50 protein-coding genes are annotated in these 56,520 nt (G+C 73.0%); 29 read left to right on the top strand and 21 right to left on the bottom strand.

The window, feature by feature from the left end; genetic code table 11:
• Positions 1–251: 251 nt before the first annotated feature.
• A complete protein-coding gene (locus CLV70_RS39990; protein WP_158277906.1) occupies positions 252–422 on the top strand; it encodes a hypothetical protein in 171 nt (56 codons plus the stop codon).
• 106 nt (positions 423–528) lie between these two features.
• Here CLV70_RS39990 and CLV70_RS34960 read toward each other — a convergent pair whose 3' ends face one another.
• From CLV70_RS34960 to CLV70_RS34970, 3 genes are all read right to left on the bottom strand, one after another.
• Complete coding sequence (locus tag CLV70_RS34960) at positions 529–1,461, bottom strand: S1 family peptidase (RefSeq protein ID WP_106130908.1); 933 nt, start codon at positions 1,459–1,461, stop codon at positions 529–531.
• A 331-nt stretch (positions 1,462–1,792) separates the two neighbouring features.
• Complete coding sequence (locus CLV70_RS34965; RefSeq protein ID WP_211304010.1) at positions 1,793–2,689, bottom strand: S1 family peptidase; 897 nt, start codon at positions 2,687–2,689, stop codon at positions 1,793–1,795.
• 382 nt (positions 2,690–3,071) lie between these two features.
• On the bottom strand, positions 3,072–4,091 hold the full coding sequence (locus tag CLV70_RS34970) for a zinc-dependent alcohol dehydrogenase family protein (protein ID WP_106130909.1): 1,020 nt from the start codon (positions 4,089–4,091) through the stop codon (positions 3,072–3,074).
• Between the two features lie 155 nt (positions 4,092–4,246).
• Between CLV70_RS34970 and CLV70_RS34975 the strand changes: the two genes are divergently transcribed.
• The gene (locus CLV70_RS34975; RefSeq protein WP_106130910.1) at positions 4,247–5,158 is read left to right on the top strand and encodes a helix-turn-helix transcriptional regulator; all 912 of its coding nucleotides are present in this window, start codon (positions 4,247–4,249) and stop codon (positions 5,156–5,158) included.
• Positions 5,159–5,166: 8 nt separating this feature from the next.
• Here the strand turns inward: CLV70_RS34975 and CLV70_RS34980 are convergent, their stop codons facing one another.
• Both CLV70_RS34980 and CLV70_RS34985 read right to left on the bottom strand, forming a co-directional pair.
• A complete protein-coding gene (locus tag CLV70_RS34980; protein ID WP_106130911.1) occupies positions 5,167–5,592 on the bottom strand; it encodes a type II toxin-antitoxin system VapC family toxin in 426 nt (141 codons plus the stop codon).
• Positions 5,589–5,840, bottom strand: coding sequence for a FitA-like ribbon-helix-helix domain-containing protein (locus tag CLV70_RS34985; protein WP_106130912.1), 252 nt, complete (start codon positions 5,838–5,840; stop codon positions 5,589–5,591). The genes CLV70_RS34980 and CLV70_RS34985 overlap by 4 nt, the downstream gene beginning before the upstream one ends.
• Positions 5,841–5,961: 121 nt before the next feature.
• Here CLV70_RS34985 and CLV70_RS34990 point away from each other — a divergent pair, with 121 nt between their 5' ends.
• The gene (locus CLV70_RS34990) at positions 5,962–7,209 is read left to right on the top strand and encodes an FAD-dependent monooxygenase (protein WP_106130913.1); all 1,248 of its coding nucleotides are present in this window, start codon (positions 5,962–5,964) and stop codon (positions 7,207–7,209) included.
• 40 nt (positions 7,210–7,249) lie between these two features.
• Here CLV70_RS34990 and CLV70_RS34995 read toward each other — a convergent pair whose 3' ends face one another.
• Together CLV70_RS34995 and CLV70_RS35000 are read right to left on the bottom strand one after the other, a co-directional pair.
• Positions 7,250–8,479 (bottom strand): alpha/beta hydrolase family protein, encoded by a 1,230-nt coding sequence (locus tag CLV70_RS34995; protein WP_106130914.1) that lies wholly within the window; start codon positions 8,477–8,479, stop codon positions 7,250–7,252.
• 134 nt (positions 8,480–8,613) lie between these two features.
• On the bottom strand, positions 8,614–9,843 hold the full coding sequence (locus CLV70_RS35000; RefSeq protein WP_106130915.1) for a serine hydrolase domain-containing protein: 1,230 nt from the start codon (positions 9,841–9,843) through the stop codon (positions 8,614–8,616).
• Between the two features lie 173 nt (positions 9,844–10,016).
• Here CLV70_RS35000 and CLV70_RS35005 point away from each other — a divergent pair, with 173 nt between their 5' ends.
• The 4 genes from CLV70_RS35005 (at position 10,017) to CLV70_RS35020 (ending at position 12,733) form a co-directional block, all read left to right on the top strand.
• Complete coding sequence (locus tag CLV70_RS35005) at positions 10,017–10,253, top strand: TM2 domain-containing protein (protein WP_106130916.1); 237 nt, start codon at positions 10,017–10,019, stop codon at positions 10,251–10,253.
• 135 nt (positions 10,254–10,388) lie between these two features.
• Entirely contained in the window at positions 10,389–11,165 is a 777-nt protein-coding gene (locus CLV70_RS35010; protein WP_106130955.1) for an ABC transporter ATP-binding protein, read from the top strand.
• Between the two features lie 6 nt (positions 11,166–11,171).
• The gene (locus CLV70_RS35015; protein WP_106130917.1) at positions 11,172–11,933 is read left to right on the top strand and encodes an ABC transporter permease; all 762 of its coding nucleotides are present in this window, start codon (positions 11,172–11,174) and stop codon (positions 11,931–11,933) included.
• Positions 11,934–11,950: 17 nt separating this feature from the next.
• Positions 11,951–12,733, top strand: a complete 783-nt coding sequence (locus CLV70_RS35020) for a MerR family transcriptional regulator (RefSeq protein ID WP_106130918.1) — start codon at positions 11,951–11,953, stop codon at positions 12,731–12,733.
• On the opposite strand, the gene CLV70_RS35025 is transcribed toward CLV70_RS35020, so the two are convergent.
• From CLV70_RS35025 to CLV70_RS35045, 5 genes are read right to left on the bottom strand one after another with little or no spacing between them, the layout of a single operon-like run.
• Positions 12,734–14,557 carry a vWA domain-containing protein gene (locus CLV70_RS35025; RefSeq protein WP_106130919.1) on the bottom strand — a complete coding sequence of 608 codons (1,824 nt, stop codon included), beginning with the start codon at positions 14,555–14,557 and terminating at the stop codon, positions 12,734–12,736.
• The gene (locus tag CLV70_RS35030; protein WP_106130920.1) at positions 14,554–15,789 is read right to left on the bottom strand and encodes a KH domain-containing protein; all 1,236 of its coding nucleotides are present in this window, start codon (positions 15,787–15,789) and stop codon (positions 14,554–14,556) included. Before CLV70_RS35030 ends, CLV70_RS35025 begins: the two co-directional genes overlap by 4 nt.
• Positions 15,786–17,531, bottom strand: a complete 1,746-nt coding sequence (locus CLV70_RS35035; RefSeq protein ID WP_106130921.1) for a glutamate--cysteine ligase family protein — start codon at positions 17,529–17,531, stop codon at positions 15,786–15,788. The genes CLV70_RS35030 and CLV70_RS35035 overlap by 4 nt, the downstream gene beginning before the upstream one ends.
• 31 nt (positions 17,532–17,562) lie before the next feature.
• A complete protein-coding gene (locus CLV70_RS35040; RefSeq protein WP_106130922.1) occupies positions 17,563–18,909 on the bottom strand; it encodes a caspase family protein in 1,347 nt (448 codons plus the stop codon).
• Entirely contained in the window at positions 18,906–19,349 is a 444-nt protein-coding gene (locus tag CLV70_RS35045) for an effector-associated constant component EACC1 (RefSeq protein WP_106130923.1), read from the bottom strand. Before CLV70_RS35045 ends, CLV70_RS35040 begins: the two co-directional genes overlap by 4 nt.
• A gap of 132 nt (positions 19,350–19,481) precedes the next feature.
• Here CLV70_RS35045 and CLV70_RS35050 point away from each other — a divergent pair, with 132 nt between their 5' ends.
• From CLV70_RS35050 to CLV70_RS35085, 8 genes are all read left to right on the top strand, one after another.
• Complete coding sequence (locus CLV70_RS35050; RefSeq protein WP_106130924.1) at positions 19,482–21,236, top strand: putative baseplate assembly protein; 1,755 nt, start codon at positions 19,482–19,484, stop codon at positions 21,234–21,236.
• Positions 21,237–21,466: 230 nt separating this feature from the next.
• Positions 21,467–22,213: a nucleotidyl cyclase domain-containing protein gene (locus CLV70_RS39995; protein WP_106130925.1), complete on the top strand. Its 747-nt coding sequence runs from the start codon at positions 21,467–21,469 to the stop codon at positions 22,211–22,213.
• A 194-nt stretch (positions 22,214–22,407) separates the two neighbouring features.
• Entirely contained in the window at positions 22,408–24,519 is a 2,112-nt protein-coding gene (locus tag CLV70_RS35060) for a hypothetical protein (RefSeq protein WP_158277907.1), read from the top strand.
• Positions 24,516–26,255 carry a vWA domain-containing protein gene (locus CLV70_RS35065; protein ID WP_106130927.1) on the top strand — a complete coding sequence of 580 codons (1,740 nt, stop codon included), beginning with the start codon at positions 24,516–24,518 and terminating at the stop codon, positions 26,253–26,255. The genes CLV70_RS35060 and CLV70_RS35065 overlap by 4 nt, the downstream gene beginning before the upstream one ends.
• A gap of 63 nt (positions 26,256–26,318) precedes the next feature.
• A complete protein-coding gene (locus tag CLV70_RS35070) occupies positions 26,319–26,993 on the top strand; it encodes a vWA domain-containing protein (protein WP_106130928.1) in 675 nt (224 codons plus the stop codon).
• Positions 26,983–28,098: a protein phosphatase 2C domain-containing protein gene (locus CLV70_RS35075; protein WP_146164278.1), complete on the top strand. Its 1,116-nt coding sequence runs from the start codon at positions 26,983–26,985 to the stop codon at positions 28,096–28,098. Before CLV70_RS35070 ends, CLV70_RS35075 begins: the two co-directional genes overlap by 11 nt.
• On the top strand, positions 28,095–29,216 hold the full coding sequence (locus tag CLV70_RS35080) for a lipopolysaccharide kinase InaA family protein (protein WP_146164279.1): 1,122 nt from the start codon (positions 28,095–28,097) through the stop codon (positions 29,214–29,216). The genes CLV70_RS35075 and CLV70_RS35080 overlap by 4 nt, the downstream gene beginning before the upstream one ends.
• Positions 29,217–29,252: 36 nt before the next feature.
• Positions 29,253–29,936, top strand: coding sequence for a Crp/Fnr family transcriptional regulator (locus CLV70_RS35085; protein WP_106130931.1), 684 nt, complete (start codon positions 29,253–29,255; stop codon positions 29,934–29,936).
• Here CLV70_RS35085 and CLV70_RS35090 read toward each other — a convergent pair.
• A complete protein-coding gene (locus tag CLV70_RS35090) occupies positions 29,933–31,444 on the bottom strand; it encodes a hypothetical protein (protein WP_146164280.1) in 1,512 nt (503 codons plus the stop codon). The two genes, CLV70_RS35085 and CLV70_RS35090, sit on opposite strands and share 4 nt — an antisense overlap.
• Before the next feature lie 110 nt (positions 31,445–31,554).
• Entirely contained in the window at positions 31,555–32,517 is a 963-nt protein-coding gene (locus CLV70_RS35095) for a phage tail protein (protein WP_146164281.1), read from the bottom strand.
• Between the two features lie 233 nt (positions 32,518–32,750).
• On the opposite strand from CLV70_RS35095, the gene CLV70_RS35100 reads away from it, so the two are divergent.
• Both CLV70_RS35100 and CLV70_RS35105 read left to right on the top strand, forming a co-directional pair.
• On the top strand, positions 32,751–34,793 hold the full coding sequence (locus CLV70_RS35100) for a sensor histidine kinase (RefSeq protein WP_106130934.1): 2,043 nt from the start codon (positions 32,751–32,753) through the stop codon (positions 34,791–34,793).
• 32 nt (positions 34,794–34,825) lie between these two features.
• Positions 34,826–36,082 (top strand): PP2C family protein-serine/threonine phosphatase, encoded by a 1,257-nt coding sequence (locus CLV70_RS35105; protein WP_106130935.1) that lies wholly within the window; start codon positions 34,826–34,828, stop codon positions 36,080–36,082.
• Position 36,083: 1 nt separating this feature from the next.
• Here the strand turns inward: CLV70_RS35105 and CLV70_RS35110 are convergent, their stop codons facing one another.
• Positions 36,084–36,431 carry an STAS domain-containing protein gene (locus CLV70_RS35110; RefSeq protein WP_106130936.1) on the bottom strand — a complete coding sequence of 116 codons (348 nt, stop codon included), beginning with the start codon at positions 36,429–36,431 and terminating at the stop codon, positions 36,084–36,086.
• 151 nt (positions 36,432–36,582) lie between these two features.
• Here CLV70_RS35110 and CLV70_RS35115 point away from each other — a divergent pair, with 151 nt between their 5' ends.
• Complete coding sequence (locus tag CLV70_RS35115; protein ID WP_106130937.1) at positions 36,583–36,990, top strand: ATP-binding protein; 408 nt, start codon at positions 36,583–36,585, stop codon at positions 36,988–36,990.
• The gene (locus CLV70_RS35120) at positions 36,990–37,508 is read left to right on the top strand and encodes a GNAT family N-acetyltransferase (protein WP_106130938.1); all 519 of its coding nucleotides are present in this window, start codon (positions 36,990–36,992) and stop codon (positions 37,506–37,508) included. Before CLV70_RS35115 ends, CLV70_RS35120 begins: the two co-directional genes overlap by 1 nt.
• Here the strand turns inward: CLV70_RS35120 and CLV70_RS35125 are convergent.
• Both CLV70_RS35125 and CLV70_RS35130 read right to left on the bottom strand, forming a co-directional pair.
• Positions 37,505–38,398 carry an expansin EXLX1 family cellulose-binding protein gene (locus CLV70_RS35125; RefSeq protein WP_106130939.1) on the bottom strand — a complete coding sequence of 298 codons (894 nt, stop codon included), beginning with the start codon at positions 38,396–38,398 and terminating at the stop codon, positions 37,505–37,507. The genes CLV70_RS35120 and CLV70_RS35125 overlap by 4 nt on opposite strands.
• Positions 38,399–38,441: 43 nt before the next feature.
• Positions 38,442–39,221 (bottom strand): MOSC domain-containing protein, encoded by a 780-nt coding sequence (locus tag CLV70_RS35130; protein ID WP_106130940.1) that lies wholly within the window; start codon positions 39,219–39,221, stop codon positions 38,442–38,444.
• A gap of 125 nt (positions 39,222–39,346) precedes the next feature.
• Between CLV70_RS35130 and CLV70_RS35135 the strand changes: the two genes are divergently transcribed.
• Together CLV70_RS35135 and CLV70_RS35140 are read left to right on the top strand one after the other, a co-directional pair.
• Positions 39,347–39,754: a YciI family protein gene (locus tag CLV70_RS35135; RefSeq protein ID WP_106130941.1), complete on the top strand. Its 408-nt coding sequence runs from the start codon at positions 39,347–39,349 to the stop codon at positions 39,752–39,754.
• 7 nt (positions 39,755–39,761) lie between these two features.
• Entirely contained in the window at positions 39,762–40,895 is a 1,134-nt protein-coding gene (locus tag CLV70_RS35140; RefSeq protein ID WP_106130942.1) for an RNA polymerase sigma factor, read from the top strand.
• Between the two features lie 86 nt (positions 40,896–40,981).
• On the opposite strand, the gene CLV70_RS35145 is transcribed toward CLV70_RS35140, so the two are convergent.
• The gene (locus tag CLV70_RS35145; RefSeq protein ID WP_146164282.1) at positions 40,982–43,588 is read right to left on the bottom strand and encodes a hypothetical protein; all 2,607 of its coding nucleotides are present in this window, start codon (positions 43,586–43,588) and stop codon (positions 40,982–40,984) included.
• A gap of 316 nt (positions 43,589–43,904) precedes the next feature.
• On the opposite strand from CLV70_RS35145, the gene CLV70_RS35150 reads away from it, so the two are divergent.
• The 6 genes from CLV70_RS35150 to hutH are packed head-to-tail and all read left to right on the top strand — an operon-like array spanning position 43,905 to position 51,546.
• Positions 43,905–44,750 carry a MurR/RpiR family transcriptional regulator gene (locus CLV70_RS35150; protein ID WP_106130944.1) on the top strand — a complete coding sequence of 282 codons (846 nt, stop codon included), beginning with the start codon at positions 43,905–43,907 and terminating at the stop codon, positions 44,748–44,750.
• An 11-nt stretch (positions 44,751–44,761) separates the two neighbouring features.
• Complete coding sequence (hutU, locus tag CLV70_RS35155) at positions 44,762–46,417, top strand: urocanate hydratase (protein WP_106130956.1); 1,656 nt, start codon at positions 44,762–44,764, stop codon at positions 46,415–46,417.
• Positions 46,414–47,598, top strand: coding sequence for an allantoate amidohydrolase (locus CLV70_RS35160; RefSeq protein WP_106130945.1), 1,185 nt, complete (start codon positions 46,414–46,416; stop codon positions 47,596–47,598). Before hutU ends, CLV70_RS35160 begins: the two co-directional genes overlap by 4 nt.
• Positions 47,595–48,869 (top strand): formimidoylglutamate deiminase, encoded by a 1,275-nt coding sequence (locus CLV70_RS35165; protein ID WP_106130946.1) that lies wholly within the window; start codon positions 47,595–47,597, stop codon positions 48,867–48,869. The genes CLV70_RS35160 and CLV70_RS35165 overlap by 4 nt, the downstream gene beginning before the upstream one ends.
• On the top strand, positions 48,866–50,014 hold the full coding sequence (gene hutI / locus CLV70_RS35170; RefSeq protein ID WP_106130947.1) for an imidazolonepropionase: 1,149 nt from the start codon (positions 48,866–48,868) through the stop codon (positions 50,012–50,014). The genes CLV70_RS35165 and hutI overlap by 4 nt, the downstream gene beginning before the upstream one ends.
• Entirely contained in the window at positions 50,011–51,546 is a 1,536-nt protein-coding gene (gene hutH / locus CLV70_RS35175) for a histidine ammonia-lyase (RefSeq protein WP_106130948.1), read from the top strand. The genes hutI and hutH overlap by 4 nt, the downstream gene beginning before the upstream one ends.
• Positions 51,547–51,550: 4 nt before the next feature.
• Here hutH and CLV70_RS35180 read toward each other — a convergent pair whose 3' ends face one another.
• The gene (locus CLV70_RS35180) at positions 51,551–52,804 is read right to left on the bottom strand and encodes a hypothetical protein (RefSeq protein WP_146164283.1); all 1,254 of its coding nucleotides are present in this window, start codon (positions 52,802–52,804) and stop codon (positions 51,551–51,553) included.
• Positions 52,805–52,908: 104 nt separating this feature from the next.
• Here CLV70_RS35180 and CLV70_RS35185 point away from each other — a divergent pair, with 104 nt between their 5' ends.
• Both CLV70_RS35185 and CLV70_RS35190 read left to right on the top strand, forming a co-directional pair.
• A complete protein-coding gene (locus CLV70_RS35185; protein ID WP_106130950.1) occupies positions 52,909–53,421 on the top strand; it encodes an RNA polymerase sigma factor in 513 nt (170 codons plus the stop codon).
• Positions 53,414–54,469: a hypothetical protein gene (locus tag CLV70_RS35190; protein ID WP_106130951.1), complete on the top strand. Its 1,056-nt coding sequence runs from the start codon at positions 53,414–53,416 to the stop codon at positions 54,467–54,469. Before CLV70_RS35185 ends, CLV70_RS35190 begins: the two co-directional genes overlap by 8 nt.
• A gap of 455 nt (positions 54,470–54,924) precedes the next feature.
• Here the strand turns inward: CLV70_RS35190 and rdgB are convergent, their stop codons facing one another.
• Both rdgB and rph read right to left on the bottom strand, forming a co-directional pair.
• Positions 54,925–55,539, bottom strand: coding sequence for an RdgB/HAM1 family non-canonical purine NTP pyrophosphatase (gene rdgB, locus CLV70_RS35195; protein WP_106130952.1), 615 nt, complete (start codon positions 55,537–55,539; stop codon positions 54,925–54,927).
• Complete coding sequence (gene rph, locus CLV70_RS35200) at positions 55,536–56,264, bottom strand: ribonuclease PH (protein WP_106130953.1); 729 nt, start codon at positions 56,262–56,264, stop codon at positions 55,536–55,538. Before rph ends, rdgB begins: the two co-directional genes overlap by 4 nt.
• Positions 56,265–56,520: the final 256 nt, after the last annotated feature.

Below are 56,520 nucleotides of genomic sequence, written 5' to 3' on the forward strand. Positions count from 1 at the left end.
GATTCCGCAACCCCGAAAACCAGCGGCTACGCACCCGCACCGCCACCACCCGCCGACACCGCGGACACCTCAACCCCGCTTAACTTCGAAGAGCCTCTATGGCGATGCGAGCTCCGATGGCGAGTCGGCGTGGGACAATTCTGGCGGAACGGGGCTCGTTCCTGCTTGCGTGCGGTCGTTGTTCTGGCCATGTCGGGAGCGAAGCGCCGCACACACCGGTCGCGGTGGTACGGGAGCCGGGGACTGCATCTTTGTCGGCGGAAGATTGCCGGCAGGCGGTCGCCGCCGTGGCCGCCATGATTCACGAGTGGTGGTCGGGCGGCCATGGCCGCAGCTTCGATGCTGTTCGCGGGTCGGATCCGTCGGACGACGCTGCGGCGGAGCTCTTTGACTACGGCAGCGACCTTCGGCAGATCGCCTGAATCGGACCGCTCAGGGCCCGGTCCGGAGGCCGCCTCAAGCGCATGGCGCGGGGGCGCCCGCCGGGCCTGGTCGGTCACCGTGGCGGGCGCCCCTCGGGGTGGGTGGTTATGCGGCCGGGAGGTACCAGTTCTGGCTCTGGGCCGACGCCTTCGCTGCCGACGGGGCGGCCGGCGTGGCGCCCGGAGCTGCCGGCGGGACCGTGCCGGTGCTCATCACCTCGTACATCCAGCTGCGGTAGTACGTCGCGTCCGTGAAGATTGCCGGGCCGATGCCGCACGCGCCTGTCGTGGGGCGGGACAGGGTGCCGATGAGCTGCCAGCGACCCTGGATCTTCTGCATGAGGGGGCCGCCGCCGTCTCCGACGCAGATGCCGTCGGTGCCGTTCACGTTGGCGACGCAGATGTCGCCCTCGCTGATGCCGAATTCGTCCGGGCTCGCGCAGCGCTCGGACGGCAGGAGCCGGGTGTCGAGTTCCTGGAGCGTGGTGGGCGCGGGGCCCTCGCCGTTCGGCTCGGTGAGGCCGAAGCCGAGCATCCGGGCCACCGCGCCGTCGTTCTGGAGGCGGGTGGCGATCTCGATGTGCTGCAGCTGGACGTAGGTGTCGAGGCGGAGCATGGCGATGTCCGCGACCCGGCCCGTGCCGGTGGCCCAGTCCCATTCGGCGTGCGGCAAGACCGCCGTCACGCCGACGGACGCGCCGCCGGTGGTCCGATCGTTCGAGCCGACGCGCAGGCGCAACCTCTCCGGCGACACGGGCGATCCGTCCTGGGAGGTGACGCAGTGCGCGGCCGTGACCGCCCAGCGCCGCGATACGAGGGTGGCGCCACAACCGTGCTCGAAGTCGTCTCCGTGGGCGAACTGGAGGGAGATCATCGCCGGGTAGGACTCGGTGGCCTCGTGCCCGCCGACGATGTTGGCCGACACGTCGCCGCCGGGTCCGGCCGCGTACGCCGTACCGGAAGCGGACGCGGCGAGCGTGACCGCGACCGTGAGCGCGGTGAACGTCTTCGTCCACCTTCGGATGCTGGTGCTGGACATTCTGTTCCTCCGTAAGAGTTGAGGGTCCCGGTTGTGTCATCGGCCGCGGAGAGATAGTCGGATGAGAATGCGGAAATCGCCTCTCGCATTTACCGACGTTGCCGCCTTGTTGAACCGGGGTCTCACGCTCGCAGGAGACGGCGCGCGGGTCGTCCTGCCGTCGCAGGCCGGTTCGTACCGCGAACGCAGTATCTTGCGGCGCCGGCATTTCGGCGTCGGAGTCCACATTGCACAGCGGTGACCCGACGACGGACGGTCCGCGCCGGGGCGGCCCCGCGGCGCCCGCCGGGCCTGGCCGGTCACCGTGGCGGGCGCCCCTCGGGGTGGGTGGTTATGCGGCCGGGAGGTACCAGTTCTGGATCTGGGCCGATGCCTTCGCTGCCGACGGGGCGGCCGGCGTGACCCCGGGCGCGGGCGGCGGGACCGTGCCGGTGCGCATCACTTCGTACATCCAGCCGCGGTAGTACGTCGCGTCCGTGAAGATCGCCGGGCCGGTGCCGCAGCCGTTCGTGGCGCGTGACACGCCGCCGACGAGCTGCCAGCGACCCCGGATCTTCTGCATCGCGGGGCCGCCGCTGTCTCCACTGCAGATGCCGTCGGTGCCGTTCACGTTGGCGACGCAGATCTCGCCCTCGCTGATCGTCAACCCCGGGTACTCGCAACGTTCGGCGGGCAGGAGCCAGGTGTCGAGTTCCTGGAGCGTGATGGGCAGGGTGCCGCCCGGCTGGGTGTGGCCGAAGCCGATCACCCGGGTCACCGCCCCGCCGTATCGGACCCGGTTGGCGACCTCGATGCGCTGCTCCTGAACGGGGGTGTCGAGGCGGAGCATGGCGATGTCCGCTACCCGGCCGGTCCCGGTGGCCCAGTCCCATTCGGCGTGCGGCAACACCGCCGTCACGCCGGCAAATGTGCCGCCGGTGGTCCGATCGTTCGAGCCGATGCGCAGGTGGAACGTCTCCGGCGGCACGGGCGACCCGTCCTGCGAGGTGACGCAGTGCGCGTTCGTGACCGCCCACTGCCGCGACACGAGGCTCGCGCCGCAGATGTGCGCAGTTCCGTCTCCCCAGGTGATCTGGAGGGAGATCATTGCCGGGTAGGACTCGGTGGCCTCGTGCCCGCCGACGATGGTGGCCGACACGTCGCCGCCGGGCCCGGCCGCGTACGCCGTACCGGAGACGGACGCGGCAAGCGTGACCGCGACCGTGAGCGCGGCGAACGTCTTCGCCACCGCCGGATGCTGATGCCGGACCCTCGATTCCGGTTCCCCCGGTCCGGAGACCCCTGCGCGACCGATACGTGCTCATCGATACTCATGATCCGATGGTCTGCGCTCCCCCGCCTGAAACCCACCGATAGCCGGACGCCTCCTACCGGAAACCCGCCAAGTGCCCGACGCGGGCCGCGGCGTCACGGACCGGACTCTCGAGCGGCGCGCGACGGCCCGAGATGCGCAACGGGCTCACGAGAACGGTGCTCGCCGGGAGGGGCGCCAGGGTTACGTCGCCGCGTGACCCGCCCGGCAGGGAAGCGGGGCGGGTCGTTGCGATTCGGGCGGCGGACGCACCCGGGCCGGCGGATCTGCGGGCCGGCGGATCTGCGGGCCGGCGGGTTCAGAGGGTCAGGAGGACCTTGGTGGCGGCGCGCTTGTCCATGGCGTCGTAGCCTTCGGCCGCCCGGTCGAAGGGCAGAGCCAGATCAAAGACCTTGCCCGGGTCGATCGTACGGTTCCAGATGAGGTTGATCAGTTCGGGCAGGAAGCGGCGGACCGGGGCCGGGCCGCCGTGGAGGTGGACGCCGGACATGAAGAGTTCGTTGCCGGGCAGCGCCACGTCGTGGGAGACGCCGACGTAGCCGACGTGGCCGCCGGGGCGGGTGGCGTGGATGGCCTGCATCATGGCTTCCTGGGTGCCGACCGCCTCGATCACGCTGTGGGCGCCGAGGCCGCCGGTCAGGTCCTTGATTCTGTCGACGCCGGCGGGGCCGCGTTCCTCGACGATGTCCGTGGCGCCGAAATACCGGGCCAGGGCCTGGCGGTCGGCGTGGCGGCTGAAGGCGATGATGCGTTCGGCGCCGAGGTGGCGAGCCGCGAGGACGCCGAGCAGGCCGACCGCGCCGTCGCCGACGACCGCGACGGTCTTGCCGGGGCCCGCCTCGGCGGCGACCGCGGCGAACCAGCCGGTGCCGAGGACGTCGGACGCCGCCAGCAGCGACGGGATCAGGTCCGGGGCGGGGTGGCCGGGGGTCGCGACGAGGGTGCCGTCGGCGAGGGGGATGCGGGCGAGTTCCGACTGGGTGCCGAGGGCGCCCATCAGGACGCGGTGCACGCAGTACGCCTGGTAGCCCGCGCGGCAGATCTCACAGGTGTTGTCCGAGGCGAAGAACGAGCCGACCACGAAGTCGCCGACCTTGATCGTGTGCACCCGCGACCCGACCTCCGTCACGACGCCGACGTACTCGTGGCCCATGACCTGATGGTCGACCGGCTCGGCACCGCGGTACGGCCACAGGTCGCTGCCGCAGATGCAGGTCGCGGACAGCCGGATGATCGCGTCGGTCGGCTCGATGATCCTGGGGTCGTCACGCTCCTCGACCCGTACGTCCCCCGGCTTGTACATGACGACTCCACGCATGCGTGCTCCTGTCACCGTTTCGTTCCGGCCGGCGTACCCGGCCGGAACCGAGTCAACACGCCGCCCGGCGGGCCGGGGAGTCACTGTGCATGGGTGTACTGACAGGGCACCCCTGGCCGGCCTCGCCCACCGGCGGCGCGGCCTACGCTCGGGACATGGACAACCGTTGCGAGGTACGGGAGTTCCTGACCACGCGTCGGGCCCGGCTGACCCCCGTACAGGCGGGGCTTCCGCCGACCGGCGGCCGCCGCGTCCCCGGCCTGCGCCGCAGCGAGGTCGCCACCCTCGCGGGGCTGAGCGTCGAGTACTACGCCCGGCTCGAACGGGGTCAGATCGCCGGTGCGTCGTCCGGCGTCCTGGAGGCCCTGGTACGCGCGCTTCAGCTCGACGACACCGAACGCGCGCACCTGTTCGACCTGGCCCGCGCCGCGGACGGCATCCCGGCCTCGGGGCGTCCCCGGCGCCGCGCCGCCGGCAAGGCCGCGTCCCGGCCGAGCCTGCGATGGACCCTGGCGGCGATCACCGACGCCGTCGCCCTGGTACGGGACCCGCAGCAGAACCTGCTCGCCACCAACGCGCTCGGCCGCGCGTTCGCCGCACCGCTCATCGGCAGCGGCGGACGTACCCCGAATCTGGCCAGGTTTCAGTTTCTCGACCCGGCGTCCCGTGACTTCTATCCCGACTGGGACCGGTTCGCGGAGATGTGCGTCGGCATCATGCGCGCCGAGGCCGGCCGCGACCCGCACGACCGCGGGCTGCAGGACCTCGTCGGCGAGCTCGCCACCCGCAGCGAGACCTTCCGCCGCCTGTGGGCCGACCACAACGTCCGCACCCACGGCACCGGCACCAAGCGCTTCCGCCACCCCGTCGTCGGAGACCTCACCCTCGCGTACGAGGAACTCGCGCTCACCGCCGAACCGGGCCTCATCCTGCTGGTGTACACCGCCGAGCCCGGCTCACCCTCCGCCGAACGCCTCCGCCTCCTCGCCTCCTGGGCCGCCACCGACGAGGCCACGCCGCTCGACGGCGGCCTCCGCAACCCGGTCCGCGATGCCGAGGGCGCCTGATACGCAGGTCAGGCGGTTGCCGGGTGCCACGGGTCGATGAGGGCGACTCCCGTATCGACGAAATTCTTGATGTTGCGCGTGGCGAGGGTCGCGGCCTGAGATCGGCAGATGGCGGCGATCTGGCCGTCGAAGCCGCTGATCGGATTGCCGCCCGCCTCGCGGTCCGCGACCACGTCCGCGTAGGCGGTGGCCGCGGCGAGGTCGAAGGCCAGCACCTGGCGCGGGAAAGCGGCGAAGATCTCGTTCGCAGCCTGATGCAGGTCGTGCCTCCGGCGACCGTCCGGCAACCGCGCGATGCCGTAGCGGATCTCGGCCACAGTGACCGACGTGGTGTACAGGCCAGTGCTGGATGTCTGTTGCAGCCAGGCGAGCACGGCCGGCGCCGGAGCCGCACGCATGAGTTCGGAGACGACGTTGGTGTCGAGGACGATCATTGCTCGCCGAAGTCCGCTGCCCGCGGTGGGGTGGTCCGCGCCGGGGGTTCGAGTTCCACTCCGCCGAGTTGCGCGAACCGGTGGGTCAGCGCGCTGAACAGGTCTGTTCCCGGGTGCTCGTCCTCGGTGGCGGCCTTGGTGAGGATGAGGCGGATCTCGGCCTCCATGGAGCGGCCGTGCCGGGCGGCCCGAAGACGCAGTTTCTCTCTGACGGAGTCGTCGAGATCTCGGATGCTGAGGGCCGCCATGCCTTCTCCTCGCCACTACGACTGATAGCAATGCTAGCTCAGGAAGTGGTTGGCGGGTTTTCGGTAGAAGCCGTCCGGCTATCGGTGGGGCGCCAGCCGTGGGGGCGCCGACCATCGGGGCATGGGTATCGAAGAGAACGTATCGGTCGGAGCGGGACCGCGGGCCCGGGGGAAGCGTGCCCTGGTCGTCGGGCTGGGGGTCAGTGGGATCGCTACCGCGTTGCGGCTGCGGTCCGCCGGGTGGGAGCCGGTGATCGTCGAGCGGGCGGCCGGGCGCCGTACAGGTGGGTATTTCGTCGGGGTTTTCGGTGCGGGTCAGGCCGCCGCGCGGCGGCTCGGCATCCTGGATGCCATTCCCGACCGGTCGCCGGCGGACAGTGCCGACTTCGTGGTGACCCGGGGCGGGGATCGGCGGTCGGGGCTGGGGTTCACCGACTTCCCGGGCGAGCCTCGCGTCATGTTGCGGGGCGACGTCGAGCAGGGCGCGTTCGCCGCGCTGCCCGGCGATGTGGAGATCCGGTTCTCGACCACCCCGGTCCGCATCGAGCAGGACGTCTCCGGCGTCGATGTCACGCTGGAGCGGGCCGGCGCGAGCGCCACGGAGCGTTTCGACCTGGTGGTCGGTGCCGACGGCCTGCGGTCCACGGTACGGCGGCTGGTGTTCGGCCCGCACGAGCGGTTCCTGCACCGGCTCGGTTACATGATCGCGGCGTTCATGCTTCCGCACCCGATCGGTGGCATGGCCGGCCACGAGGGCGCCATGCTGCTCGAACCGGGCCGGTCGCTGCTGGTGCTGCCGTTCGCGGATCATGCGCCGACCGCGTTCTTCTCGTACCGCACCGCCGACGTCGACACGCAGTTCACGGGCCGGCCCATCGACCGGCTCCGGGCCGCGTACGCGCCCAGGCCCTACGGGCAGCTGCTCGGCGACGCGCTCGACGCGTTCGAGGCCACGGACGACTACCTCTTCGACACGGCCGAGCAGGTGCGGATGGACGCGTGGTCGAAGGGGCGGGTGGTGCTGGTCGGCGACGCCGCCTGGTGCGCGACCGTCTACTCCGGCATGGGGGTGTCCGCCGGCCTGGCCGGGGCCGACCTGCTCGGCACGATGCTGCAACGGCACGGCGACGCGGTGCTCCCGGCGCTGCGGGCGTGGGAGGACCATTTGCGTCCGCACATCGCGTCGTACCAGCGGACCGGTATCAAGCAGATCTCGCTGTTCACCCCCACGAGCCGGCGGCAGCTCGCGGGGCGGCGGGTCTTCGAGCTCGTCGATCGGCTTCCCGTGGTCGGCGCCGCGATCCGCCGGCGGCTCACCAACAGCGAGGACAACCTCGAGAAGGAACGCGACATCGCCTTCGTGGCATGAGGCGGAGCGGGCCGCCGGGGTGGCGGCCCGCACGTGCCCCTCAGCGGTGGGACTTCAGCCAGGCCTGGACCTCGGCGACGATCCGCGGGTCGGGCTCGCCGAGGTCGTCGCTGTACTTCGGGGCGACGTTCAGGGTGTGCACGACGCCCGGGTAGATGACGACCTTGTGGTCGCGGTTGCCGGCCGCGGCCACCGCGGCGTCGGCGACGAGCGCGCCGCGGGCCGGGGTGTCGAGGTCGTTCTCCCCGTTGAGCAGCAGCGTCGGGCCGGAGAAGCGGGGCAGCGCCTCGCTCACGGTCGGGAAGCGGCCGAGGTCGTTCAGGTAGTCGACCAGGGACTGGTCCAGGCCCGGGATGTTCGGGTACGCGTCGATGCCCGTCGCCTTGCGCAGCACCGGGCCGGCCTCGGCGTCGATCGCGATCCGGCCGTCGCGGTTCCGGTCCGTGGCGGCGCGCACCTTCCGGCCGTCGAGCAGGAGGGAGCGGAACTGGTCGGCGACCTCCTTCGGCTTGCCCAGCAGGCCCTCGGACGCCTCGACGGCGGTCAGCTGGCCGTCGCCGTTCAGGTCGAACTCGTCGTGCAGCTGGAGCAGCTGCCGGCCGTACACCTGGAAGGTGATCAGTTGCTTGATGGGCTTGCCGACGACGCTCATCGCGACCACGCCGGCCGGCTTCGGGATGCCGAAGCGCTTCGGCGCGGCGGCGAGGTTGGCGGCCACGTTGGTGCCCTCGCTGTGGCCGGCCAGGAAGATCCTCGCCGGGTCGACGGTCGCCGACTTGGCCGCGAACCGGATCGCGGCGGCGGCGTCCTTCTGGGTCCGGTCGTACGGGTTCTCCGGCGTCAGCTGAGCGGGATCGGTGCTGCGTACCGGCCCGATGTCGGTCACCCCGCGCTTGTTGAAGCGCAGGGTGGCGAAGCCCTCCCGGCTGGCGGCCTGCGCGAGCGGCACGAAGGTCGAGCCCTTGCCGCCGGGCAGCGTCTGGTTCATGTCGTTGCGCCCGCTGCCGTGCAGGAAGACGACCAGCGGCAGGCGGCCCGTGGCACCGCTCGGGCGGGTGAGCTCGGCGTTGGTGACCCAGCCCTTGCCGAAGTCGATCCGCACCTGCTCGCGGATGACGCCGTCCCAGCCTGAGGTGGCGGCGGCCGGACGGGGAGCCCCGGCGGCGGGGCTACTGTTCACATCGGCGTCGGCGACTCCCACGCCCACGGCAAGAACGGCCGCGGTGGCGAGACCGATCGTCAGATTGCTGTACTTCTTGTCGGTGGTCATGTCAGTGATCCCTTTCTGAGGCGCAGCCGGTGCCGCAGCCCGGGCGAGGGGCGCAGCCGGTGCCGGGCCCCCCGGGCGAGGGGCGCAGCCGGAGCCACGCCCCCGGGCGAAGGGGCGTGGCCGGGCGGTAAGGCTCAGCGGACGCCGCAGAGCGCGTGATCGATGAGGTCGAGGGCGATGTCGTGCTTCAACGGCTGCACACCGGCGGCCGGCACCGACTTGTCGGTGTTGAGGGAGACGGTGACGGCGCGGGAGCCGTCCCGCGTGACGCCGTTGCGGGTCCAGTAGCCCTCGATGCTGCCGCCGTGTCCCCACGAGCCGCCGCAGGAGTTGTCCACCCACATGATCCCGAGGCCGTAGCGCAGGCCGGGCAGCTGGGAGTGGTAGATCTCGGGCGTCGGCACCGTACGGAGCATCTCGCGGAGCTGGGCGGGCCGCAGGACCTTGCCCCTCATCAGGGCCTTGAGGAACTTGTTGCCGTCGTCGGTGGTGCTGATCATCTCGCCCGCGGCACCGCCGTAGGACGGGTTCAGGATCGTCGCGTCGACCTGCTCGCTCCAGTCCGGGTTCTCCTCGGTCGCGTTCGGGCCGGGGAACCGGGTGTAGCCGACCGCGTGCGGCTTCGGGACCGTCAGCTTGGTGCCCGGCAGGGACGTGTCCCGCAGGCCGAGCGGCGCGACGATCCGCTTCCGCACCTCGTGCTGCCAGGTGTGGCGGGTGACCTTCTCGATGATCATCCCGGCCAGGGTGTAGTTGGTGTTGGAGTAGCTCCACTCGGCGCCCGGCTTGAACTTGGGCGGGAATTTCATCGCCAAGGCGACGAGCTCCTTGTCGGTCCAGGAGTCGTACCGACCCTTCTGGAAGTTCGGCAGGGAGGTGTACGTATCCATGCCGTCGGTGTATTCGGGCAGGCCGCTCGTGTGCTGGAGGAGTTGGCGCACGGTGATCTTCCGGCCGTCGTTGCCGTTGCCCTCGACGACGCCGGGCAGGTAGCGGTCGACCTTGTCCTCGAGCGACACCTTGCGCTCGCCGACGAGCTGGAGCAGGGTCGCCGCCACGTACGACTTGGTGAAGCTGCCGATCCGGAACTTCGCGTTCCACGGGACCGGAGTGCGCTTCGCGAGGTCGCCGTACCCGCTGCGGACCGTTACGTTGCCGCGGGGGGTGTCCACCTCGGCGAGAACGCCGGGCATGCCGTACTTGAGCATCGCGTCCGCGTCGGCCTGCAGGGTGGCCTCCAGCGGCGGACGGTACTGGACCGGGGCCGGGCGGTGCTCGACGGAGGCCTGCGAAACGCCGACGCCGGCGAGGGCCGTACCGGCAACCGTCACGCCGGCGAGCAGTGCAACGAGTGATTTCTTCATGCCGCAAACGCTAGGGATCGCATCGACGCGAATCGTCACCCCGCGGTGGACAGTTGCGGGTCGCTCTCGAGAGGGATACGCAACGGAAACTCCGTGTGATCTTGCCTGGCGGTACCGGGTGCCGCTACCGTGCACCGGCTCACAAGCATCCATGAATGGGGAGACATAACGTCATGACCGCCACTCAGACCGCCGCCGGCACCGGCTCGAAGTCCTGGATCGTCACGCTGCTGCTCTGCTTCTTCCTGGGCGTGCTCGGCGTCCACCGCTTCTACGTCGGCAAGGTCGGCACGGGCATCCTCATGCTGATCACGTTCGGCGGCGGTTTCGGCATCTGGGCCCTGATCGACCTGATCATGATCGCGGTCGGCAAGTTCACCGACAAGCAGGGCCTCGCGCTCGCGCGCTGACCCGCGTACGGCATCGGCCGGGCGCCGGGGAAAAACTTCTCCGAGCGCCCGGATCGCCGGAGCCCGCCAGTGCGAGCCCGGCGCCCGGATCCGGGCTTGACCCTGACGCAGCGTCAGGGCTCCATGCTGGTCCGCATGAGCACATCCACGGCCGGCCCCGCGATTCAGGTACGGGGACTGGAGAAGTCGTACAAGGAGCTGCGCGTTCTGCGCGGCGTGGATTTCGAGGTGGCCCGGGGCAGCATCTTCGCGCTGCTCGGGTCGAACGGGGCCGGCAAGACCACGGTGGTGCGGATCCTCTCCACGCTGCTGAGAGCGGATGCCGGGGACGCGCGGGTGAACGGCTTCGACGTCGGGGCGCGCGCTGCGGACGTACGCGAATCCATCAGTTTGACCGGGCAGTTCGCCGCGGTGGACGAGATCCTCAGCGGGCGCGAGAACCTGGTCATGATCGCCCGGTTGCGGCACCTCCGGGAACCCGGCGCCGTCGCCGACGACCTGCTGCGCCGGTTCTCGCTGACCGAGGCCGGCGGCCGGCGGGTGGCGACCTATTCCGGCGGCATGCGACGCCGGCTGGACATCGCCATGAGCCTCATCGGGAATCCGCCGGTCATCTTCCTCGACGAGCCGACGACCGGCCTCGACCCGGAGGCCCGGATCGAGGTCTGGGACGCCGTCAAGGAGCTGGCTCGGGGCGGGACGACCGTGCTGCTCACCACCCAGTACCTGGACGAGGCCGAACAGCTCGCCGACCGGATCGCCATCCTGCATCGCGGCCGGATCATCGTCGACGGCACCCTCGCCGAACTCAAGCGGCTGCTGCCGCCGGCCGAGGTCGAGTACGTCGAGAAGCAGCCCTCCCTCGAAGACGTCTATTTCGCGGTTGTCGGCGACGCCGCCGAGAAGGAGTAGGACACCATGGCCACGCACTTCCTCGCCGACACCGCCGTCCTCACCGGGCGTACCCTGCGGCACGTCACCCGCAGCGTCGACACCATCGTCACGACCGCAGTCACGCCGATCGCGATGATGCTCCTCTTCGTCTACGTGTTCGGCGGCGCGATCGACACCGGAACCGTTCCGTACGTGAATTACATGCTGCCCGGAATCCTGCTCATCACCATCGCGTCGGGCATCGCCTACACCGCTTTCCGGCTGTTCACCGACATGCGGAGCGGCATCTTCGAACGGTTCCAGTCCATGCCGATCGCCCGCTCCGGCGTGCTGTGGGCGCACGTTCTGACGTCGATCGCCGCCATCGCGATCTCGCTCGTGCTGGTCGTCGGCGTCGCCCTGCTCATGGGCTTCCGCTCGGGTGCCGGGGTGCTGGACTGGCTCGCGGTCGCGGGGATCCTCCTGCTCTTCACCCTGGCCCTGACGTGGATCGCGGTCATCCCCGGCCTCACCGCGAAGACCCTCGACGGCGCGAGCGGGTTCTCGTACCCGCTGATCTTCCTGCCCTTCATCAGTTCGGCCTTCGTGCCCACCGCGTCGATGCCGGGCCCGGTGCGGTTCTTCGCCGAGCATCAGCCGGTGACCTCGATCGTCGACACGATCCGGAATCTCTTCACCGGGCAGCCGGTCGGCGGCGACATCTGGGTCGCCCTCGGCTGGTGCGCCGGCATCCTGGTGATCGCGTACGCCCTGGCCGACCTCACCTACCGCCGCCAGATCTCCTGAGCGGGCAGGATCGGAGCATGCTGACGATCGGTCAACTGGCGGCGTACGCCGGCGTCACGGTCCGGGCGGTGCGGCACTACCACCAGATCGGCCTGCTGCCGGAGCCGGACCGGGACGCGTCGGGCTACCGCCGCTACGGCACCGCCGCGGTCCTGTCCCTCATCAAGATCCGTACGCTCGCCGCCGCGGGGGTGCCGCTCTCCCACATCCGCCGGATGCTCGAGGCGGACCCGGCGGCGTTCGCCGAGGCGGTCCGGAAGATCGACGACGACCTGCGCGACGAGATCGAACGGCTGGAGACCAGCCGCAGGCAGATCGCGCAGCTCGCCGCCGGCGACAGCCTGGCGCTGCCGCCGGAGGTGGCCCACTACCTGGACCGGCTGCGGGCGCTCGGGGTGTCCGACGTGATGGTGCAGGGCGAGCGGGACGGCTGGATCCTGATCGCCGCGCGCTGGCCCGACCGCGTCCACGAGTGGATACCGGCGAAGCTGGCGGAACTCGAGGACCCGCAGGTGAGCGGGCTCTACCGGCTGCTGTCGGAGATCTTCGACAGCGACACCGGCGACGACGACCCCCGCCTGGTGGAGGTCGCCGACATCATGGCGGGCTTCGCCGACCGGGCGCTCGCCGCCGGTCAGACCGACTTCGACGAGGCGGCCCAGGACGACCTGCCGTTCGACCTCATGGACGCCCTGGCCGTCGAGGCCGACCCGCGGGTGCGGCGGCTCCAGGCGCTGATGCGCAAGCGTGGCTGGGCGCGCTGGACCCGCTTCGACCGCGTGCCGGAGAAGCCGGGCTGATCACTCGTACGAGTTGCCGGTGTACCAGTCCTCCTCGGACACCTCGGTGGCCGGGGCGCCGGCGCGGGCCGCCTCGCCCAGCGCGTCACGGACGTCGGTGAGCAGGGCGCACGCCGTCCGGGCGAGGTGGGTCTGCACCTCGAACCAGCCGCGGGCGTCGTCGTCGGCCGGCGGGGCGCCGTCGTCGCGCACCTGGCGGAGAGCCTGCCGGCGGCCGTCGGACGCCAGCGCCTCGAGCCGGCCGGCCAGGCCGGTCGGGCGGGGCTCGAAGATCTGCTCGAGCTGGCCGATCCATTCCTTGAGTTCCGTACGCGTCTGCGCCACCACCCCCAGCTCCCGGAACTGGTCGGCGTGCCGCGGCGGACGCAGGATGCGCAGGTCGGTGCGGGTGCCGGCGGCGGTGAGGCACTCGGCGTACAGGTCGCGGATCTCGTCGGCGGTGCGGGCGAACTCCGCCCGTTCCGCCGGGCCGACGCCGAGCTGACGGTGGGCCAGCGCCGCGAGGCCGGGTTGCACCGCGGGGAGCCGGCCGGCGTCGGCGGGCACCCCGATCCTGGTGGTGACGCCGCCGCCGAGGCTGCCGAAGTAGTCCTCCAGCACGTCCAGGCCACCGATCCGGCCGGGGTCGCCGCCGCCGACCTGCACCAGGTTGGTGAGCAGGCGGTGGTCCGGGACCATCCACGGCTCGTACGAGCCGCCGCGTTCCCGGTCGCACCACCGCTGGAACGCCTCCCGGTCGCTGATGCCGATGGCGTGCAGGCGTACGCCGGCGACCTGGCGCAGCTCGTCCATCAGCGAGACCGCGTCCCGGGTGACCTCGATCGCCTCGCCGGTGGCGTCGTCGCCCTTGGGGTTGAACTCGGCGCCGTCGCTGACCAGCACGATCAGCTGGTCGTTGCCGGGCACGCCGTGGCGGTGCAGCAACTCGGAGGCGAAGTGCAGGGCGCCGCCGATGTCGGTGTTCTGCGCCTGCGGCTGGAGGCGGGCGACGGCCGAGCGGAACGTCTGGGCCACCTCGGGCGCGCTGTCGGCGCTGACCTCGGCCATGCCCTCGGCCACCGGGAACATCACCTCGCACGCCGTGCCGAAGCGGATCAGGGCGATCCGCGACGGGCGCCCCGAGGTGGCCAGGCGGGCGTCGAGCAGGCGCAGCAGCGCCCGCTTCTGGGCGTCGGCCCGGGTGATGGTGCCGCCGCGGGTGGTGCCGAGCTGCCAGGCGTACGGGTCCTCGCCGCCGATCGCGGGCACGTCGGCCAGGTTCATCGAGCCGCTGCAGTCCGCCAGCACCACGATGTCGACGCCGGTGCGGCCGCTCTTGGCGTACAGGGAGAGCTCGGTGCCCCGGCCGATGCCGACGAGGCCGTCCAGGGACCAGCCGTCGCGCCCGGTCGCGGCCCTGACCCGGAACGGCATGCCCGCGACGGTGATCCAGGACGAGTCGTCGGCGTCCAGGAAGATCACCCGGCCGGCCAGGTCGGTGGCGCCGAGCACGGCCCGGGACAGGTCCTGCACCGAGCCGTCGGTCAGCGGTTCCAGCGTGATCCGGGCGGCCTCGACGGGGGCGGCCGGGGCCAGGGTCCACGCGGTCCGGTCGTCGGTGAGCATCAGGTCGGCGGCGAGCCCGGCGCCCACCGCCGCCATTCCGGACGGCAGCTCCGGCCGGGCGAAGATGCGCACGCCGGTGTGCCGGCCGCCGACCGTGAGCAGGCCGGCCGCGTCGCCGGCGAGGTCGCGATCGCTGACCGCGACCCGGTCGGCGTCGACCAGGCCCGGCCCGGGGACGATGACCAGGCGGTCCCGGTCGGAGCTCCAGCGGGGGTTCACAGCTTCTCCAGGTTGATCTGCAGGCCGATACGCTGCCGCAGCGCGTTGATGGTGGCGCCGCGCGAGCCGATGAACCGGCCCCGGAGGTCGTCGGGGACACGGACCCAGAGCTCACCCGCGTGCGGCTTGAAGATCGACAGGGAGATGCGCGGGACCATGTCGCCGTGGCCCAGGGCGGTGAGCGCCTCGCAGAGCCGCGCGAAGTGCCGCTGCCCGTCCCGTTCCGCGGCGATGGCGTCGGCGCGTTCCCGTTCCCAGCCCGCGCGGTGCTCGTCGATCAGGGCGGTCAGCGGCTGGTTCGCCCGCTCGGCCCGGTAGACCCGGTCGGCCGCGTCGTACAGCTGGGGAACGGTCAGCAGCCGCCGCTGCACGTTGATGAAGATGTGCTGGAACAGCGACAGGCGCGGCAACCGGGGTACACGTGACCTGCCCCGCCGCCGGCCGAGCGTGCCGCTGACGACCTGCCGCACGAGCTCGTCGGGGGCGAGCGCGGGCAGTTGCCGGTGGTGGGCGGGGCAGAGCACGAGGCCGCGGCGGCTGGGGCCGTACACCTGCCAGCGGAACGCGTGACCCGGGCAGACCTTGGTGCGGCAGGGGCCCGCCCCGGCGCCGAACTCGCACGAGAGGCTGCCGATGCTCCCGCACCCGCCGGTCGAGCAGGCCGGGAAGCGCCGGTCGTAGCACCCGCCGCAGTACGAGATCAGCTCGTCGCCCGGGTGCCGCCGCCGGTGCTGGTCGCACCACGCCTTCCCGCGGCCGCAGCCGGGGCCTGCGCACCAGAAGGTGGCCGTACGCCCGCACTCGCACCGCGGCACGTGCGCCGGGCACGTGGCCTTGGCGAACGACAGGTCGAGGATGACGACGTGGTCGTCGCAGACCCGCCGGCGGGTGTCCGTGGCGCCGCAGCCGGAGCAGAGGAAGGGACCGTAGCTGACCCTGCCCTCGTCGGCGCAGGGCCCGCAGCGGTAGAGCAGTTTCGGCCGCTCCAGCACCCCGCACACGGCGAACGTGGTGTCCGGGCCGGTCCAGCCCGCCAGGGCCGGGTCGGACTCCAGCACGACCGCGCCGATGACGCCGCCCGGGCGCCGTACGGTCACCGTCTGGTCAGGGCGCAGGTCCCGGCCGATCAGCTCGGGTTCGATCTCGGCCCACAGGCGGCGGGTGCCGTCCTCGTCGGACGGCGCCTCGCCGTACTCCCGCAGGTCCAGCATCAGCAGGACGGAGGGCCTCATCGCGCGTCCTCCACGGTGGTGTCGACCAGCAGCAACTCGATCGTGGCGCGCTGTCCGCCGGCGGGGTCGCGGTACGCCGCGTTGGTCAGCAGCAGCACCGCCAGCCCGTCCGGCGGACGCCGGAGACGGTCGCGGGCCGCGGCCACCGCGGCGTCCCGCCGGTCGCCGGGCACCTTGACGCAGAGCAGCGCGCGGCCGTCCTTTCCGGCCAGCCGCTGCACCTCGGCCGCCTGGCCCTGTTCCCAGTCGGCCGGCACGGCGGCCGCGTCGCGGGTCAGCGCCCGGCCGGGCCGCAGCGACCGGCGGACGGCCCTGGCCCGGTCCCCGGGCAGCTTGCGGAAGGCCGGCAGCAGGTCGGAGGGTCCGCCCTCCCGCGCGTACGCGGCCAGCGCCGCGGTGACCTCCCGGGCGGAGATCCCCTCGTCGCCCACCTTGGCGAACAGGTCGGCGGGCGACGGGCGGCTCCGCTGCTGCGGGACGGGCGCGCGCCGCGGCGGGGGCGGTCGCAGCCGGTCCGCCCAGTAGGTGCGGGCCAGCGACGTCGCGCCGGGGTACGCCTGCTGGTTCGCCGCGGTGACGTGGTCGCGGTCCAGCCAGGCGGCGTCGGCGAAGAACTCCGCCCGGTCGAGGTCGGCGCCGTCCTGCACCCATCGCCGCAGCAGGTCGCTCTCCTTGCGTACGGCCGAGGCGTGCGTACCCGCCAGGGTGAGCCCGAACGCGATCGGGGCCAGCTCGTCCGGCACCACGCGCATCGCCCGCAGGTGCGGCACGACGTGCTCGAGGAGGGCGAGCGCGCGGTCCCGGGCGGGCAGCGGACCGGCCGGCCGGTCGCGGTCGCCGCGGGAGCGATCGCCGCGGGACTGACCGCCGCGGGACTGGTCGGGGCGGCCGCGGCCGGGCTTCTGCTCCAGCGGGTCGAAGGTGGCGCCGAGGCCGGCCGAGATGGCCCGGGACCGGTTGCGGTCGAGCGCCGCCTGCGGCACTGCCGGCACCCGGCGCCCCTCGCGTTCCAGCTTGCGGGCGTCCACGGCGAGCGCCTGCACCAGCAGCGCGTGCGCGAGCACGGTGGCCGGCAGGAGCTGCGCGTCCACGCACCGCAGGACGACGTTGGGCACGGCGTCGTCGAGCCCGGCGGGGTTGACGTCCATCAGCTCCAGCCGGGGTACGCCCTCGTCGCGGCGCAGGCTGTCGCGGACCCGGCCGAGGTGGCGGGGGCCGGCCGAGGCGAGGTAGCGGGTGGACAGGTGGTCGCCGGAGTCGGCCAGCCGGCGCGAGCCCGCGTCGTGCACCCGGCCGCCGCCGAAGGACGCCTGCCCGGTCAGCGCGATGAGTTCGGGCACCCACGCCCGCAGCAGGTTGGCGCAGATCTCCCGTTGGGTGTCGGTGATCGTCTCGACGGCGTGCAGATCGGGACAGAGCCAGTCGCCCTGACCGCGGGCGCCGAGCCAGCCGCCCGGGACGAGCCGGCCGCCGGCGGCGCGTACGGCGGCGGAGAGCGCGGCGGTGCCCCCGGCGAGGGCCCGCCGCAGCCGCGCCCGCGCCACCGGGTCGGTCAGCCAGACCATGCCGCTGTCCAGCCAGACGGCGCCCGGCGCCCGGTCGCTGGTGTACGGGCGCAGCGGGCCCAGGTCGGGCCGGCGCAGCGCCGCCGCGATCACCGCGGCCGGGTCGTCGGCCACGACGACGAAGCCCTTGAGGATGCGGTGCCGCAACGGTCCGGTACGGGAGAAGCTGACGAGCATGAAGCCTCCGGAGGCGAGAACTGCGATCCGATCACCGATGCGGGGTCGCGGCCGCGGGCGGCGGAAGCCCGGACAGCCGTTCGCCGCCGAGTGCCGGCCAGGGCGGATCGTGCCGGGCGGCGAGCCGCCGGTACAGGGCGCGGGCGTCGTCGTGGCGCCCCGCCGCGCGCAGGGCGTCGCCCGCCTCGAGCGCCAGGGCGGGGTCGTCGAGGGTGGCGAGCGCCTGGCGGTAGTAGCCGAGACCCGCGGCGAGGGTGGCCGGGTCGGCGGCGAGCAGCCGGGCGAGGTCCCGGGCGGCGGCCGGCGACCAGCGCGGGTCGTCCAGCTCGACGGCCTCCCGCCAGGCCCGCACGGCCCGGCCGGGGTCGCCCATGGCGGCCAGCCGGGTGCCTCGCCGGTAGGCCGCCTCCGCGGTCCACCGGGGATCGCCGGACTCGATCACCTTCGCGTACGCCGCCACGGCCGTGGCGTCGTCCCCGCCCGCCGCCGCCAGCTCGCCCAGGTGCATGGCGGCGAGGGTCCCCCAGCCGCTGCCGTCCTCGCTGAGCCGGCGCAGGGACCGCACGGCCGCCACCCGGTTCGTCGACGCGAGCCGCAGCGCCTCCTTCAGCCGGTCGGCGGCGCGGGCGGGCTCCGGCGGCGCGGCGCGGAGGGTGCGCGTACGCCCGAGCGCCACCCGCCCCACGAGCTTGTTGCTGTACGTCGGCCGGGTCGCCCCCTCGGCCTTCATCCGCTCGTGCACGTAGCCGTAGAGGTCCTCGAGCAGCAGGTAGCCGTCCCGCCCGGTGGCCGCGCCGCGCAGCCCGGCGACCAGGTGCCCGGTGAACTGGCTGGGATGCCCGGGTGCGACCGCGTCGCGGCTGAGCCGGTCGCGCTGGGAGCTGGTCAGCGCCGCCACGCCCTTGCCGTCGAAGACGCCGCCGGAGTCGGCGCCCTTGAACCGGTAGTTGCCCGAGTGGCAGCAGTCGAGGACGACGACCTTGGCCGACGCGCGGCTGTCCTGGGCCTGCCGGGCCAGGTCCGAGGCGCTCATCGTGGTGCTCTGCACGGCACGCATCCGGGTGTCCTCGGCGCACAGGTACAGCTCGCCGTCGTCCGCGCGCCAGCCGTGCCCGGAGTAGTAGATCAGCAGCTGATCCCCGGGCTCTCCCTCGTCGAGGAAGATCTCGATCGCCTCCCGCATCCCCGAGATCGTCACGTTCTCGTGCACCATGACGTCCGCGGGGCGATGCAGGCCGCACTCCGGGTGCGTCAAAGCCTCCCGCAGCCGGTCCACGTCGATGGGCGGCCCGCTGAGCTCGGGCAGCAGCTCCGGCTCCCGCGGGAACCGCCAGTTGCCGAAGAGCAGGGCGCGGTAGCGCCGTTCCCCGGTGTTCATCCGCCGGCGGGCGGCAGCTCCGGCGGCGTGGTGTCGTCCCCGGAGGTTCCGTCGTCGGTCGTGTCGTCCCGGCCGAGGGCGGCCAGCATCGCCGCGCGCATCGATCCCTCGCTCATGCCCTGCCCGACCAGCTCCACGCTCCGCCGGCCGCCACCGTCCTCGAAGGTCAGCGTCACCCGCCGGGTGCTGCGGCCGTTCAGCCAGGTGAGCAGGACGGTGGTGGCCGCGCCGACCATGCCGGAACCGCCGAGCGCCAGGAGGATCTCCGTGGCCGCGCCCTTCTGGCCCGCCTCGGGCGGAAGCGGGCGCTGGCGGGCGTCGAGGTCGTTCGCCCGCAGCAGGGTCAGCAGCCGGCGGCTCTCCTCACCCCACTCCCAGTCGCCCGGCTCGAGCATGGTGTCCTCGGGAGTCAGCACCACCGGGAGGACGGATCTGGGCACGTAGCCTCACCCCACAGTCGACGGATCGAGCACCTGCGTGCTTACATCATCTGCGAGTGACTATTCCGGTCCCGTCGGTGATTCGACAGAACCCCTCAGCCCGGATTTTCGCGTCCAAAAGGTGGATATCGGATGACCGACCGGCGGCCTCTCTTCGATGATCGGCGCTTCGCCGACCTTCTCGATCAGGCCCGGGCGGAGCTTCGACGCCGGCTGACCGACGCCGGTACCGACCGTCCTATCAGTACGGACGAGGAGGCCCTGCTCGCCTCGGCGGCGCTGATCGTCGACCAGTTGCACGACCGGCTCGGCGCCCTCTCGGAGCGGCTGCGCCCACCCCTGCTGGAGCTGCTCGGCCTGCGCCCGCAGGGTCCGCGGGCCGCCACCACGCACGCCCGGCTCACCTTCGACATCCCGCTGACCGGCCCGCTGGAGATCCCCGCCGGCACCGAGCTCGGGTCCGGCGCCGGGGTCGCTCCCTTCACGACGGTGAATTCCGTACGGGTGAAACCCAATCGGGTGATCCACGTACGCGAGGAGCCGCCCGCCCTGCTGATCGGGCTCGCCGAACCGGCCGGGAGCACCACCGTCGAGCTGACCGGCGTGACCGCGGACGGCGCCGAGTTCTGGGACGGCCACGAGTGGCGGCCGTGCCGCCGGCGCAAGGTCCCCGGCGACGGGCTGTGGCTCGAGGTGCCGCCGGGCCATACCCGGCACGGCCCGGACGGGCAGGAGGCCGCGTGGCTGCGCCTGTCCGGCGGCCGGGCGACCGGGCAGCCGGGGGCGCGCACCGCCGAGGCCGTCGTGTTCGCCGTGCACGCCCGGCGCGTGGCCGAGGAGCCGCTCGGCATCAGCGACGGCACCGCCGGCCAGCGGTTCCGGCTGCGCGAGCGGCCCGCCGTCGTGCCCGGCCGCGATCCGGTGGTGCAGACGTCCACGGACGACGGCTGGCAGACCTGGCGGCCGGTGGAGTCGTTCGCGGCGAGCCGGCCCGGCGACCACCACGTCCGGTACGACGTCGCCGCCGGGGAGATCGCCTTCCCGCCCGCCGTGCCCGGTCCCGACGGGTCGCGCCACCCGGCCGGTGCCGTCCCCGGGCCCGGCGCGCTGGTCCGCATCCGCGGCTACTGGACCGGCGGCGGGGCGGTCGGCAACGTGCCCGCGGGTGGGCTGCACGAGCTGGGGTTGCCGCTGGCCGGCGTACGGGTGACGAACCCGTACCCGGCGCGGGGCGGCAGCGACGCGGAGTCCGAGGCGGACCTCTGGCAGCACGCGCCGCGCCTGCTCGCGGCCGGGGACCGGGCGGTCACCGAGGCCGACCACGAGGAGCTCGCCCGGCGGGCCGACGCGTCGCTGGCCCGGGTGCGGTGCGTCGCCGACCCGCAGTCCGGTGCGGTGCAACTCCTGCTCGTGGCAGCGCCGCCGGCCGCCCGCGCGGATCGGCCGTCGCTGGAGGATCTGCGGCCGTCGGGTGCCACGTTCGAGGCGGTCCGCGCCTATCTCGACGAGCGCCGGCTGCTGGCCGGCCGGCTGCACGTGATGCCGCCCGGCTACCAGGGCATCGAGGTGGACGCCGGGATCGTCGCGGTGGCCGGCGCCGACCGGCATGCCGTGCAGGCGGCGGTCACGGCCGCCCTCTACGCGTTCCTGCATCCGGTGACCGGCGGCGAGGACGGCACGGGCTGGCCGTTCGGCGAGGCGGTGCACGAATCGATGATCAAGAAGCTGCTCTTCTCGCTGAGCGGCGTCCAGGACTGCGTCCACCTCACCCTGACACCGGTCGATCCGGCGACGGGCGCGCAGAGTAAGGCCCAGCCGGTCATTCCGCTCATCCCGACGGCCCTGCCGCTTTCGGTCGGTCATCGCGTACGGATCGTCCAGGGCTGAGCCGGACCCACCAAAGGGGACGGACAAGTTGGTCTCGACAGAGTGAATCGTCATCCGATCATGCTCTCTGTCATGTTCTTGTAGCTGACAGCGAACTCGGCGTGGGCGCCCTAGGTTGATTCCACGGCACGCCCCGGATTACCGCGCAGCATGCCAGATGGCCTGTTCATCCGGGGGATCACTGCCCACAGTGCTATCCGGGATCGTCCTACTCTCTTGGAGGCACGCGCATGCCCGAACCGGCCTTCGGTGCCATCGCCCTCGTCGACGTGGAGGGCTTCGGCAAGCGGCCGAACCCCGTCCAGCGGCAGGTGCGCGCCGACCTGTACGAGGTGGTCCGCAACGCGCTGACCGAGGCCGGCCTGGACCCGTCCCGGATCGCCCAGGAGGACCGCGGCGACGGCATCCTGATGATCGACCCGGACGTGTCGGTGCTCCGGCTGGCCGGCCGGTTCGTCCGCGAGCTGGACGACGGACTGCGGGAGAAGGCGCGGACCAGCGCCCCGATCGCCCGGATCCGCCTGCGTGTGGCGGTGCACCAGGGCATGGTCGAACACGACGGCGAGGGCTGGGTCGGCACGGCAGTGAACACCACCGCCCGGCTCGTCGACGCGCCCCAGCTCAAGGCCGCGCTGACGGCCGGCGACCGGGCCAACCTCGCGCTCATCGTCTCGGGTCAGGTCTTCGAGGACGTGATCCGGCACGACTACCGGTCCGTCGACTCGTCGACCTTCGAACGGGTGACCATCGACGCGAAGGAGTTGTGTGCCGAGCCGGCCTGGATCCAGGTGCCCGGCTACTCGTACCCGCCGGGCGTCACCCCCGCCCCCGCGCCGGAGCCGCCGCCGCAGAAGGCGGAGCAGCCCGAGCGGAAGAAGAAGCGGCCGGCCCAGAGCGGAATCATCTTCAACGACTCCACCGTCGACGTGGCGGGCGACCTGGTCAACAAGAAGATCGTCAAGGGGGGTGGCCGATGACGGCACCCAATCCCGCACCGGCACCCGCGGCTGCCGCGCCGGCACCGGCACCCGCACCCGCCGCGCCCGCGCCGGCACCCGCGGCCCCGGCCGGCGGTCCGCCCCCGGCGCCCGACGGGGCCGCGGCCGGTGGCGCACCCGCGGCGCCCGACGCGAAGGGGGAAGCGTCTCCCCCGGCGCCCGAACAGAAGCCCGTGGCGGCCGACAGCGCCGGCGGCGCCGAGGTCAGAACGACCGTCGACTCGGCCGACCCGGACGCGTCCCGGGTCGAGGGCCGGGCCGGACGCCAGCGCCAGCGCAGCCGGGAGAACGCCCGGGTGAAGGTCGCGGGCGACATGGTCGGCGGCGACAAGCTGATGTTCGCCCTGGGCGACGCCGAGCCCGCCCCGCTGCGCCCGCTCGGCGCCTGGATGAGCGAGCCGGTCCGGCACGCCTTCGTCGCGCCGGAGGGCTGGGACGACGTCCGCGGCGCCGCGGGTGACCAGCGGGTGGTCGTCCTGCGCGCCGAGCCCGGGCACGGCAAGGTGGCCGCGGCGATCCGGCTGCTGCAGTCCCCGCCCGACCGGCGCATCTTCAACCTCGACCGCAACGTGGACCTGCACCGCCTCGGGCACTGGCTGGAGACCGACGCCAAGAGCGACGATCCGCTGCCGCGCTCGGCCGGTTTCCTGCTCTGCGAGCCGCTGTCCTGGGGGCAGGGCCTGGCCTGGATCCTCCAGCAGCTCGTGCCGATCCTGGACGCGATGGACGCGCGCCTGGTGCTCACCGTCAGCTCGGACGCCGCGCTCCCCGACCCCGAGCTCACCTCGTTCGTGGTGACCCTGCCGCCGCCCCGCGACCAGCGCACCGTCCTGGCCAAGCACCTCGCCTGGTCGCTCGGCCGGCCGCAGACCGCCGAACGGCTGCTGGCCGAGCCGGAGCTGTCCGCGTTCGTCGACCGGGTGTTCGCCGCCGACCACACCATGAAGGCCGCCGCCGACCTGGCCGTGATGATCGGCCAGGAGCTGGACGGCGCCACGGTGGACCTGCGGCGGCTGGAGCGCCGCTGGGCCGAGCGCGCCACCGAGGACTTCGAGATCTGGTTCGGCGGCCTGCCGGACGTGTCCACCCGCTGCCTGGCCATCGCGCTCGCGGTGCTCAACGGGCTGCCGTACGAGCGGGTGGTCTACGCCGCCGGCCTGCTCGCCGAGCGCCTCGACGGCCCGCCCGAGGGCGACGATCCCCGGCCGCCGTGGCGCGACCCGTTCGCCGCCACCCGGGGCGAGGTGCTGCGGCTGCTGCGCGCCCGGATCCGGTCGACGACCGTACGCGGCCCGTTCGGCGACGCCCCCGCCGAGGTGATGGAGTACGTCGCCGAGGACTACGCGTCGGCCGTGCTGACCCGGGTCTGGCGGGAGTACCGGATCCAGATGCCGCTCCTGGACTGGCTGCGCGACCTCGCCGAGAACCACTCCGAGGACGTCCGCATCTGGACCGCCACCGCCCTCGGCCTCTTCGCCACCCAGTCCTTCGACTACGTGTACCGGCTGTCCCTGGCGCCGATGGGCACCGACCAGAAGTTCTGGCTGCGCGACGTCGCCGCCAACGCGCTGAGCGTGCCCGCCGAGGACACCCGGCTGCGCCCGCTGGTCGAGGCCGTCACCACCGGCTGGTACGGCAACGAGAGCAACCGCCTCGGCCAGGCGACCGCCGCCCGCGTGTGGGGTGCGGCGCTGGGCGCGCACGCCCCGGACCGGGCGCTGAACGCGCTGGAACGGCTCACCACGATCGACGACCGCCGGGTGGCCAGCGGCATCGGCGACAGCATGGCCGACCTGCTGCTGGCCGACGAGGAGGGCAACGCCAAGCGGGTGCTGCACCGGGTCGGCAGCTGGCTGTTCGACGACCGGCGCGCGCTCACCGGCACGTTCGTCTTCCTGTGGCTGGCCGAGAACCTCACCGCCGAGCACCCCGCCGCGCCCACGGTCACCTGGCCGATGCTGCTGCTCCTCGCCGACCAGCGCGACGACCTGCGGCACCGGCTCGTCGAGATGTGGCACCGGGTGTTCCGGTCCGGGCTGCTGCCCGTCTCGGTCGCCCGGGTCCTGGACCGCTGGGCCGACCTGGCGGAGGCGGACGGGAACGTGCGCAGCGCCTACTCCCGGTCGATCGCCGCGCTGCCCGGCTCGGTCGGCCGCTTCGACCCCGTCGAGCAGCAGGTGCGCACGCACCTCACCCGGTGGCTCGCGCCCGACAACCTGCGGCCCAAGCCGCTGACCGCGTACGCGGTCGAAGCCGAACTCGCGAAGAGGAACGGGTCCCGATGACCAACTCCGTGCCGCTCATCCTCCAGCAGACGCCCGTCCAGCGGGGGTTCCGCCCCGAACCCGCGCGCAACCCCAGCGTCGCCGCCGTCTACGCGACCGGGACCGGTGAGCTGGTCTACTACGCCAGCCGCTCGATGACCCTCGGCGAGCGCTTCTTCACCAAGTGCCGCACCCGGTACGACGTCGACATCAGCGATCACCGCCGCACCGCCGAGCTGGCCAGCACGCCGCTGCGCACCCGCGACGGCCACTTCTTCATCGCCAAGGTCAGCGTCGGCTTCCGCGTGCACGACCCGTGCGAGGTGGTCCGGCGCGGCATCCGCGACGCCCTGCCCGTCGTCTACACGTACCTGAGCCGGGCCCTGGAGGGCGCCGTGTCCGGCTACGACGTCGGCGACCCGAGCGGGGCCGAGCGGGCCATCCGGGCGCTGTTCGCCAACCCCGTGCCGCTGCCCGACGGCATCACGGTCTTCGAGGTGGCGCCGCTGCTGCGGCCGGACGACGCGACGGCCGAGTACTTCCGCAAGCGGCGCGACACGCTGCGGGCCCTCGACACCGGCGCCGACGAGTACGCGCTGCGGGTGCAGGAGGAGAGGCAGCGCAACGAGCTCGCCGCGATGACCCAGGCCAGCCGGCTGCACGCGCTGGAGAAGGAGCGCGTCGCGCTGGGCGGGCGGGGCGTCACCGCCGCGGACATGGCCCGCGAGCACCTGATGCGCCATCCCGAGGACACCGAGAAGGTGACCCGGATGCTGCTGGAGCACGAGCAGGCCATGCTCCAGGCGCAGGACGTGCACAGCCAGCGCACCACCGAGTTCATCAAGTTCATGATGGACAACGGCGTGGTGCAGCCCGGGCAGTTCCAGCCCTTCGTGGAGGGTGCGGCGCGCGCGTACGGGCTGCCCGGCTCCGCCGGTGCGATCGCCGGGCCGGGCGCGTCGTCGTGGAACCAGCCTCCCGTCCTGCCGGCGCTGGGCTCGTCCTCGCCGGCCACGCCGCCCGCGCAGGCCGGCCCGCCGCCGCGCGAGCACGTCGTGCTGGAGCAGGACCCCGCCACCAAGGTGTGGGCGCCGTCCGACGGGGTGCAGCCGGTCTACCTGCTGGTCGACGAGTCCACCGAGGCCGCGGCGCACCTGGACGACCTCGGCACCGGCCTGCGCCGGCTCTTCGACGGCCTGCGCCAGGCGGCCGACATCGCGCCGGCCATCCGGCTCTCCGTGCTGGGGTACGCCGACCAGGTCGCCGCCCGGATGTCGATGGCACCGGTCGACGCGGCCACCTCGGTCCCGTGGCTGACCTCGCGGGGCGTGGCCAGCTACGCGAACGCGTTCGAGACGCTCTACGGCCGGATCGCGCCGGACGTGAGCACCCTCAAGGCGCAGGGCCTGACCGTACGGCGGCCGCTCGTGTTCCTGCTCGCGGCGGCTCCGGCGGCCGACGAGGGGGTCTGGCAGACGCCGTACGCCCGGCTGACCGACCCCGGCACCCACCCGTACGCGCCCAACATCGTGGCGTGCGGCGTGGGCGGCGCCTCGGCCGGCCTGATCGCCGCCATCGCCACCAAGCCCGAGTTCGGTTACGTGGCCGACGCCGGCGCCGATGTCCGCGCGGCCATCGGCGACTACTGGGACGCGTTGACGCGCTGCCTGGTCACGTACGGCCGGACCCTGCTGGCCGGCGCCCCCGACCTGGAGTTCGAGCTGCCGCCGCACTTCCACGTGGCGACGGCGTCCTGACCGCCGGTCATCGGCGGAAATCCCACCGTCCGGCCCGCGTGCCGGAGAGAGCGAGTTGGCAAGATGGCGGAGAACACCGGGAATCTGCTCCCGGTCTACATGGTGGCCGACGAGTCGTTCTCGATGAACGACTACATCGACAACCTCAACGACGGGCTCGCTCAGCTCCACGACGCCCTGCTCGGCGAGCCGATGGCCGCCGCCAAGGTCCGGTTCACCATCCTCGGCTTCTCCGACGACGTGCAGCTGCGGCTGGCGATGGCCGACCTGCGGCGAGAGAACAAGCTGCCCCAGCTGGTGGCGCGCAGCCGCACGGCGTACGGGAAGGTCTTCGAGGATCTGCGGGCCCGGATCCCGTCGGACGTGGCGTCGCTGAAGGGGCAGGGCTACACCGTGCACCGCCCGGCCGTGTTCTTCCTGAGCGACGGCCAGCCCACCGACGGCGACGGCTGGCGGGCCACCCGGGACCAGCTGGTCGACCAGAACGTCACCCGGGCCGCGCCCAACATCATCGCCTGCGGCATCGGCGACGTGAAGCCGCAGACCATGCTGGACGTGGCGACCAAGCCGGAGTACGCGTTCGTCTCCACCGGGGCGGACCTGGGTGCGGAGATCGCCAAGTTCTGCGCCGCGCTGACCAAGAGCATCGTGAAGTCCGGCCGCACCATCGGGTCCGGGCAGCCCGAGCTGGTGGTGGAGCGGCCGCAGAACTTCAAGATGGCGATCGATGTGGTCTGACCCGATGATCGAGGCCTTCCGCCAGGCGTACCAGTGGTTCTTCAACGGTGACCCGCCGCCCGCGCAGCCGAAGGACCCGCACGAGCGGTTCGTGCCGGCCAACGGCGGCGTCTATCAGAGCCGGAATGCCGCGGCCGGCCCCCCGCCGCAACGGCAGGCGCCGCCGCAGGGCGCTCCGCCGCAGGCCGCTCTGCCGCGGACCGCTCCGCCGGAGGAGCCGCCGCCGCGCGAGCGTGACCCGTGGGATCCGCCGGTCGTGGGCCGCCCGGTGGGGACGTTCGCGCCGCGGCCGTCGACGGCCGCGGCCTACCGCCCGGACTACGTCGCCGACGGCTGGGCCACGCCCCGGTTCGTCGTCCGGGCCGCCTCGGTGCGCGGCTATTCGCACCGGAACACCGGCGAGCCCCGGCAGGACGACGTCGCGGTCGCCTGGCACGAGCCGACCGGCGCCGTGCTGTTCGCCGTGGCCGACGGCGTGTCCGACGCCCCGCTCTCGCACATCGGCGCCACGTCGGCGTGCCGGGCGGCGATCGGCGCCATGACGGCCGGCCTGGACGGGGGCGACGGCCGGGTGGACTGGGACGGGCTGCTCAGGGGCGCCGCGTGGCAGCTCTGCGAGCAGGCGCGGCTGTCGCTCGGGCTGCCCGAGATCGACCGGGAGGCGGCGGAGCGGCACATGGCCACCACGCTGGTCGCGGGCCTGGTGCGGCCGGGGCCGGACGGCCCGATGGTGGAGCTGGTCCAGGTCGGCGACTCGAGCGCGTGGATCCTGAACACCCGGGTCCCGCGGTACCAGTGCCTCACCCCGACCAAGTTCCGGGTCGGCGACGAGGTCTTCACGAACGCGGTGGTGGCCCTGCCCCGGGTGCCGGCGGTCGAGGTGCGGCACGGGACGATGTCGCGCGACGAGGTCCTGCTGGTCGGCACGGACGGGTTCGGCGACCCGCTCGGCGACGGCGACAACCTGGTCGGCGACCACTTCTCGGACGCGCTGCGCACGGTGCCGCCGGTGCTGAAGTTCGCCAACGACCTGGACTTCTCGCGGGAGACGTGGGACGACGACCGGACCCTGTTCGCGCTGTGGCCGTACGGGATCAGGGGTTGACCGCCGTGTCCGCGGCCCCCGAGGTGGACCGGAGCGTGCTGGGAGCGCTGCGCCGGGTGGGCGACGGCGGGCAGGGCATCGTCTACCTCACCGACAAGGTACGGATCAACCGGACGTGGGAGGCGGCGTACAAGGAGTATCTCGCGGACACCACGTTCGACCCGGACGTGCTGCGCCGGATGGTCGCCTTCGTGCCCGAACTGGACGAGGGCAGCGGCCGCTGGCTGTGCGACACCACGGCGTGGCCGGCGGCGCTCGTGCTCTCCGGCGGGCGGGTGACGGGCTTCCTGATGCGGCGGGTGCCCGACCGGTTCCGGATGCCGTGGGGTGACGGGGGCGCCGACGTGCCGGCCGCCCTGCAGTATCTGCTCAACCCGCAGGCGTACCTGAACCGCAAGAACATCGGCCTCGACGACCGCACCCGGCTGCGCCTGCTGGAGGCGATCGCGGACGTCATGGCGCGGCTGCACAGCCTCGGCGTCGTGATCGGCGACCTGTCCCCGAACAACCTGCTCGTCGACCTGGCCGATCCGGCCTGCTTCCTCATCGACTGCGACGGCATGCGGCTGCGCGACCGGGACGTCGTGCACCAGGTGGAGACCCCGGAGTGGCAGGTGCCCCGGCCGGGGTACGAGCCCATCGCGACGAAGGCGTCCGACTCGTACAAGTTCGGGCTGCTCGCCGCCCGGCTCTTCGCGCAGGACCAGATGGGACAGGACGTCTCCGTGCTGGCCGGCGTCTCCCCGGAGCTGGGCGTGCTGGCCCGGCGCAGCCTCGACGCCGACTCGACCACGCGCCCGTCGCTCGGCGACTGGCGGGGCGCGCTGGGCAGGGCGCTCGCCGCCCCGGCCCCGCCGACCCCGCCGCCGAGACCCCGCCGGACCCAGGCCCGGGGATCGACCGCATCGTCGCGTACGGTCGCATCGCCGCGCCGGGGCACGCCGCGGCCCGGGGCCGCCACCGCCCAGGCCTCCCCACCCGCGGCCGCGGCCCGCGCCCCGCAGCGCAAGCCCGAGGAGGAGCACCCGGTCTTCTACGTGGTGCTCGGCGTCGCCATGATCGTCTTTGTTCTGGGCTGTGTCGTGGGATCGATCGTCTTCGTCGCGAACCTCTTCTGAGGGACCCCCGCTTGGTTACGGAACTACGATGAATGCATGACGCTCGGTCACCCCCGGGAGCCGTTCTGGTACGCACTCCGCGACTACCAGCGTGCGGCGCTGACCCGGATGGGAACGATGCGCTACTACCACCCCGGCGACGTGCTGGTCCGTGAGCAGGACCGCTCCGACTTCGCCTTCGTGCTGCTGGACGGCTGCGTGAAGGTGTCGGCGCTGGGACACCACGGCTACCAGGCGATCCTCGGGCTGCGCGACGCCGGCGAAGTCGTCGGCGAGCTGGCCGGGCTGGACGGCGGCCACCGGTCGGCGTCGCTGACCGCGATGACCGAGGTGGAGGCGCTCCAGCTGCCCGCCGCCTCGTTCGTGCCGTTCGTGCGGGCCGAGGCCGAGGTGGCGGCCATCCTGCGGCGTACGCTCTCCACCCGCCTCCGCGAGGCCGATCGCTCCCGGGCCGCGGCCGGCGCCGAGTCCGCCCAGCAACGGCTCGCCGCCCTGCTGCTGCACCTGGGCCGGCGCTACGGCAGCCCGGAGCCCGAGGGCGAGCTGGTCATCGAGCTGGCCCTGTCGCAACAGGACCTGGCCGGGCTGGTCCTCACCTCGCACCGCTCCCTGGGCCGCATCCTGTCGCTGTGGCGCCGCGACAACCTCGTCCTCACCGGCCGCAAACGCGTCGTGCTGGTGCGCCCGGCCGAGCTGGCGAAACTCGCCGACGGGAGCTAAATGTCCTGGTAGGCGACCTTGGGGTGGCCGTACCCGGGTCCCACCCGGTCCCAGACCTTCACGAACTGCTGCTTGGCCTTCGTGGAGGCCGCCGACTCCTTGTCGCCCTTGCGGCGGTCGGGGCCGTTGCGCACCGACTTGCGGCACCCCTTGTCCGCCAGCTTCAGCCCCCACCGGTGGTACGCGTCGTCCGCCGCCTTCGAGTGCTGGAAGGCGGCGGCCAGCCAGGTCTTCAGCACGTCGCCGTCGACCAGGGCGGTCACCTCCAGCGCCTTCGCCGCGGCGAGGGACCGCTGCCGGGACGACGACGCCGCGGCGAGGTCCGCCGCCGACGTCTTCAGGCGCTTGCACTTCGCGAGGTTGCCGACCGCGTTCTTCACCTCGGTCCGCACCGGCGCGGACGAGACCAGCAGGGCGGCGATCCGGTCGGCCTGCTCCTGCGGCCTGGACCGGCCGAGCTCGCCGACGGCGTCGGAGACGGTGTGCATCCAGGCCTGGATCTCGTCGGTGTGCGTCACGGTGTAGCCCAGGGCCAGCGGCAGGACGACCAGCCAGGCGACGGTGCGCCGGCGGAACCCGGTCAGGCGGCGACCGAAGCGGGTGAGGACGCCGGGCTGTCGCGGCACCGGCGGGACGAACGCGGGTGCCGGCGCGGGCGCGGATCGCGGGCGCGGCACAGCCACGGTCACGGGTGGCTTCGCCCGCAGTTGTTCCTCCCACTCGCGCAGGCCCGGCGGCTTGCGGGCGTTCGCCGACAGCGCCCGTACGGACAGGGAATGCACCCCCGGACCGGCCCGCCGCAGCGCGTCCGGTTCCGTGGTGCTCTGGTCGCCGGCGAACAGCCGTACGCAGAAGAGCGCGAACTTGTAGATGTCCCCGTCCTTCGTTCCGGACGCTCCCCCGGCCCGCACCTCCCAGTCCGTCGTCTCCACCTGAGGCAGGGCGGTCCGCCCGTGCAGCCGCATGGCGTCGCAGTCGATGAAGTGGCATCGCGGCGTGCCGGTCGCGCTGTAGAGCAGGTTGTTGGGCGACAGGTCGCCGACCGTGAGCCCGATCCGGTGGAAGAGCCGGATCGTCGCCGCGACGTCGGCCAGCAGCTCGAGCCGCAGCTTGTCGTCGATCGCGATGCCCACCCGGTCGAGGTAGTCGGGCGGGTTCAGCAGCAGCTGGGTCTGGCCCAGCCGGCGCTGCGGGCCGCTCATCAGGCGGATCGAGGTGTGGAACCGCTTCGGCACCAGAGCCATCGTGAACCCTGCCACCCGGCCGCCGTCGGTGACCGCGTCGCGGGGCCAGGCGGCCGCCGCGGTGAGCCGCTGCCGGTCGGCGCCGGAGAGCTTCCCGGGCAGCGCGATGAGGTCGTGCAGCACCGCCGTGTCCAGTTCGGCCAGCGCGTCCGCCGAGTAGGCCTTGTAGACCAGCGGCGGCTGCGAGCGCGGGAGGGCATACACCGTGCCCTGGCCGCCGGAGCCGAGTTCCTCACCCAGCGGGCCGAGGCTCCCCAGCGTCACCGAGCCCATCCGTGCTCACTCCCCTCCGGTGGCCCGCCGCGGACCGCCCCTCTGCGACGAGGAGATATCCGCGGGCGGGCCGGCGCCAGGTCATCTGGCGAACAGCGACGTCAGCGGGCCGGTCCCGGCGCACCGCGGGGGCGGCGGGACACCCGGTAGCCGACCCCCGCGGGCAGCGCGGACCGGATCACCCGGTCGAGGCCGTTCAGCGGCTCGTCGGTGTCGAGCAGCACGGTGACCGGTCCGGGCGGCTGCCGCACCGGCGTCTCGGGTACGGCCGACCACGTCGCCGAGCCCGGGTCGACGACCTGCACGCCGACGCCGTACCGCAGCGCGATGAGGTCGGCCAGGCCGCGGGCGGTGCCCCGGCGGCGGTAGCAACCCACCAGGCCGGAGACCAGGCGACGGCCGTGGCGGTCGTCGAGCAGCCGCGGAAGGTCCACGCCGAGGACCTCGTACATCCAGGCGAGCACGTCCGAGGGGGCGACGTCCGGGGACAGCAGCACCGGCAGCTCCTCCGCGAACGCGGCCACGGGCAGGGCGACCGCGTCGACCGCCTCGGCGATCAACCGGACCGGCGAGCCGGGGGCGGTGCGCCGCGCCGTCTCCCCGAGCACGCTGATCTCCTCCGGTGCCGCGGCCGTCCCCGCCGGGACCACGTCGCCGGGGGCCAGGTCGCGCACCGCTTCACTGACCGTCAGGCGTACGGCGGCAGCATCGCCCGCGGCCGGCGGGCGGGCGAGCTCCCGGGCGGTCGTCACGGCGTCGCCGTACCAGCCGGTGCCGTCGCGGTGGCACATGCCGACGTCCAGGCCGGCGCCCAGCCGGGGCGGTCCGGGCAGCCGGGCGGTGGCCTCCGCCAGCTCCCGCGCGAACTCGCGGGCCAGCCGGGCTGCCGCCGCGGCCGGTGCGACGATCAGCAGGCCGGTGCCGAAGCGGCCGTGCTCGGCCTCCCGCCAGTCCAGGCCGGCCCGGCGGAACGCCTCCGGGAGCACGGTGCGGGTGAACTCACCCCAGGGTGGGGGCGGGTCGCCGGCCGTGATCACCAGGGCCGCCCGGTACATGCCAGCCATGCCCCGATTCTGGCGTGGCGGGCCGATCGCGACACCATCCGTACGCATGGTCCTCACCGTCTGCTTCTCCGGGGTTACGGCCCTTCCCGGCGGAACCGTCTCCTGCGGACGGTTGCATGCCCCTCCGGCGCAGATGTGTCGTCTTTCGGACATCAACATCGGATTCTGAACCGCGGACGGCTTAACCGAGTACTAAATGGAGCGTTCCCATGCCCTGCCATCGATGAGGTCCCATGCGGAGAAAACCCCGGTCGATCCGATCGAAGATCATTCTGGCGCTCCTGGTGCCCGTCCTCGCCCTGATCACGCTGTGGACCCTCGACGTGCAGACGTCGTTCGCCGACGCCGCGGCGCTGCGTGACGGTTACAACACCCGGGACAACGTGGCCCTGCCGGCCGACCTGATGGTGGCGGCGTTGCAGGTGGAACGCAGCGGCTCGGTCCAGATGCTGGCGGCGGGAGACCGGGAGGCCGCCGCGCTGAGCGCGCAGCGGAAGGCGACCGACGCCGCCGTCGCCTCCTTCCGGGACCTGTCCCGGAAGTACCGGGGCAGCGGGATCTCCGCCGACATCACCCGGGCCAGGATCGCCGAGATGAACACGACCTTCGACTCGCTGGACCTGATCCGGGCCCAGATCGACGCCCGGAGCGTCACCGGCGACCAGGTGGTGACCGGCTTCACCGGCATCATCAACGTCGCCTTCAGCGTGACCACGTCGACCGCCTCCGCCGGCGATCCGCTGGTGGAGCGGGTCCTGCGGACGGCCGTGGCCCTGCGCCGGGCCGGGGAGCTGCTCCACCAGGAGGACGCCCTGCTCACCGGCGCGACGACCGCGGGCCGTTTCACCCCCGGGGAGTACAAGCTGCTCACCGAGGTCGTCGGCGCGTTGCGCTTCCAGCTGCCCACCGCCAGCTCCACGCTGCCGGCGCCCGACCAGGCCGCCTTCCGGAGCATGCTGGGCAGCCCGACCTTCACCGCCCTGCGGGCCGCCGAGGACCAGGTGATCGCGGCCGGCGGGGCCGCCGAGACGGTGCCGATCACGCAGGACGTCTGGAAGGCCATGTTCAACCCGGCCGTCCGGCAGTTCTACGGCTTCCTCGCCAACGGGTACGACAAGGCCCTCGAGTTCTCGCGGGCGGAACGCGACCGCATCGTCATCCGGTTCGGCATCACCGGCGTCCTGGGTCTGATCGCCATCCTGACCTCGCTGTTCCTGTCGATCCGCATCGGCGGCTCCGTGGTGCGGCGGCTGTCCGTGCTGCAGACCGCCGCCACCGACCTCGCCCATCGGCGGCTGCCCGAGACCGTGCAACGGCTGCGCGCCGGGGAACGCATCGACGTCGCCGCCCACACGCTGCGCCTGTCCCTGGGCAACGACGAGATCGCCCGGGTCGGCGCCGCCCTCGGCGAGGTGCAGCGGAGCGCGATCGAGTCCGCGGCGGGCGAGGCGGCGATGCGCTACGACATGAACAAGGTGCTGGTCAACATCGCGCGCCGCAACCAGTCGCTGATCGACCGGCAGCTCGAGGCCCTCGCCCGTACGCCCGGAGCGGACGCCGCCGGGGAGCGCCCGGCCGCCCGCGCCGAGCAGCTCGCCGTGCAGATGCGCCGCCACGCGGAGCACCTGGTGATCCTCGCGGGTTCGGCGCGGAGCCGGCGCGGGCTCGGCCCCGAACCGCTGGCCCGGATCATCGCCCGTACGGCGAACGAGGTGGAGCACGCCGAGCGGATCGAGTTCGGCCCCCTGGCGGAGGTCGAGGTGCCCGAGCCCGCCGTCACGGACATCGGCCACCTGCTCGCCGAGCTGCTGGAGAACGGCACCACCTTCTCCCCGCCCGACACCCCCGTACGCATCTCCGCACACCAGGTGGCCGAGGGCGTCGTGGTCGAGATCGAGGACCACGGCATCGGGATGTCGGCCTCCGCGCTGGAGGAGACGAACCGCAGGCTGACCCAGCCCCAGGAGTTCGACCCCGCCACGAGCGCCCGGCTGGGCCTGTTCGTGGTGGCGATCCTGGCCGCCCAGCGGGGCATCCGCGTCGTCCTGCGCCCCTCCGACGGGCAGGGCATCACCGCGACGGTCACCATCCCCGCCGAGCTCGCGGTGCCCCTGACCACGCCGGTGGCGCCGGTGACCGGCGCCTCCCTGCGGCCGGTGCCGGTCACCCGGCGGTCCGACGCGGCCAGGCTGGTGGGCATGGCCGGGCGCGCGGGCCGCGGATCGGCCGACCGCACCGCGGCGCCCCGGCACGCCGCGGAGGACCGGAACGTGTGACCGGGACCGGCGGCTTTTGTACGCTGGCAACGATGGAGAGCAATCACGGCGTCGTCCTCGCCGGCATCCTGGAGGCGGCGGAGAACGCCCCGCCCGTGGACGCGGTCGAGGCCGTCACCCGCGAGCTCGGCACCACCCTGAACGCCCGCACCGTGTCGTTCCTGATCGCCGACCTCAGCGGCCGGGCGCTGGTCCGACTGGCCCGCGTACCCCTCAACGGCTCGGCCGGGGACCGGCGGTCCGGCGAGGAGTCCGCCACCGTGCTGCCGTTCGACGGCGGTCCGGCCGAGCAGGCGCTACGCACCCAGACGGTGCAGGTCCTCGCCGTGCCCGGCGGCTGGACGGTGCTGGCCCCGGTGACCGATCGCGGCGAGGTGATCGGTCTGCTCGACCTGGACCTGCCGGAGGAGCCGGCACCGGAGGCGGTGCGGGAGATCACCCGTACGGCGCACGCGCTGGCCTTCGTGGTGATCGCCAACCGGCGGCACACCGACCTGTTCGAGTGGGGGCAGCGCACCACCCCGTACACGCTCTCCGCCGAGATCCAGCGCCGCCTGCTGCCCGGCTCGTTCACGTGCGAGGCCAGCGCGTTCACCCTCTCCGCCTGGCTGGAGCCGGCCGCCAGCATCGGCGGGGACACCTTCGACTACAGCCTCGCCCGCGACGTGCTGCACTTCAGCGTCACCGACGCGATGGGCCACGGGGTCGCCAGCGCGCTGACGGCCACCCTCGGCGTCGGCAGCCTGCGCAACAGCCGCCGCGGCGGGGCCGGCCTGGTGGAGCAGGCCGGCACCGCGAACGCCGCCCTGATCGAGCACGCCGTCGTGCCGGGCAGCTACGTCACCGCGGTGCTCGGCCGTCTCGACCTGAACACCGGGGTGTGCACGCTGCTCAACGCCGGGCACGTGCCGCCGCTGCTGATCCGCGACGGCGTCGCCCGGGACCTGCCGCTGCCCGGCAACTTCCCGCTGGGCATGTTCCCCGGCAGCACCTTCGAGACCGGGGAGCTCGCGCTGCGGCCGGGAGACCGCCTGGTGGTGATCACCGACGGCATGCGCGAGCGCAGGGCCGCCGGCCTCGACCTGACGGCACGACTGCGGAAGCTGACCGGCCTGCACCCGCGCGAGGCCGTACGGTCGCTCGCCGACGCCGTGCTCGAGGTCGCCGGGCCGGTCCTGGCCGACGACGCCACCCTGCTCATGCTCGACTGGTACAACGGGCACCACGAGGAACGGCGTACCGACGCCGGCGCCGACCAGGAACGCGCCAGCGCCCCGCTGCCCGGGTGAGCTATTCGCCGGCCAGCCCGGCCTCGGCCGCCGCCACGGTGTCGTAGACCTCGACGACCCGGTCGACCGACGTGATGGCGAAGACGCTCCGGACCGGCTGCTGCGGACCGGCGACGCACAGCCGCCCGCCGGCGTCCCGCACCGCCTTGAACGCCGTCACCAGGGCACCGAGCGCGCTCGAGTCCATGAAACCCACCGAGGTCAGGTCCACCACCACCCGGCGGTCCCCGGCGCCGATCAGCCGTTCCACGCCCTCGCGCAGCTGCGGGGAGGTCGCCATGTCGAGGTCACCCCGCACCTCGACCACGGTGCAGCCCCGGCCCGGCCGGGCCGCCACCAGCAGATCCACCCCGAACCTCCGTGTCTCGATGATCCGTCCACCCTATGCGGGCGGTGAGCGGGCCGCCGCCGTCAGGCACCATAATCGTTTTGAGGTGGCCGGGCCGGGGTAGAGCGGTCCCGTCCGGCACGGTCACGCCCGGCCCAGGAGGAGCAGCGGAGTGCACGTCACCCTGACGCTGTCGTTACCCCGGCAGCCGTCCACCGTGACCCGCGCCCGGCATGTCCTGGCCACGCTGCTGAGCCTCACGGACGCGGCGGAGGAGGTGCGCGGCCACCTCGCCGTCGTCATCTCGGAGGCCTGCGCCAACGCGGTGATCCACGCCGACCCCGACAGCACGGTCGACGTCACCATCGTGATCGACGACGACGAGTTCACGCTGGAGGTCGGCAACCGCGGCACCTCCCCGGACGGCGCCGGCCTCAAGGCGGGCCTGCCGGAACCCCTGACCGTCGGCGGGCGCGGCCTGCCGTTCATCGCGGCCCTCGCGGACCGCGCCGAGTTCGTGCCCGGCCCGCCGGGCGAGGTGCGCCTGCGCATGCACAAGAACCTCGCTGCGACCCCCTGATGGGACTCTCCTTCGCACTCGACCCGCCGGTGACCGCCGCCCTCCGGGACGAGGCCGTCGAGCTGTGGACCGCCGCGACCAACGCCGGCGGCGCGGTCGGCTTCGTCGCGCCCGTGACCGCCGACGACGTCCGGCCGGTCGCCGAGGAGACCTTCGCCGGGGTGACGGACGGGCCGGACCGGCTGCTGATCGGCACCGACGACGGGCGGCTGGTGGCGATGCTGTTCCTGGTCGACAACCGGTTCGCGCTCAAGGCGCACTGGCGGGTGCTCAAGCGGGTCATGGTGCTCCCGGGCAGCCAGGGACGCGGCTACGGCGCCGCGCTCATGCGGGAGGCGGCCGAGGCCGGTCGCCGGATGGGCCTGGCCGGGTTGCAGGTGACCGTACGCGACGGGCACGGGCTGGACGCCTTCTACGCCAAGCTCGGCTACCGACAGGTCGGCCGGCTCCCCGGGGCGCTGCGGGTGGCCGACGGGGACGACCGCGACGAGCTCGTCATGTGGCTCGACCTGCGCTAACAGGAGGGGGTGGGTGCCCCGGCCGCGAGCGCCAGGGTCGATTCCACCGCCGGCTCGGCCGCCACCGCCTGCTCCGGTGCTGCCTTCGCCGGCTTCTTCGCCACCTTCGCCGGCTTCTCCTGCGCCTTCTTCGTCGGCGCGGGCTTCGTCTTCACCGGGGCGGGCGGGCCGGCGGTGAAGCGTACGGAAGTCGTCTGCTTCTTCTCCGGTCGCAGTTTGATGTTCTTCGCCGTGGCGGTGTTGCCGTAGAGGTCGGTCATCCGGATCTGGAACGGCCCCGAACCGGTGCGCCGGTCGATGATCCAGAAGTTGTAGTCCGCGTGCGTGGCGGTCATCCAGTCGCCGCCGGGCCCCTTGGCCTTGACCGACTTGATCGGGTTCGCGTGGTTGTCGATCAGCACCGCCCACCAGTACTGCGACGACCCCTCGGCGAAGGTGATGCTGAGCGGCCCCGGCGTCGCGGCGTTCGGCACCGCCCGGTACGTGATCGGCACGACGCCCTGCGACTCGTTCGCGATCCTCTTGAACGCCGTACGGCTGAGGTCCAGCCAGCCGGGGGTGCACTCGGGGCACGAGTCGAACACCTTGACCCGGACCTTGCCCTTGGGGCCCGTCACGTCGAGGTAACTGCCACAGGCCAGCGCCCCGGAATACTCGGTGCGGCCCAGGGCCACGTACAGATCATCGGCCGGGGGTGTGAAGTTGCAGTTGCCCACCGTGCCCGCGAGGTCGTAGAACGTGGCCTTGCCCTTGTGCTTGGCGGCGCTGGGCGGGGCCGCGCAGGCGCCGCCGCCGTTCTGCAGGAGGAGCGCCACGCCGAGGACGCCGGCCAGGAGGACGGCGCCGCCGGTGGCGAGCCAGCGGGGACGCAGAAGGCGATGAACTGTCACGCTGAGGCATCCTCCGGGGCCGCCGGGCCCGCGGGCAACCCTCCTAAGACACGCTTAAGACAGCCTCCCCCACCCGGAGGACACCCGTCCCACCTGGGGTGATGTCGGGGAGAAGGTTGACGCCGAAGTGCAGGCCACCGTCGCGGTTGCGGAGCTGACCGAGCGTGTGCAGCGGTTCCCGGCCCGCCTCCCCGGTCTCCTGATCGATGGTCGTCACGACGCAGCGGCTGCACGGCCCGGCGACCCGGAACGTGACATCGCCCAGGCGCAGCCGCCCGCCGACCCACGCGTCCTCCGCCCACGGCTCGGCGCCCGCAACCACGACATTCGGACGAAACCGGCTCATCGGTACGTCCACCCGCAGCGCCCCCAGCGACGCCTCGGTCGTCAGCAGCACCGGATATCCGTCGGCGAGGCTGACCCAGTCGTCCGGGCGGTTGTCGTGCCGGATCGGCCGGGCCCGCGGATCGGCCAGCCACACCAGCCGCGCGTCGCGGCCCAGCAGCGCCGAGACGAAGCCGGTCGCGGCGGGGGCGAGGCGCGCGGGCAGCGGCGGCGTCGAGCTGAAGACCCGCACGGTGACCGGCGGACCGCCGACCGGCTCGTCCACCCTGAAGCCGTCGAGCTCCACGCCCCCGGGCCGCGGCACCGCGCGCAGGCCGGTCAGAGCCGGCGCCTCACGCTGGGTGATGCCGACCCCGTCGGGGTCGATCACCATCCACCGGCGGTCGCCGGCCAGGCCCCACGGTTCGACCCGCGCCACGTCGTGGTCCAGCCGATGACAACCCTTGACCGGGTACGTGTGCAGCGACGCGATCCGCATCCCGTCAGCCTCGCACGCCCGCCGGGAAAAATATCCTCGCCGGATGTCGAGAACCGGCGCGCGGCTCCGTCCCTCGCTGTGAACGCGGCCGACAATGGGGGCCGCATCGCAGCGAGGGGACCACCATGGCCAAGTACCTGTTGCTCAAGCACTACCGCGGCGCGCCCGAGGCGGTCAACGACGTGCCGATGGACAAGTGGACGCCGGAGGAGGTCACCGCCCACATCCGGTACATGCGCGACTTCGCGGCCCGGCTCGAGGAGACCGGCGAGTTCGTCGACGGCCAGGCGCTCTCCCCGGAGGGCACCTTCGTCCGGTACGACGGCGAGGGGCGCCCGCCGGTCACCGACGGGCCGTTCGCCGAGACCAAGGACCTCATCGCCGGCTGGATGGTGATCGACGTCGACACGTACGAGCGGGCGGTGGAACTGGCCGGCGAGCTGTCGGCGGCCCCGGGCGCGGGCGGCAAGCCGATCCACGAGTGGCTCGAGCTGCGCCCGTTCCTCACCGAGCCCCCGACCATCACGGAGTGACGCGCCGGTGGAGGAGGCATTGCTGAGGAGCCTCACCCCCGCCGTCATCGGCATCCTCGTCCGCCGCGGAGCTGACTTCGCGGCGGCCGAGGACGCCGTGCAGGACGCGCTGGTGGAGGCCGTACGCGTGTGGCCGGACGACCCGCCCCGCGACCCCAAGGGCTGGCTGGTGACCGCCGCCTGGCGGAAATTCCTCGACGCGGTCCGCGCCGACACGTCCCGCCGCGACCGCGAGATCCGCGCCGACGCCGAACCCCCGGGCGAACCCCTCGAGGTCGACGACACCCTCCAGCTGTACTTCCTGTGCGCCCACCCGTCCCTGACCCCGGCGTCGGCGGTCGCGCTCACCCTGCGGGCGGTCGGCGGCCTCACCACCCGCCAGATCGCCCGGGCGTACCTGGTGCCGGAGGCGACCATGGCCCAGCGCATCAGCCGCGCCAAGCGCACGATCGCCGGCGTCCGCCTCAACCAGCCCGCCGACGTGGCAACCGTGCTCCGCGTGCTCTACCTGGTCTTCAACGAGGGCTACTCGGGCGACGTCGACCTGGCAGCCGAGGCCATCCGGCTCACCCGCCAGCTCGCGGCCGGCATCCAGCACCCGGAGGTGGCCGGCCTGCTCGCCCTCATGCTGCTGCACCACGCCCGCCGCGACGCCCGCACCACCCCCGACGGCACCCTGATCCCCCTGGCCGACCAGGACCGCGACCGCTGGGACACCCACCTGATCGCCGAGGGCGTCCAGATCCTCCAGACGGCCCTGTCCCGCGACCGCCTCGGCGAATTCCAGGCCCAGGCCGCGATCGCCGCCCTGCACGCCGACGCCCGCACGACCGAGGAGACCGACTGGCTCCAGATCGTCGAATGGTACGACGAACTCGTACGCCTGACGGACAACCCGGTCGCCCGCCTGAACCGAGCGGTCGCGGTCGGCGAGGCGGACGGCCCCCGGGCAGGCCTGGCCGCCCTCCGCGACCTGGACCCGTCCCTCCCCCGCTACCCCGCGGTGGCCGCCCACCTCCACGAACGCGCCGGCAACCTCCCCACGGCGGCCCGCCTCTACGCGGAAGCGGCCCGAGCAGCCCACAGCCTCCCGGAACGCGACCACCTGACCCGCCAGGCGGCCCGCCTCAACGCCCCCTGATCTCCCACTCCCGACGAACCCCGTGGATCGGGATCATTCGCCCCTCCGGTGGGACGGCCGCGGTCCGCTGAGCACCCCGGCCGCGGCTATCGCGGCGATCGGGGTCGTGGCGGACTCGTCCGCACACGGGCGGCTCCGATCAGGGCGGGCAGCGGCGAACCCGATGCGGTGGACGCCGGCGCCTCACCGATCGTCATTCTTGCGGCCGCGGCGACCGCCGACCCGAGGTGCGCCGGGATGCGCGGTGCCTGAACCGGAACCTGGTAGTCGAGATGCTGCTCGGCGAGGTGAGACGACGGCTCGAACCGGAAGTATCTCTGCCCGCCGGCAGTGTGCTCAACGGCACCTGGCGGCACGGCCGGGCGACCGGTGCCCGCAACGAGGTCGGCGGCGAGAACCTCGACAGGAATACGCGCCTGGTCGGCCCACCTCCTACCGTCGAACAAGACGTCGTCGGGCTTGCGGTGGCCCGGCCTCTTCGGGTCTTCCTCCGACAAGTCACCGGCCGACGGCCGGTACACCATCGCCCGGACCTCGTCCACCGGGCGGCCGAGCAGGCTGGCACGCAGCAGAGCGAAGTCTCCCGCGTCCGGGTTGTCCCGGTAACGCACCTCGATTGTTCCGGGCGGCACCGGTCGATCCGTCGCCTGCGCGTGGTCACCCCCGACGTCCCGCGAACCGACGTGGAGACTACGGGGACGTGGCTCGGCGATCGGTAGCGGAAACACGCTCGCAGGGTCTCGCAGAACCCTGGGCGATCCGGGTGCGAGCCCCGCTGCCACGGCAGTGACCGCTTCCGCGTATGCCGTGATGGCTTCGGCTGCCGCATTGATCCGGGATCGGCTCGCCGCCTCCAATCTGTCCCCGAGAGCGCCCCAGACCTCCACCGCCCTGGATCGCGCCTCGTGGTCGGGGGCAGCGGCGAGCGCGGCGTCTACCTGCGTCTTGCGAGAGGCTATCTCTTCCCGCAGACGCTGGACAGCGCTGCGGTCGGAGAGGCCCTCTTTGACGACGGCGACCATGGCAAGTGCCTGCATGTCGTTCGGATTTCTCTTGAGCGCCCCCTTCGCGCCCTGTTTGGAAAGACCGATCTCCCAGTCCAGCCCGGTCTGGGCCGACACCATCCGGGCAACATTGGAGACCCAGGTCATGAACTTGTCCGGCTCGGTGTCGCGGACCTTCGGGCTCATGGATCGGCCCGACATGTCGTTGAAGACCAGAACTCTGTACTCGGGGTCGTAGCGGACCTCGCCGCCGACCTGAAGGTGGTCGGACACGAACCGCTGCGCCTCGTCGAAACGCCCGCCGACGGTGGGATGGCCGAGCCCGTCGATCTGCTGGCCGATCTCCTTTCGCATGTCATCGTCGGACATGAGAACCCGTCGCACCCCGGGCAGGTTCAGGATCTGCGACAACCTCGACGGCGATGGGGAAGTGGCGTGGATATGAGCACCGAGTCCCAAACGTTCGAGCACCTGGATTTGTTGTTCGTGGGTGAGCTGCGGGCCCTGGACCTCGGATTCCGTGCCGCCGGGATTCTCCAGTTCCCTCTTCACCGTCGCACGGGCGGAAGCGAGCCGAGCCTGCTTGAACGATTCCCAGTCCTCCGGGAGGAGGAGCTTGGAGGCCTTCTCGGAGCCGAACCTCGGCAGGGCGTGGGCAGGCGTGACGATGAATTGCCACGGCACCCCCGGCCGGAGGGTGAAATGTTCGGCGTCGAGGTCTGTCAGCCTCATCCGCGCCGGGTTCATGCCGAGATCTGCCCCGACCGTGTCCGGCCTGGTCAGAGTCTGCGTTCCGCGCGGATCGCGCTCGACTGCCTTGATGCTCTCGGCCTGCACGGGAGTGCCGAACGCCGCCCGGTCGTCCGGAGCACGGCGCAGCAGGCCGAAGAGCTCCTCGTTGGTGAGCCGGGCGAGCTTGCGTAGTGAGGTGTCCACCTCCGTCCGGGCCTCGGCCCACCAGGAGACGAACCGGCTCGGGTCGCTGTGCAGCACCCGCAAGCCGTCGGACACCTGTTTCGCCACTCGGCGGGCATCCTCGTTCCGTTCCTCCAGGATCGGATCAACAAGGCCGAAACGCCTGCTCTCGTACAGACCCCGCTGGCTCGTCCGGGCATCGTAAGTCGTTGCGGACCCTTCCCAGGAACGCAATGCCTCGAGCAACGCTCCACGGGAATGCGGCAGACCGTGCGCGGCCGCATCAACCGCATCGCGCCTTGCCGCCCAGTCGGGTGGCAGATCGAACCGCTGGGTCTCGGCGCGCTCGCCCGTAACGGGGCCATCCGCCGCGACGGCATCGCGATTGAGGGGGTCGAGCCACAGCGTACGCAACCCGTCGATCTCTCCCAGGGATTCGACATCGCGGGTAACCCCGATCACGGTGGCGCCCGCGGCGCCGAGCGCGATCCAGAACCGCTCGTCGATGCTCCGGCCCTCGATGCTGTCCGCCAGGGTGAACGCTTCCGGACGCCCCCTCCGGAGGCGGCTGCCGGGGTCGGGTCCGATCAGCTGAACCGAGGACCCGGGGTACTGCCTCGTGAAGGCCGTGACGAGCTGCTCCACCAGCTCGCCGTGCAGGGCGGGCGCTGACCGGTCGGAGAGGGTGCCGCCGGCGGCAGTCGAAATGACGAACGGGTGCGGACCGGCGGTCAACCAGTCAGCGATCGACACCGTACGTCCTGCGGGTTCCATGATCAGCACTCCTTCGGCCGGCGAAAGCCGGACGCGGGAACTCATCGGCGGCCCGCGCAGGACGGCTCGCCGTCGCGCTCCTCCACGCATCCGGGCGCAGCAGACGATCCGGGCACCGGCTTAACGGCGTGAAGCCCGACGACCAACTCCGGGCGATGGGCGGCCGAAGCGATCGTGTACACGGCGATCGGCCACCGTTGGTCGTGTTACCGAGCGAGCCGGGAGCCGAATATCGATGTCAGCAACTTCCCGCGTCGGGGTGACTCATCTCCGAGGGCACTAGCGGTGTGAAAGTTTTTATGCATAGTCTTCTGGGGTGAATGACAGGGCGGTCAGGAGCGGCGGGCGGGTGCTTGACCTGGTGCAGGGGGCTCGGCTTACGCCTACTCAGCGCCGCATTGCGCATAGTTTGGTGCAGCATGGGCCTTCTGCGGCTTATTTGTCCGCTGCCGAGGTTGCCGAGCTGGCCGGGGTGAGTCAGCCGTCCGTGACCAGGTTCGCGATGGCGCTCGGTTATGCCGGCTATCCCGCTCTGCGGCGGGAGTTGCGGGCGCTCGCCAGTCCTCCGGATGCCGGTGGGGAGGGCGAGAATGCGATGCAGCGGGCCCTGCGGGCCGAGACCCGCCATCTCGAGCGGATGGCCGATGAGCTCGGGGAGCTGAGCGCCGTGGAGCGGGCTGCCGGGTTGTTGGCCGGGAGTCGGCCCTTGCCGGTGCTCGGGTTGCGGGCCGCGGGGGCTCTGGCCGGATATTTCGGGTACTTCGCGGCCAAGGTGCTGCCGGATGTGCGGGTGTTCGACGGGGGTGGGACCGCGCTGCTGGATCGGCTCGATCAGGTGGTGGCCGCGGGGGCGACGAGCATGCTGGCGATCGTGCTGCCGCGGTATCCGCGGGAAGCGCTCGAGGTCATCCGGGAGGCCCGGCGGCTGGGGCTGGCCCTGGTCGTGATCACCGACTCGGCGGTCAGCCCGGCCGCCGAGGCCGCCGACGTGGTGTTGCCCGCGCCGGTCGGCACCCAGCTCGTGTTCGACCTGCACACCGGGCCGATGGCGATGGCCATGGTGCTGCTGCAGGCCGTCTGCGACGCCGCGCCCGAGCCGGTGCAGCGCCGCCTGGAGGAGTTCGAGGCGACGGCCGCCCGCCGTCACATCTTCGAAGCGTGAAGGAGTCCGGCATGCCTGAGGTACGCGCACCGCGCGGCACGGCGTACACCGCGAAGGGCTGGCCGCAGGAGGCCGCCAAGCGGATGTTGATGAACAACCTCGACCCCGACGTGGCCGAGCGCCCCGACGAGCTGGTGGTGTACGGCGGCACCGGCCGCGCCGCCCGCGACTGGCCGTCGTTCCACGCGATCGTCCGCGAGCTGGACGAGCTGAGGGCCGACGAGACGCTGCTGGTGCAGTCCGGCCGTCCGGTGGGCGTGTTCCGCACCCACGAGTGGGCGCCGCGGGTCCTCATCGCCAACTCGAACCTCGTCGGCGACTGGGCGACCTGGCCGGAGTTCCGCCGCCTGGAGAAGCTCGGCCTCACCATGTACGGGCAGATGACCGCCGGCTCCTGGATCTACATCGGCACCCAGGGCATCCTGCAGGGCACGTACGAGACCTTCGCGGCCGTGGCCGCCAAGCGAGCCGCCGACGCCGCCGGGCGGTTCGGGGCGGACCTGGCCGGCACCCTCACGCTGACGGCAGGATGCGGCGGGATGGGCGGGGCGCAGCCGCTCGCGGTGACCATGAACGGCGGCGTCTGCCTGATCGTGGACGTCGACGAGTCGCGGCTGCGGCGCCGGGTGAAGGACCGCTACCTGGACACGGTGGCGAACGACCTGGACGACGCGGTGGCCCGGGCCGAGGCCGCGAAGCGGGACCGGGTGGCGCGGAGCATCGGCGTCGTCGGCAACGCCGCCGAGGTCTTCCCCGAGCTGCTGCGCCGCGGGGTCGCGATCGACATCGTGACCGACCAGACCAGCGCCCACGACCCGCTCAGCTACGTGCCCATCGGCGTCGACCCCGCCGGCGCCGCCGACTACGCGGCCGCGAAGCCGGAGGAGTTCACCGACCGGGCGCGGGAGAGCATGGCCCGGCACGTCGAGGCGATGGTCGGGTTCCTCGACGCCGGCGCGGAGGTCTTCGACTACGGCAACTCGATCCGGGGCGAGGCGCGGCTGGGCGGGTACGACCGGGCGTTCGCGTTCCCCGGTTTCGTGCCGGCGTACATCCGGCCGCTGTTCGCCGAGGGCAAGGGGCCGTTCCGGTGGGCGGCGCTCTCCGGCGACCCGGCCGACATCGCGGCGACCGACCGCGCGGTGCTCGACCTGTTCCCCGAGAACGACGCGCTGGCCCGGTGGATCCGGATGGCCGGCGAGCGGGTCGCGTTCCAGGGACTGCCCGCGCGGATCTGCTGGCTCGGCTACGGCGAGCGGGACAAAGCTGGCGTGCGGTTCAACGACATGGTGGCGCGCGGGGAGGTGTCCGCCCCGATCGTCATCGGCCGCGACCACCTGGACGCGGGTTCGGTGGCTTCGCCGTACCGGGAGACCGAGGCCATGCTCGACGGCTCGGACGCGATCGCCGACTGGCCGCTGCTGAACGCGATGGTCAACACGGCGAGCGGGGCGAGCTGGGTGTCGATCCATCACGGCGGCGGCGTCGGCATCGGCCGCTCGATCCACGCCGGGCAGGTCTGCGTCGCCGACGGCAGCGCGCTCGCCGGGCAGAAGATCGAGCGGGTGCTCACCAACGACCCGGGCATGGGCGTGATCCGGCACGTGGACGCGGGCTACGAGTCCGCGGCCGCCGCCGGCGTCCACATTCCGATGGAGAGAAAATGACCGCGGCCTTCCAGCGGCTCTGGCAGGAGATCGCGACCATCGGCCGCGACCCCCGGGGCGGCTATCTCCGGTACGCCCTGAGCGAGCCGGAACTGGTGCTCCGCGACTGGTTCCGCAATCAGGCGGCCCGCCGCGACCTGGCCGTCACCGAGGACGGCAACGGCAACCTGTTCGCGTGGTGGGGCCGGCCGTGGGGACCCGACGCGGTGCTCACCGGCTCGCACTTCGACTCCGTGCCGCACGGCGGGGGCTACGACGGGCCGTTGGGCATCGTCAGCGCGTTCCTCGCCGTGGACGCCCTGCGCGAGCGCGGGGTCACCCCCGGCCGGCCGATCGGCATCGCCGCGTTCGTCGAGGAGGAGGGCGGGCGGTTCGGCGTACCGTGCCTGGGGTCGCGGCTGCTGACCGGGGCGATCACCCCGGAGAAGGCGGCCGGGCTGTGCGACCGGGACGGGGTCACCTTCGGCGAGGCGCTCGGCGCGCGGCCGGCCGGGGCGCTGCCCGGGCTCGCCCGCCGGGTGTCCGCGGTCGTGGAGCTGCACATCGAGCAGGGCAAGGCGCTGGTCGACCTGGGTGCGCCGGTGGGGGTGGCCAGCGCGATCTGGCCGCACGGGCGGTGGCGGATGGACTTCACCGGCACCGGCGACCACGCCGGCACCACCCGGATGGCCGACCGGCACGATCCGATGCTGACGTTCGCGCACACCGTGCTGGCGGCCAACGAGGAGGCGCGTGCGGCCGGGGCGCACGCCACGGTGGCCCGGGTCGAGGTGGAACCGAACGCCACCAACGCGATCCCGTCGCTCGTACGCGGCTGGCTGGACGCCCGCGCGGCGGACACGCCGACCCTGGACCGGCTGGTCGAGGCGGTGCTCAAGCGCGCCACCGAGCAGGCCGGGCGGGACGGCACCGGCGTGGTCGTGGAGCCGGAGTCGCTGTCGCCGGAGGTCGCCTTCGACACCGCCCTGGCCGCGCGGCTGGCCGGGATCCTCGGCGGCGCCCCGATCCTGCCCACCAGCGCCGGGCACGACGCCGGGGTGCTGTCGGCGCACGTGCCGACCGCGATGCTGTTCGTCCGCAACCCGACCGGCGTCTCGCACTCCCCCGCCGAGCACGCCCCGGACGAGGACTGCGCGGCCGGCGCCGAGTCCCTGGCCACGGTCCTCGAGGCGCTCACATGACGTACTTCGCCGAGTACGCGTGGGTCGGTGGCCGGGTCGAGCGGGACGTGACCCTCGAGGTCTCCGGCGGCCGGTTCACCGCGGTCACGCCCGGGTCCGCGCCGGGCGGCACCCGGCTGCGCGGCCTCGTGCTGCCCGGCCTCGCGAACGCGCACTCGCACGCGTTCCACCGGGCGCTGCGCGGGCGTACGCACGGCGACCGCGGCAGCTTCTGGACGTGGCGCGAGCTGATGTACGAGGTGGCCGGCCGCCTCGACCCGGACGGCTACTACGCGCTGGCCCGGGCGGTCTACGGCGAGATGGCCCTGGCCGGCGTCACGTCCGTCGGCGAGTTCCACTACCTGCACCACGGCCCGGACGGCACGCCGTACGCCGACCCGAACGAGATGGGCCACGCCGTGGTGCGGGCGGCGCGGGACGCGGGCCTGCGGATCACCCTGCTGGACACGCTCTACCTGACGTCCACGGTGGACGGACGGCCGCTCGAGGGCGTCCAGCGCCGCTTCGGCGACGGGGACCTGGACGGCTGGCTGACCCGGACGGCGACGCTGCGCGACGGCGAGCACGTGCGCATCGGTGCGGCTCTCCATTCCGTACGCGCGGTGCCCGCGCACGCCCTCACGGCCCTCGCCGGCCGTGCGCCCCTGCACCTGCACCTCTCCGAGCAACGCGCCGAGAACGAGCAGTGCCGGGCGGTCCACGGCTGCACGCCCACCGAACTGCTGCACCGGCACGGCATCCTCCGACCGGGCACCACGGCCGTCCACGCGACCCACCTGACCGGCGACGACGTGAAGCTCCTCGGCGGCAGCGGCACCGGCGTCTGCCTGTGCCCCACCACCGAACGGGACCTCGCCGACGGCATCGGACCCGGCCGTGCCCTCGCCGACGCCGGTTCCCCGCTGAGCCTCGGCAGCGACAGCCACGCCGTCGTCGACCTCTTCGAGGAGGCCCGCGGCGTGGAGCTGGACGAGCGCCTCGCCACCGAACGCCGGGGCCACTTCTCCCCCGCCGAACTGCTCGCCGCGGCCACCGCGCACACCGCGCTGGGCTGGGACGACGCCGGAGAACTGGCGGTGGGCAAGCGGGCCGACCTGGTCGCGGTCTCCCTGGATTCGGTACGGACGGCCGGCATCGACCCCTCCGGCCTGGTCTTCGCCGCCACGGCGGCCGACGTCACCCACGTGGTCGCCGACGGCCGGACGATCGTGGCGGACGGGCGGCACACCGGCTTCGACGTGGCGGCGGCCCTGCGGGAGGCGATCGCATGAGCCTCGTGATCACGAACATCGGCGAGCTGTTCACCGCCGACGACGAGCTCGGCATCCTGCACGACGCCGCGCTCGTCGCCGAGGGCGGCCGGATCGCCTGGCTCGGCCCGGCGGCGCAGGCCCCCGCGGCCGACGAACGGCTCGACGCGGGCGGTCGCGCGGTGCTGCCCGGCTTCGTCGACAGCCACGCGCACCTCGTCTTCGCCGGGGACCGCGCGGCCGAGTTCGCCGCCCGGATGGCCGGGGAGCCGTACACGGGCGGCGGCATCCGCACCACCGTCGCCGCGACCCGGGCGGCGACCGACGAGCAGCTGCGCGCCGCCGCGGGACGGCTCGTCGCCGAGATGCGGCGGCAGGGCACCACCACGGTCGAGATCAAGAGCGGCTACGGCCTCGCCGTCGAGGAGGAGGCGCGCAGCCTGCGCCTCGCGCGCGAACTCACCGCCGAGACCACGTTCCTCGGCGCGCACGTCGTACCGGCGGAATACCGGGACCGGCCCGACGAGTACGTCGCCCTGGTGGCCGGCCCCATGCTCGACGCCGCCGCGCCGTACGCCCGCTGGGTCGACGTCTTCTGCGAGCGCGGCGCCTTCGACGGCGACCAGGCCCGCGAGATCCTCACCGCCGGGCTGAAGGCGGGGCTGGGCGCGCGGATCCACGCCAATCAGCTCACCGCCGGTCCGGGGGTGCGGCTGGCGGTCGAGCTCGGGGCCGCCAGCGCCGACCACTGCACGCACCTGAGCGACGCGGACGTGGACGCGCTCGCCGGCTCCCCGACGGTGGCGACGCTGCTGCCGGGCGCCGAGTTCTCCACCCGGTCGCCGTATCCGGACGCGCGGCGGCTGCTCGACGCCGGTGCCACGGTCGCGCTGGCCACCGACTGCAACCCCGGCTCGTCCTACACGTCGTCGATGCCGTTCTGCGTCGCTCTGGCCGTACGGGAAATGCGGTTGACCCCCGCCGAGGCCGTGCGGGCGGCGACCGCGGGCGGCGCACGGGCCCTGCGCCGCGACGACATCGGGGTGTTGCGCCCCGGGGCAAGGGCCGACCTGATCGTCCTCGACGCCCCCTCCCACCTGCACCTGGCCTACCGGCCCGGGGTTCCGCTGATCCGCACAGTTCTGCACGACGGAGTGCCGCTATGAACGTCATCGTCCAGCCCACCGGCATCACCCCCGCCGACGTCCTCGCCGTCGCCCGGCGCGACGCGCGGGTCGAGATCTCCGAGGCCGCCGTCGCGGCGATGGGCCGCAGCCGGGCCATCGTCGACGGCATCGAGGCCTCCGGCCGTCCCGTGTACGGCGTCTCCACCGGCTTCGGCGCCCTCGCCAACACGTTCATCGCCCCCGAGCGCCGCGCCGAACTGCAGCACGCGCTGATCCGTTCGCACGCGGCCGGGGTCGGCGCGCCGATGCCCCGCGAGGTGGTGCGCGCGATGATGCTGCTGCGCGTACGGTCGCTGGCCCTGGGCCTGTCCGGGGTGCGCCCCAGGCTCGCCCAGGGCCTCGTCGACCTGCTCAACCACGACATCACGCCGTGGGTGCCGGAGCACGGCTCGCTGGGCGCGTCGGGCGACCTGGCGCCGCTCGCGCACTGCGCGCTCGTGCTGCTCGGCGAGGGCTGGGTGCTCGGCAAGGACGGCGCCCGGGTCGACGCGGCGCAGGCCCTGCACGCCGCCCACCTCGAGCCGCTCGACCTGGCCGCCAAGGAGGGCCTGGCGCTGATCAACGGCACCGACGGCATGCTCGCCATGCTGCTGCTCGCGATCGACGACGCCGGGCACCTGTTCGCGATGGCGGACGTGACGGCGGCGCTCGCGATCGAGGCGATGCTCGGCTCGGAACGCCCGTTCCTGCCCGAGCTGCACGCGATCCGCCCGCACCCCGGGCAGGCCGCGTCGGCCGCGAACATCCACCGGCTGCTGCAGAACTCGTCCATCATGGACTCGCACCGCGACGACCTCGCCCACGCCGTGCAGGACGCCTATTCGATGCGCTGCGCGCCGCAGGTCACCGGCGCCGCGCGGGACACCCTGGAGTTCGTCCGTACGACGGCCGCCCGGGAACTGCGCTCGGTGGTGGACAACCCGGTGGTGCTCACCGACGGCCGGGTCGAGTCGACCGGCAACTTCCACGGCGCGCCCCTCGGCTTCGCCGCCGACTTCCTCGCCATCGCCGCGGCCGAGGTCGGCGCCATCGCGGAACGCCGGGTGGACCGCCTGCTCGACGTGGCCCGCTCCCGCGAGCTGCCGCCGTTCCTGTCCCCCGACGCCGGCGTCAACTCGGGCCTGATGATCGCCCAGTACACGGCCGCGGGGATCGTCGCGGAGAACCGCCGTCTCGCGGGCCCGGCGTCGGTGGACTCGCTGCCGACCAGCGGCATGCAGGAGGACCACGTCTCCATGGGCTGGGCCGCGGCCAAGAAGCTGCGGACCGTGCTGGACAACCTGACCAGCTTGCTGGCGGTCGAGCTGCTCGCCGGCGTGCGCGGCATCCAGCTGCGCGCGCCCCTGGTTCCGTCGCCGGCCGGGCGCGCCGCGGTGGCCGCCGTGGCCGGGTTCGCCGGGGAGCCGGGGCCGGACGTGTTCCTGGCCCCGGTCATGGAGCAGGCCCGCGCGGTGATCGCGGGCCGTGCCCTGCGCGCCGCGATCGAGGCCGACCTCGGCGCGCTCGGCTGACGCCTCAGCCGACGACCTCCGTGCGGACCACGATGACGCGGGGGTTGTTGTCCACGTCGGTGAACGCGCGCGCCAGGTAGATCCACTCGCCCTGGACCGCCACGGCGTCCGCGTGCCCGGCCACGGTCGACAACGAGCCGTCCTTGCGTACGCGCAGGATCTCGGTGTCTCCGCGCCGCTGCTTCTTCGACCGTTCGAGCAGCTCACGCTGGGTGTCGGTGACGTCGCCCGTCCACGCGAACGAGTCCGGCAGGAAGTCGCTCTCCGAGTGCACGCTGGTCAGGTACAGGTCGCCGTCCGCGTCGGTGACCAGGCTGGCGTTGCTCTGCCCGAGCCGCGCGCTCCCGGTGCCGGTCAGGTTCACCCGCGCCTTCTTCGCCGGGCCCCGGTCCAGGAACGGCTCCTCGGGCGGCTCGGCGTCCTCGTCGTACCCGCCGCCGGTGTTGCCGATCACCTCGTGCGCGAGGCCGTTCGGGCGGACCGCCACGACGCTGCGGCGGCCGGGTGCGGCGTACAGGGTGCCGTCCGGGCCGAGCGCCAGCGGATCGTTGAGCCCGTTCTCCACCGCGATCTGCGGGCCGGGGGTCTCCGCCGGGAAACCCGTGGTGGTCCGCGCCGAGCGCCACTGCCGTTCGGTGAGACCGGTCAGGTCCCGGCCCAGCACCGTCTTCAACTTCCCGTCCTGCACCGTACGGACGAGCTGATGGGTGACCGGCTCGATCCGCTCCTCGGCGAAGTACAGCCGGTCGTCGGCCGTCACCGCCACCCCGTGCAGGTAGCGGACGTACGCGCCGGCGACCGCGGCCCCGTCGGCGGCGGGCTTGCGGTCGCCCCGGTACGTGTCCCGGTCGATGCCCACCTTCTGCGCCACGGACCCGTCGGCCTTGATCTGCCACACCCCGCCGTCGCCGTTCCACATGGCGGCGTACACGGTGTCGCCGGGCCCGGCCGCCACCTGGCTGATGTAGTCGGCCTTCAGGTCGGGCACCGTGACCTTGCCGAGCTGCCCGTCCCGGACCGCCCACAGCGTGAGGACGTCCTTCTGCTCGGTCAGCACCCGCAGCACACCGTCGCGCCCGGCCACCATGTCGACGAGCCGCCCGTCGATGAACGCGTCCGCCGCGGCCCCGCCGTCGTTCTCCCCGCCGCCGGCGACCACCTCGATGAACTGCGCCTCGGCCCACGCCGGATCGCACCCGGCGCCGGCCACCAGCAGGCCGGCGGCCAGCAACGCCCCGGCAATCCCCCGTGTCTTCACGGTGCAAATGGTAGGGCCTTTTTTCGTACGCCGGGGGGCGGCAAGATCCGGCGGGAACCGGACATGTGGGGGGCGACTGATTCACTTCGGCCTTCGGAGGTGGCATGGACGAGGACCATTTCAGCGACTTCTACTCCGCGCAGTTCGCTGATGTGTGGCGGTTCGCCCGGCGGCGTACGGAAACCGGCCACGACGCCGACGACGTCACGGCCGAGACGTTCGCCGTGGCCTGGCGCCGCCGCGCCGACATCCCCGCGGACGGCGCACGGCTGTGGCTGTTCGGTGTGGCCCGCAACGTGCTGGCCAACCACGACCGCGACTCCCGCCGGCGCGGCCGCCTGCACCTGAAGATCCTCACCCGGGGCACGCCGCAGGAAACCTACGAGACCGCCGACAACCCCGGCAGCGACCTGTGGCGGGCCCTCGCGGCGCTCTCACCGGACGACCGCGAGCTGCTCCTCCTGCGCGCGTGGGACCGCCTCGCCGTGACCGAGATCGCCACCCTGCTCGGCATCAGCGCCGCGACCGCCTCGTCCCGCCTGCACAAGGCCCGGCGACGCCTGGACCGAGAACTCGACCCGGACACGACCCGACCCCGAGAGGACGAGCATGCCTGACGCCGACCTGGACTTCTTCCGCATGCCCGACCCCGACCTGGACTTCCTCCGCCCCCTGGACCCCACCCTGCACGACGAACCGCCGTCGCCCGGCTCGCCCCGCTATGAGGCCATCCGCCCTGATCGGCGCCGCGACAGCCGAGGGCTGCGGATGGTGGCATGGGTCACGGGCCGCCGCCGGACTCCGACCGCGACGCCGATCAGGGGTCGCGGCCGGACCGTGGCGGCGACACCGGTCAGTAGCCGGACCGTGGCCGCGACGCCGGCCAACGGCCGCGGCCGGACTGTGGCCGCGGCGCCGATCAGTAGCCGGACTGTGGCCGCGACGCCGGCCAACGGCCGCGGCCAGGCTGTGGCCGCGACGCCGGTCAGGGGCCGCCGTTGGATGCCGTGGACGGTGGCGGCGGCCGGGGCGGCGGCGTCGGTGCTGGCCACGATGGTCGTCCTCGGCGGCGACGGCACCTCCGCCTCGGCGGCGGTCCTGACCGCGGCGGAACGCACGGAGAAGGTGGTCACACTCCGCGGCACCACGCAGGACGAGATCAGAACCGGCGGCGCCTCGACCACCACGGTGGAGGCGAACGGCCCAGACCTGAAGATAACGACGCAGGAGGGCGGCGGCACGATCACCACGACGGTCATCGGCGACACGGTCTACGAATCCCGCTCCGACGGCACCTCGCTCAAGCAGAAGCTCCGGGCCGGGGAACGCCTGGCCCCCTTCGCCCAGTCCACCGGAAACGTCATCCGGGCCGCCCTGAACGACGCAAACGTCACCGCCAAGGGCACCGACCGCGTACGCGGCACCGAAGCCGAGCACTACCACGTCGAACTCACGCCGAAATCCCGCAGGGCCCTGGCCGCCCTCCCCCCGGGCCAGGCCGCCTGGTTCGAGGTCGAGGACGCCGACAAGATCACCTCCATCGACATCTGGACGGCCGGCGACCTGATCCGCCGCATCACGGTCGACCAGCCCGAACGCCTCACCACGGCCGAGTATTACGACTTCGGCCACCCGGTGACGATCACCGTCCCGCCCGGCTTCTGACCGCCCGGCCCGGCCCGCCCGGCCTCTGTCAGCCGGCCCGGCCTCTGTCAGCTGCTCCGGCTCACCCGGTTCAGGACCGGCGGGCCGGGCTCACCCGGTTCGCCCGGTTCGCCCGGTTCGCCCGGCTCATGACCGGCGGGCCGGGCTCACCCCGCTCGCAACCGGCGAACCCGGCTCACCCCGCTCGCAACCGGCGGGCCGGGGTTGCCTGGCTTCTGACCGGCCGGCGGCGTGCGAACCGACTCGGCCGGCCGGAGCGCAGCCGCCGCTGTGCCGTCGCCCGCTCACGCACCGAGCCGCGCCGTTCGCCGCCGCGCGCTCGCGCACCCAGCCTGCCTGCCGCCGTGCTCACGCCCCAAGCCTGCCTGCCGCCGTGCTCACGCACCCCGCTTGAACACCGGTATCGCCCTGCCGCCGCGCTCTCCCGGTGCCGGATGAAGCGCGGCGTCAGCGGGTCAGCGGGGTAGTTCCTTGGCGATGACCTTGGAGAGCTCGCGGAACGCCCGGCCGCGGTGGCTGATGGCGTCCTTCTCCGCCGGGCTCAGCTCGGCGTTGGTCTTCTCCTGGCCCTCGCCGAGGAAGATCGGGTCGTAGCCGAAGCCTCCCGTGCCGCGGCGGGCGCGCAGGATGCGGCCCGTCTGGCGCCCCTCGACCAGGTGTTCGCGGCCGTTGGGCAGGACCAGGGCGGCGGCGCAGACGAAGGCGCCGCCGCGGTGCTCGTCCGGGACGTCGCCGATCTGGGCCAGCACCAGGTCGAGGTTGGCCTGGTCGTCGCCGTGAGCGCCGGACCAGCGGGCGCTGAACACGCCCGGCATGCCGTTGAGGGCGTCCACCGCGAGACCCGAGTCGTCGGCGACCGTCGGCAGGCCGGTGCGGGAGGCGCCCTCGCGCGCCTTGATGAGGGCGTTCTCGCCGAAGGTCAGCCCGGTCTCGGGGACGTCCGGGTAGTCGGGGAAGTCGCCCAGCCCCACGAGCTTGATCCCGCCGGTGCCCAGCGACGCGTCGAGGATCCGCTGGAGCTCGACCAGCTTCTTGAGATTGGCCGTGGCCAGCAGCAGGCGTGCGCTCATGAGGCGAGCGCCTTCTGCTGCGCGGCGGCGAGCTCGGTGCACCCCAGCACGCCCAGGTCGAGCAGGGCGTCGAGCTGGTCACGGCGGAACACGTTGGCCTCGCCGGTGCCCTGGACCTCGACGAAGTCGCCGTCGCCGGTGCAGACCACGTTCATGTCGACCTCGGCCGCGACGTCCTCGGCGTACATGAGGTCGAGACGGGGTTCGCCGGAGACGAGGCCGACGCTGACCGCCTGGATGGAGCGGTGCATGACCGCGGCCGGCTTGCCGGCGAGCGACTTGCGGTCGGCGAGCCAGGTGACCGCGTCGTGGAGGGCGACGTAGGCGCCGGTGATGGCGGCGGTGCGGGTGCCGCCGTCGGCCTGGAGCACGTCGCAGTCGAGGACGATCGAATTCTCGCCGAGAGCCTTGAGGTCGATGCAGGCACGCAGGCTGCGCCCGATCAGCCGGGAGATCTCCTGGGTGCGGCCGCCGACCTTGCCCTTGACGCTCTCCCGGTCGCCGCGGGTGTTGGTGGCGCGCGGGAGCATCGCGTATTCGGCGGTCACCCAGCCGAGGCCGGAGCCCTTGCGCCAGCGCGGCACGCCCTCGGTGACGCTGGCCGTGCAGAGCACCCGCGTGTCGCCGAACTCGACGAGCACAGATCCCTCGGGATGGATGCTCCACCTGCGGGTGAGGGTCACGGTACGGAGTTGATCCGGCGCTCGGCCGTCGGGGCGTGCCATGGCCAAGAGCCTAGGCGGACCGTGACCGGTTCGCGCCGCCGGGTGGCGCGCCTGTGGACAACCGCGCGTTGTGGATAACTCGGGCCGCCGCCCCCGGACCGCCCAGAATGGTCGGCACGAACGACCGGCGAGGAACGGGGGCAGGGATGAGCGCGGAGAAGCTAGTGTGCTGCGCCGGAAATTCGCCTACAAAATCGTGCGAGTGATTCGAGGATCTCCTCGGCGGTCTTGGTCCAGATGAACGGTCGTGGGTTGC

Source organism: Pseudosporangium ferrugineum (assembly GCF_003002065.1).
GTDB classification, from domain to species: domain Bacteria; phylum Actinomycetota; class Actinomycetes; order Mycobacteriales; family Micromonosporaceae; genus Actinoplanes; species Actinoplanes ferrugineus_A.

Excerpts from the sequence above, each read along its gene's own strand:
- CLV70_RS34960 (WP_106130908.1), bottom strand. The coding sequence starts at position 1,461 with ATGTCCAGCACCAGCATCCGAAGGTGGACGAAGACGTTCACCGCGCTC.
- CLV70_RS34970 (WP_106130909.1), bottom strand. The coding sequence starts at position 4,091 with ATGCGTGGAGTCGTCATGTACAAGCCGGGGGACGTACGGGTCGAGGAG.
- CLV70_RS34975 (WP_106130910.1), top strand. The coding sequence starts at position 4,247 with ATGGACAACCGTTGCGAGGTACGGGAGTTCCTGACCACGCGTCGGGCC.
- CLV70_RS34980 (WP_106130911.1), bottom strand. The coding sequence starts at position 5,592 with ATGATCGTCCTCGACACCAACGTCGTCTCCGAACTCATGCGTGCGGCT.
- CLV70_RS34985 (WP_106130912.1), bottom strand. The coding sequence starts at position 5,840 with ATGGCGGCCCTCAGCATCCGAGATCTCGACGACTCCGTCAGAGAGAAA.
- CLV70_RS34990 (WP_106130913.1), top strand. The coding sequence starts at position 5,962 with ATGGGTATCGAAGAGAACGTATCGGTCGGAGCGGGACCGCGGGCCCGG.
- CLV70_RS34995 (WP_106130914.1), bottom strand. The coding sequence starts at position 8,479 with ATGACCACCGACAAGAAGTACAGCAATCTGACGATCGGTCTCGCCACC.
- CLV70_RS35000 (WP_106130915.1), bottom strand. The coding sequence starts at position 9,843 with ATGAAGAAATCACTCGTTGCACTGCTCGCCGGCGTGACGGTTGCCGGT.
- CLV70_RS35005 (WP_106130916.1), top strand. The coding sequence starts at position 10,017 with ATGACCGCCACTCAGACCGCCGCCGGCACCGGCTCGAAGTCCTGGATC.
- CLV70_RS35010 (WP_106130955.1), top strand. The coding sequence starts at position 10,389 with ATGAGCACATCCACGGCCGGCCCCGCGATTCAGGTACGGGGACTGGAG.
- CLV70_RS35015 (WP_106130917.1), top strand. The coding sequence starts at position 11,172 with ATGGCCACGCACTTCCTCGCCGACACCGCCGTCCTCACCGGGCGTACC.
- CLV70_RS35020 (WP_106130918.1), top strand. The coding sequence starts at position 11,951 with ATGCTGACGATCGGTCAACTGGCGGCGTACGCCGGCGTCACGGTCCGG.
- CLV70_RS35030 (WP_106130920.1), bottom strand. The coding sequence starts at position 15,789 with ATGAGGCCCTCCGTCCTGCTGATGCTGGACCTGCGGGAGTACGGCGAG.
- CLV70_RS35035 (WP_106130921.1), bottom strand. The coding sequence starts at position 17,531 with ATGCTCGTCAGCTTCTCCCGTACCGGACCGTTGCGGCACCGCATCCTC.
- CLV70_RS35040 (WP_106130922.1), bottom strand. The coding sequence starts at position 18,909 with ATGAACACCGGGGAACGGCGCTACCGCGCCCTGCTCTTCGGCAACTGG.
- CLV70_RS35050 (WP_106130924.1), top strand. The coding sequence starts at position 19,482 with ATGACCGACCGGCGGCCTCTCTTCGATGATCGGCGCTTCGCCGACCTT.
- CLV70_RS39995 (WP_106130925.1), top strand. The coding sequence starts at position 21,467 with ATGCCCGAACCGGCCTTCGGTGCCATCGCCCTCGTCGACGTGGAGGGC.
- CLV70_RS35065 (WP_106130927.1), top strand. The coding sequence starts at position 24,516 with ATGACCAACTCCGTGCCGCTCATCCTCCAGCAGACGCCCGTCCAGCGG.
- CLV70_RS35070 (WP_106130928.1), top strand. The coding sequence starts at position 26,319 with ATGGCGGAGAACACCGGGAATCTGCTCCCGGTCTACATGGTGGCCGAC.
- CLV70_RS35075 (WP_146164278.1), top strand. The coding sequence starts at position 26,983 with ATGTGGTCTGACCCGATGATCGAGGCCTTCCGCCAGGCGTACCAGTGG.
- CLV70_RS35085 (WP_106130931.1), top strand. The coding sequence starts at position 29,253 with ATGACGCTCGGTCACCCCCGGGAGCCGTTCTGGTACGCACTCCGCGAC.
- CLV70_RS35095 (WP_146164281.1), bottom strand. The coding sequence starts at position 32,517 with ATGGCTGGCATGTACCGGGCGGCCCTGGTGATCACGGCCGGCGACCCG.
- CLV70_RS35100 (WP_106130934.1), top strand. The coding sequence starts at position 32,751 with ATGCGGAGAAAACCCCGGTCGATCCGATCGAAGATCATTCTGGCGCTC.
- CLV70_RS35105 (WP_106130935.1), top strand. The coding sequence starts at position 34,826 with ATGGAGAGCAATCACGGCGTCGTCCTCGCCGGCATCCTGGAGGCGGCG.
- CLV70_RS35120 (WP_106130938.1), top strand. The coding sequence starts at position 36,990 with ATGGGACTCTCCTTCGCACTCGACCCGCCGGTGACCGCCGCCCTCCGG.
- CLV70_RS35130 (WP_106130940.1), bottom strand. The coding sequence starts at position 39,221 with ATGCGGATCGCGTCGCTGCACACGTACCCGGTCAAGGGTTGTCATCGG.
- CLV70_RS35135 (WP_106130941.1), top strand. The coding sequence starts at position 39,347 with ATGGCCAAGTACCTGTTGCTCAAGCACTACCGCGGCGCGCCCGAGGCG.
- CLV70_RS35145 (WP_146164282.1), bottom strand. The coding sequence starts at position 43,588 with ATGGAACCCGCAGGACGTACGGTGTCGATCGCTGACTGGTTGACCGCC.
- hutU (WP_106130956.1), top strand. The coding sequence starts at position 44,762 with ATGCCTGAGGTACGCGCACCGCGCGGCACGGCGTACACCGCGAAGGGC.
- CLV70_RS35160 (WP_106130945.1), top strand. The coding sequence starts at position 46,414 with ATGACCGCGGCCTTCCAGCGGCTCTGGCAGGAGATCGCGACCATCGGC.
- CLV70_RS35165 (WP_106130946.1), top strand. The coding sequence starts at position 47,595 with ATGACGTACTTCGCCGAGTACGCGTGGGTCGGTGGCCGGGTCGAGCGG.
- hutI (WP_106130947.1), top strand. The coding sequence starts at position 48,866 with ATGAGCCTCGTGATCACGAACATCGGCGAGCTGTTCACCGCCGACGAC.
- hutH (WP_106130948.1), top strand. The coding sequence starts at position 50,011 with ATGAACGTCATCGTCCAGCCCACCGGCATCACCCCCGCCGACGTCCTC.
- CLV70_RS35185 (WP_106130950.1), top strand. The coding sequence starts at position 52,909 with ATGGACGAGGACCATTTCAGCGACTTCTACTCCGCGCAGTTCGCTGAT.
- CLV70_RS35190 (WP_106130951.1), top strand. The coding sequence starts at position 53,414 with ATGCCTGACGCCGACCTGGACTTCTTCCGCATGCCCGACCCCGACCTG.
- rdgB (WP_106130952.1), bottom strand. The coding sequence starts at position 55,539 with ATGAGCGCACGCCTGCTGCTGGCCACGGCCAATCTCAAGAAGCTGGTC.
- rph (WP_106130953.1), bottom strand. The coding sequence starts at position 56,264 with ATGGCACGCCCCGACGGCCGAGCGCCGGATCAACTCCGTACCGTGACC.